The organism is Aquibacillus albus (assembly GCF_016908325.1).
GTDB classification, from domain to species: Bacteria; Bacillota; Bacilli; order Bacillales; family Amphibacillaceae; genus Aquibacillus_A; species Aquibacillus_A albus.
This window is the reverse complement of the sequence record NZ_JAFBDR010000003.1, coordinates 57,672-115,342: the sequence shown is the minus strand read 5'-3', so window position 1 is coordinate 115,342 and position 57,671 is coordinate 57,672. Positions and strand designations below refer to the sequence as shown.

Below are 57,671 nucleotides of genomic sequence, written 5' to 3'. Positions count from 1 at the left end.
TTATCGGACTTGCAAACTTTAAACTTGTTTTAACGTCCGCAACATTTTGGAATTCGGTATGGAATACCTTCTTCATCGGGATATTCCAAATTCTCATTACAATTCCTTTAGGCTTCATTTTCGCTTCATTAATCAACTCTACACCTAGAGGTCAAAACTTTTTTAAAGTTGTTTATTTTTTACCAAACGTTACATCGATCGTAGCGGCAGCGATGATTTTCCAATTTGTTTTACACCCAGAGATGGGGATTGTAAACTTTGCGCTAGAAGCAGTAGGTTTACCATCACCTGGTTGGTTCTCAGATCCTTCTACTTCTAAATGGGGTGTTATCTTTCTAGCAGTTTGGCACTGGATAGGCTTTGTAATTATTATCTGTCTTGCAAACTTACAAGCTATATCTCCTGAAATGTATGAAGCGGCTAAAATTGATGGTGCTAGTGGCATTCAGCAATGGTTTTTTATTACTATTCCTAATATGGCTGGCACGTTCGCATTCCTACTTATTACAGGGTGGATTGGAGCGCTTCAACGTTTTAATGAAGTTTACGTATTGGGTGGACCAAATGGTAGTCCTGCTCGTTCAATCCAAACAATGGGTGCATTCATTTATGAACGAGGTTTTACAGGTTTTGAATTCGGTGTTGCATCAGCAGCAACATATATCATGTTTATCATTATATTAATATTTACATTTATCAACCTTAAAGTCTCAAAAATGAAGCTATAACAAGAGAGGAGGAGACTAGATGAGTGCAATGTCTAATAAACAAGCGGAACGTTTAACAACCTCATTCAAGTTTATTATTTTATTAATCTTTGGTGTACTGCTTATGTCTCCATTCATTTGGATGGTAAGTGTCGGGTTTGACAGAACAGCCAATATAACAATGCCATTTCCACCAAGATTGATACCGGAGGAAGTGTCAGGCTTTAACTATGGAATTGTATTTGAGAATGGAAGACTAATAGCTTCGTATATTAATTCAGCGATTGTTACGACAAGTTCAGTCTTTATCGGTGTATCGGCATCACTACTTGCTGGTTATGCTTTCTCAAAAGGAAGGTTTAAAGGAAAGAAACTACTGTTTATTGTTGTATTATGTACACTAATGATTCCGATGGAGCCGCGTCTAATCCCTTTATATACAATGTTTAACAGTGTAGGATTATTGAATACTTTTTGGCCATTAATACTTCCTCCTTTGATTAATGGGATGCTAATCTTTCTTTGTAAGCAGTTTTTTGACCAGCTACCAGATACATTAAGAGAGGCTGCACAAATTGATGGGGCTGGTGAGTTCAGGATTTTCTTCCGTGTTTATTTTCCGTTGTCTGGACCAATTGCAGCAACGATGGTCATTTTGGCATTTATCTGGAGTTGGAACGACTTTATGTGGCCATTAGTAGTACTAAACAATCAAGATCTTCATACCGTACCACTTTATTTAGCTAGTTTCTCACTAGAGAATGGTACAAGTTTAGGAGGACTAACCATGGCTCTAGCAACTGTAAGTGTCATCCCTATAGTAATACTGTATCTGTTTTTACAACGATACATTATTCAAAGTATTGCCCTAAGTGGAGTGAAGGGGGAATAACTTGTAGATTTAACAAGAAAGCGATTGCAGTATTAAGAATTATCAAAAAAATGGGGGTAAAAAATGATGTTAAAACGTTTTTTCTCAAAAGGTTCTCTCTTAGCACTAGCATTTATGTTCATTCTAGTTGCAGCGTTAGTCGGTTGTAGTTCAGATTCAGGTGGTTCTAGTTCAGATGGAGGTTCTTCAAATTCAGGTGGTTCATCATCTGAAGGAAGTTCTTCTGGTGGAGATGGTGAATGGGCTGGTCAAACTGTTAAAGTACAATTAATTGGTGACTTTAGTATGGAAGATTCAACAGATCCAATCACTGGAGTGAAGACACCTGGTTTACATGTTTTAAAAGAAGAATTTGAATCACAGCATCCTGGTGCAACAGTAGAGTTTATTATTATGCCATGGGAAGGTTATACAGAAAAAACACAAGCAATGTTAACTTCTAAAGAAGCGGATGTATACCAAATGCCAGGTATAGCAGACTTTGCTGCACAAGGATTATTAGAACCATTACAGCCATATATTGATGCTGATGATGAATTCAGTTTAGATATTTTTATTGATAATCAAGTGGATGGTTGGAAAGCATTACCACCTGAAAGCAGCGAATTGGATATTTTTGGATTACCATTTTTAGGCGATGCACGTTTCATCACATATGATAAGCAGTTATTTGATGAGTGGGGTGTAGAATATCTTTCTGAATACCCAACAATGGAAGAAATTACGGAAAAAGCGCAAAAAATGACTGGTACGAATCCAGTAACAGGTGAACAAAACTACGGTATTTGGTTCCGTGGAGACTGGTCTTCTGCCTTTACATTAATTAACGCTGCAGAAGGTTTAGGTGGAAAATGGGGAACTGGATTTGCTTGGGATGAAATTGAATTTCAATTTAACTCTCCTGAAATGTTACAAGGGTTAAACTGGTTACTAGATATGCAGGAATTAGCACCAGAAGGAATTGTTAGTAACCAAGGTAGTGAAAAATGGTTAACAAAAGATAACAATATTGCAATTATGCTTAACCAAGGTCCTGGGGATCTAGTTGAACAGACGTATGCTCAAGGTTTAGAAGACCGTATTGCAATTGCTCAAGAGTTTAAAGACGACAGCGGTAAGGGTGGATTGTTTGCAGGTAGCCCAATCACCATTGCAAAAGACAGTGAAAACAAAGATTTAGCTTGGGAATGGTTGAAATTTGCTACAAGTGACTTTGCCCAAAAATATGTTTATGAGACAGGCGCAATGCCAGCTGTAAAATCAGCTGCTGAATGGGATAATGTCAAAGAGGTTTCAGAGTTAATGAACCCAGTATTTGAAGCGATGAGTACTCCTTACACGCCTCGCTATCCTTGGGGTTCTGCTCAGCCGCGATTTATCTTAACTTCTGAAATAGAGGCTGCATTAACTGGAGAAAGATCAGCGGAAGAAGCACTTCAAAAAGCACAAAAAGAAAGTACGGAATGGTTAGAAAATAGATAATATAATGTTAATGATAGAGAAGGAGGAGGGTCCTCCTTCTCTATTGTTCTATGTTAATAAAATATAAAATTTTAGAAGAGAAGTAATTTGACGTAGTAAGAATTTTTAGGAATGAAGTCTAAAAATAGCGATTCTATTCATTCCAATATATTATATAGTTTTTCAAAAATCTTATATTTAAAGAAACTAACGCAAAGAATAAAATAAAAGAAACAACCTATTTGTAAGGAAAGGTTTTTAATTAGAAATGCAATCGAAGTTCTATCATGGCTGTCGGTGGCGTTTCATTAAATAATGCAGAAGAATATTTGCGTACAGGGTGGGATGCTTTAGGACTTGGTGGGTCGTTAATCAATCAACAACTCGTATCGGAACAAAAATTTGATGAAATGGAAGAAAAAGCCAAGCAATTTATTGAATTGAGAAATCAGTTGAAGGAGTAGATAACATGAAGATAACTAATTATGAATTATTTCTTGTCCCGCCAAGGTGGCTATTTTTAAAAATAGAAACAGATGAGGGTATAACTGGTTGGGGTGAACCAATCGTTGAAGGAAGAGCTGCCACAATAAAGGCTGCAGTCGATGAACTAATGGAGTATCTGGTTGACAAAAATCCACTCCGAATTGAAGACCACTGGAATAAATTATATCGATCTGGTTTTTACAGGGGCGGGCCGATATTGATGAGTGCGATTGCTGGAATAGACCAAGCACTTTGGGATATTAAAGGAAAGTATTATAATGCTCCAATCTATGAACTTATGGGTGGAGCATGTAGAGATTCGATTCGCGTATACTCATGGATTGCCGGGGATCGACCTTCTGATGTTGGACAGGAAGCGAAAAAAGTAGTGGAAGCAGGCTTTACGGCGGTTAAAATGAATGGAACAGAAGAACTGCAATATATAGACTCCTTTACCAAAGTGGAAGAAGCAGTTCATCGTTTAGCTGCAGTAAGAGAAGCTGTTGGAAATGATGTTGGAATTGGGATTGATTTCCATGGAAGAGTACATAAACCAATGGCGAAGGTATTAGCGAAAGAATTAGAGCCTTATCATCCGATGTTCATTGAAGAACCTGTTTTGCCGGAAAATAATGAAAGCTTAAAGGAGATTGCTAACCATACGAGTATTCCAATTGCAACAGGAGAAAGAATGTTCTCAAGATGGGATTTTAAAAAGATTTTGGCAGAAGGCTATGTAGACATTATACAACCTGATTTGTCTCATGCCGGCGGGATTACCGAAACGAAAAAAATTGCGTCGATGGCGGAAGCTTACGATGTAGCTTTAGCTCCCCATTGTCCACTTGGTCCAATCGCGTTAGCAGCATGTTTACAGGTAGATGCAACTTCACATAACGCTTTTATCCAAGAACAAAGCTTGGGAATCCATTATAACAAAAGTAATGATTTACTTGATTATATTAAAGAAAAAAGTGTGTTTGAATACAAAGATGGTTATGTGAAGATTCCACAAGGTCCAGGTTTAGGAATTGAGATAGATGAGACATACGTAAAAGAAAAAGCAGGGGAAGGACATAATTGGAAAAATCCAGTTTGGCGCCATCAAGATGGTAGTATCGCAGAATGGTAGAAAAGACTGTTCTATTGATAGAGTCTAAGAGGAGTTAATCATATGGATGGGAATTATACAGGTGGAATCTATAAAATTTGTATGTGGTTGATGCGGTTTGCTTATTTAAACTTACTGTGGTTGGTTTTCACCCTAATTGGTCTAGTATTTTTAGGGTTTTTTCCTGCAACTTCTGCTATGTTTTCAATCGAAAGAAAATGGATTCATGGGCAGGATGATACGCCAATTTTTGCTGCGTTTTGGAAAGAATATAAACATAGGTTTATTCAAGTAAATTGTATTGGTTTTTTACTAAGCTTCTTTGGATTGTTGATTTATATTAATTATCAAATGATTTCATCAGTCAAGCATTTATTGGCTGATGTTATTTCCTTATTATTGCTAGGTTTGGCTTTTCTTTATGTTATTGTTGTCATTTATATTTTTCCTGTTTATTCCCACTATAACGTGAAGTTTTTTGATTATTTTAAGCATGCTTTTTTTGTCGGAATTTCTTCTCCATTGATGACTTTGTTAATAGGCGTAAGTGTTATGTTTTTTCTCTATTTTTCTAACATTTTCCCGGGCATAATTCCGGTATTTACAGGAAGCTGTTTAAGCTTTATTACGATGTGGTTTGCACATTGTGCGTTTATGAGAATTGAGCAAAAGCATTTAAATCAATCGAACAAAACAGAAAAGGGAACAAATAGTACCTTATAAGAGGTGTAATGAAATGGATGTAAAAATACAAAATGACCGGCAGTATTGGATCGATACGATGATTAAAATAGCTAGTCCAGTTTTGAACGCTTTGGAGCAGAAGCAATTAAAAGAAGTGATGCCGGTAGAAGAGAAGGAAGGAGCCAGTCGAGAAAAATTTTCTCACTTAGAAGCTATGTCCCGCTTATTAGTAGGGATTGCACCATGGTTAGAAAAGAAATCAGTAAATGAGAAGGAAGAAAAGTTGCGTCTGCATTTTTGCAACTTGGCTAGAGCAGCAATGGATGCTGGAACAGATCCAGCTTCACCAGATTATATGAATTTTAAAGATGATTTTCAGCCAATTGTGGATACAGCCTTCCTGGCCCAAGCTATTCTACGAGCACCCAATGAACTATGGGAGAAGCTTGGTGCCAAAGTACAACAGAACGTGATTGAAGCGCTTAAGGGAACTAGGTCGAGAAAACCTGTTTTTTCAAATTGGTTATTATTTTCCGCAATCATAGAAGCTACTTTGTATAAAATTGGTGAAGACGACTGGGATCCGATGAGAATAGACTATGCCTTGAAGCAATTTAGTCAGTGGTATGTTGGGGATGGTGTATATAGTGATGGTCCAGAGTTTCATTATGATTACTACAATGCCTTTGTTATACATCCAATGCTAGTCGATTTAATTGAAACGGTTGAAAACGAGTATAGGGATTGGGGAGCAATCAAGAGTGATATCGTAAAGAGATCACAGCGTTACGCTGTTATTCAGGAAAGGTTAATTTCACCTGAAGGAACGTTTCCTCCAGTTGGTCGTTCACTAGCCTACCGCTGTGGTGCACTACAAAGCCTGTCTTTACATGCTTTACGAAGTGATTTGCCGGAAAATGTCCGCCCAGCACAGATACGGTCTGCATTAACCGCTGTTATTAGAAAATCACTGGAAGCTATTGGAACCTTCACTCCAGAAGGATGGTTAACAATAGGGGTTTGTGGTCATCAGCCGGGTATTGGGGAGGGGTATATTTCAACTGGTAGCACTTATCTGTGTTCAACAATATTCCTACCACTTGGTTTGTCAGAACTGGATCCTTTTTGGAGCGATCCACCAATGGATTGGACAGCAAAAAGCGTTTGGTCTGGGCAAGATGTTCCCATAGATCATGCCTTATAGTGCGTGTCAGGTTGGGTGGCAAAGCTTCCGAGGGACGGGAGAACGAGCCAACGAAGAGATGCGCCGTTTATCATTTGGTGAAATTTTTACAACCTCTTTAAAATAATGGCGCCTGCTAAATAGTAGGCGCGTAAAGTAGGACGTTTGTTACATTTTAGTATTCAATTTTTGATTCTAGTTCTGCCCATTTTTCAAATGGAAGGTTTTTATCCTTCAGTGAAATGGAATAAAAAGGGATTGATCTTTCATTATGTTTCTTATTAATTTCTTCATAAATGAAAGCATCATCAAATCCACCTGCTGCTGCTAGCTTTTGATCAGCTGCGAAGTATATTTTTTCCAATCTAGCCCAATAAATTGCGCCTAAGCACATGGGACATGGTTCACAGCTTGTATAAAGTACACAATCAGTTAATTGAAAAGAATGTAGATTTTGACAGGCATCTCGAATAGCCTGTACCTCTGCATGAGCCGTTGGGTCATTGGTATCTGTTACTCTATTCTGTCCTTTTCCAACAATCTCTCCTTTTTTATCAACGATGATGGCTGCAAAGGGTCCTCCGTTATTCTCGACATTTTTTACTGCAAGCTGTACGGCTTTATTTAGAAAGTGTTCGTGATTTAGCATATACAGAGCTCCTCCTATAGTAATGGTTTCAACCAGTGAAAATAGTATGTATATGTTTACCATATCATATTAGTGAATTTTCTACTATATGTGCGTGTTTAAGAAGCCGGAGAATCAGAAACAAGAAGGTGCGGCGTAGTTTAGAGGATCGGAAAAACAAGCAAAAAGTGACATTTACCGTTGATCATTTGGTCACTTTTTTTAACAATCTCTATATAAAAGTGTTTGAATATTTGAAACTCTGTTTTATATAGTGTAATATAATGTTATGTATAGGCTTACATTTTTGGGTGAATTAAAGGGGTAAAGTTGCATGCCAATTATACAATCATTAGACAGAGCGTTAAAAATATTGGAATTATTCGATGAACAAAACAAAGAATTAAAAATTTCAGAAATAAGCAGTAAGTTGAACTTGAATAAGAGTACCGCACACTCGTTATTAAAAACTTTAAAACAACACGATTACATTAAACAAAATTCGGATAGTGGAAAATACAGCCTAGGATTAAAGCTTCTCGAACGTGGTCAATTTGTTCTAAATAGTATGGATATTCGAACACTGTCTAGGGAGTATTTGGTGAACTTGTCAGCCACAACTGCTCAAACTGCGCACTTAGTTGTTCTAGAAGGTAAATCTGGCGTGTACATTGATAAAGTTGAAGGATCTTCAACCATTGTATTTTCTAGGGTTGGAAGAAGAGTACCTATTCACTCAAGTGCAGTTGGTAAAGTTTTAGTAGCTTTTAAATCAGACAAAGAAATTGAACATTTGCTAGAAAACTATGATTTTTATAAACAAACAAATAATACGATTACTTCCAAACAAGCATATCTAGAGGAATTAAGAATAGTTGTCAATTCCGGGCTGGCTGTTGATAACGAAGAAAATGAACCCGGTGTATGTTGTTTTGCAGTGCCACTTTTTAATCACACAGGAACTGTTATCGCAGCGATTAGTGTTTCGACTACTGTCTTTAAACTTACCCCAGAAATGAGAGAGTTAATTATGAAAAAACTAAAAGAAACGGCACTTGAAATTTCCCATCAACTAGGTTATCAAAAGTCATCTTTATCAGGTTAAGCTGATATACTTTTGTTAATATACCAAAACTTAATTTTATAATATAAAACGAAAGAGGGATGGTTACATGAAAATTATTTGTTATCAAACGGGAGCTAATCAGAAGCAGTTAGCAGCACTTACAGAAGGTGAGAGGGTTTATAATCTGCCGTACACTGATTTTTTGGACTTGTTAGAAAAGGCTGAAGAAACGAATCAAACCTGTTTAAAATTGGTAGAACAAGCAATAGAAGATAGTTTGCCGATACAGGAAAAAGTCCAGGATTTATCTTTATTAGTTCCTGTTAGTTCTTATGAAGTATGGGCCTCCGGTGTTACGTATTCGAAAAGCAGGGATGCTCGTAATGTAGAAGCTAAAGTAACCACTGGATCTTATTACGACAAAGTTTACGATGCTAAAAGACCTGAGATATTCTTGAAGTCTACTGAAAGAAGAACAATTGGACCAAATACCTCTCTTTATATTAGAAGTGACTCTGATTGGCAAATTCCAGAGCCTGAATTGGGGTTAGTACTTAGTAAAACTGGAAAAATTGTTGGTTATACAATAGGGAATGATTTAAGTAGCCGTGACATTGAAGGAGAAAACCCACTTTATTTGCCTCAGGCTAAAATATGGAAGCATTCTTGTTCGATAGGTCCAGCGATTCGCTTGGCGGAAACAGTACAGGATCCTTACGATTTTACAATCACTTGTCGTATTTTTAGGGATGGGAAAAAGGTTTTTGATGATCATGCAAGTACGTCATTATTAAAAAGATCTTATGACGAATTAGTTTCTTATTTAATGCAGGATAATGAAGTTTTTGATGGAACTGTATTATTAACAGGAACTTGTGTTATTCCGGATGACGATTTTACGCTACAGGATGGAGATAAAGTGGAAATTGAAATACCAGGAATAGGTGTACTTTCTAATCCGGTTAAGCAACTAAGTGCTATTCATCAATGAAACTATGAAATAAATTAATTTTAAGGAGGATAATTATGTCTACAAATGTAGCAGCAAAGACGTATATGAACTATGTAAATGGAGTGTGGAAAGAATCTACATCAAATGAAACAATTGCTAGCTATAATCCAGCTAATAAGCATGAAGTTGTCGGAAATGTTCAAAATTCTACTCGAGAGGATTTGGAGGAAGCAATCCAGGCTGCAAAGCAAGCGGAAAAGTCATGGAAAAAGCTTTCTGGTGCTGAAAGAGGAAACATTTTGTTTAGTGTTGCAAACATTTTAGAAAATAACTTAGATGAGATTGCAGAAACGATGACCAATGAAATGGGAAAAACACTTCCTGAAGCAAAAGGAGAGACAGCTAGAGGAGTTGCCATTTTACGTTATTATGCTGGAGAGGGAATGCGTAAGGTTGGCGATGTCATTCCATCGACTGATAGCTCAGCTCTTATGTTTAGTAAGCGGGTACCATTAGGTGTCGTTGGCGTCATTACTCCTTGGAATTTTCCAGTAGCAATTCCGATTTGGAAAATGGCTCCTGCATTAATTTATGGTAATACCGTTGTATTTAAGCCTGCTACAGAAGCAGCAGTGACAGCAGCTAAGGTTGTAGAATGCTTTGAAAAGGCAGGAGTTCCTGAGGGTGTCATCAATCTAGTAACTGGTAAAGGTTCCGTTATAGGTCAAGGTCTTGCTGATCACTCTGACGTAAATGCGGTTACTTTTACTGGTTCTAACCAAGTTGGTAAAAACATCGGAAGCTCTGTAGCTGCACGAGGTGGCAAGTACCAACTAGAAATGGGCGGAAAAAATCCAATCATCGTTGCGGAAGATTGTGATATTGACCTGGCGGTAGATGCTGCCATTAGCGGAGGTTTAAAATCAACTGGACAAAAGTGTACGTGCAGTAGTCGTGTCATTGTACAAAGCAGTATCTATGACACGTTTAAAGAAAGACTGTTACAGAAAGTAGCAGAAATAAAAGTTGGAAATGGACTTGACTCTGATACATGGATGGGACCTTGTGCTAGCGAAGGACAGTATAATACAGTACGTAAATACGTCCAAATAGGTATTGAAGAAGGTGCACAACTTATCTATGGTGGAGATGAACCACAATCAGATGGGTTAAGAAATGGATATTTCGTAAATCCTACTATTTTTGAAGGTGTAACATCATCGATGACGATTGCACAAGAAGAAATTTTTGGTCCAGTTTTAGCTTTAATGAAGGTTGACACGGTTGAAGAAGCAATTGACCTTGCGAACGATGTAGAGTATGGTTTAAGTGCGTCCATTTTCTCTAAAAATATTGATAGTATCTTATCATTTATCGATGATATTGAGGCTGGACTTGTTCGAATTAACTCAGAGACAGCTGGAGTAGAACTTCAAGCACCATTTGGAGGGATGAAAGCATCAAGCTCTCATTCACGTGAACAGGGTGAGGCCGCAAAAGAGTTCTTTACTACAGTAAAAACAGTATTTGTGAAGGGTTAAGAAACTAGTATTGAGGCTGTCCCAAAGCAAAGGGTCAGACCCCTTAACTACACACTTTGAAAAATTAATCTTAGTATCTATGATCAGCATGATTAATTGCTACTATATATTAATCATGCTGATTTTTCTAATGGTTCCCACAAATGTTGAATGAAAATTACAGAATGTGAATAAATTTATTTTAGAGGTTGTTCAAAAAGTGGTCAAATTTATAAACGGTGAATCTCACCGTTTTTTGAACACGCACTTTAAGCAATAAATGGTAGTTCCGATAAAAGTGAAGTATTTAAAACAAGTGTATGTAAGCGAATACAATGTGGTGGGGGATGTTGGAATATGCAGGAAAAGGAATATAAATATGTATTGTTAGGTGAGTTGGATAGTGTAGCTGTTGCCTTAGATAACATTCCAAGTGGTGCTGATGTTAACATAGCCTATAAATCTATCAAAAAAACAATTAAAATGATAGATTCAATTGAATTTGGTGATAAATTTGCAGTAAGGTACATGAATCAAGGAGATCCAATTATAAAATATGGTGAAATTATTGGAACCGCTACTCGTCCTATTAAACAAGGAGAGCATGTTCATGGTCAAAATTTTGAGGGCACTCGTGGAAGGGTAAGCTAATCCCGATGTTTACGGTGAGGTTTTGGTTGGATCAGGATGTGAAACTCATCCATTGAAATTGTCTCAGGAAGTGAATCAAAGTGTTCCAATAGCCAATATAAAGGACCCGGGTGGGGTTTTAAAAACGGTGTTGGCGGACATCTGGATTGTTATTTATATAAAATGGAGGTTTGGTAGATGAAATATATTCCGATTCATGGTCTAGAAAAATCAATTTCACAGGTGATTTTAGGAACGATGTCATTTTCACCATCAAGGATGGACTATGTTACTGAAATGTTAGGTGTTTTTTTTGAATGTGGTGGAAATACAGTCGATACAGCACACGTTTATAACAGAGGTGAAAGCGAAAAAGCAATTGGTCTATGGTTACAAGAGACTGGGAAAAGGGAAGATATGATTATTATTGATAAGGGAGCACATCCCGATGAGAACGGTCCTCGTGTGACTCCAGAAGCTATTTCTGAAGATTTAGAAGAAAGTTTATCGCGGTTACAAACAGATTACATTGATATTTATATGCTCCATCGTGATAACCCAGATGTTCCAGTTGGAGTTATTATAGAATCACTAAATGAACATTATAAAGCAGGACGTATTTGCGCTTTAGGTGTATCTAATTGGACGAATGAACGAATTGATGAAGCTAACAAATACGCCCAGGATAATGGTTTGGTTGGCTTTACCGTGAATAGTCCCAATTTAAGTCTTGCAAAACCAAATGAACCAATGTGGCCAGGATGCATCTCGGTTGATGAGCAGAGCCTTAACTGGCATATAAGCAATCAGATGCCTTTATTATCCTGGTCTTCACAAGCAGGTGGATTTTTTACAGGAAGGTTCTCGCAGGACAAACCTGTAAATAAGGATATGGTTCGAGTTTACTACAGTGATGAAAACTGGGAGAGATACCATCGGGCGGAAATGCTTGCACAAGAAAAAGGTGTGGATACTAACCAAATCGCATTAGCGTATGTATTAAATCAGCCATTTCCTACATGTGCATTGATTGGGCCGCAACGCATAAGTGAGTTACACTCGAGCTTAAAGGCTTTAGATATTGAACTAAGTGATGAACAGATTCGATGGCTGGATCTTCGTAAATAACAGGAGAAGCGTATGACATTACATTAACGAAAGGGGTTTAGCTTAATGAATAGAAGAGGTATTATTAATAATATTGAAACAGATTGTAAAACTGTGGCTATTACATTTGATGACGGACCTAATCCAGTTTACACACCACAAGTGTTAGAAATATTCCAGGAGGTTTCAGGAAATGTAACCTTCTACATGATTGGAGAACAAATGGAAAAACATCCAGAAATATTTGAAGCAGTTGTTGAGCATGGGCATGAAGTTGGAAACCATACATATACACATCCAAAATTAACCGAATTAAGTGATAACGACTGCTATAGTGAAATTGACCGTACCGATCGATTAATTCGGGAAATGACCGGTAACAAACCGTTAACGTTTCGTCCACCGTATCTTGATTATAATGAACAGGTCCAATCCATTGTCGAGCGTTTTGGGTATAGTGTAGCTGGTGCGGTCAATATGGATGCACAGGATTGGGAGCAGCCTGGAGTCGAGCATATTTATTCGAAGTCTCTTGAAAATGTAAGCAATGGAAGTATCCTTTTGTTTCATGATGGATTTGGTGATCGGTCACAAACGATTGAAGCACTAAGAAAGTTAGTTGCTGAGCTCGATGATCAAGGGTATCAGTTCGTTACACTAACTGAATTATTGAATCTACCAACTAATCTATCAGTGAAAGAAAAATAGGTTTGCAGGTGCTGCAAACCTATTTTTTCTTTATGTTCTTTGGCTCTTTTCTTATTCATTGTTGTTTTTTTAATACACAGTTGACACATAATGCGCAACAAAAGGTGATTTATCATAAATCTAACGAAAAAAAGAGTGCATAACCGCCGCTGTGGAAAAACACTCGCTTTCCGTGGGCAACGCCTCAGCCTCCCCGGAAGAAAACCGCTTCCTGCGGGGTCTTCACCTGTTGCTTTTCCCACAGGAGTCTCGCATTTTTCCACAGCTTGGATTTGTTTTTTAATAAGTGAGACCTATCCAATTGCTGTAACGAAGCTTTGATACCATTTCTTTAATTAAAATTAGTTATTTAATGAAACTTCCACGATCAAGCGGTGGAAGCACATGTAGAGTAATCGAAAAGATAAACCAATTTCCTATGTGAGATGTAATGGAGTCGGTGCTTGCCTGAGGAGAAGACATCCACGTAATGTGAATTCCAGTACTTACACATATGATTAATCGAAGAATCGCTTTTAGCGTAGGCAGAATACGCAGACTCCTGCGGGAACAGCACGTGTCCGAAGACCCCGCAAGAAGCGTTCTTTGCTTCTGAGGAGGCTGAGGCCGTGCCCGTGGAAAGCGAAGTATTCTGCCGAAGCGATATCCCAGCACTCATTTTAATTTCACTGTATTGCGCATTAATCTTATATTACGCATTATAGAAATAGCCTTCTTTTTTAACGATTTTTCTCCTCAATTTTATAACTAAGTGAATAAATGAGACATGGTCAAGGAAATATAAAGGTATGAAAAATTTAATTACATTACTATCCTTATATGTATCGATTATCGTGTTTCCACAAATAGTTAGTGCAGATGATATGATGCGTGTTCAATTAGTCAATCATGTTGGTCAAACATCCACCCTCGAGTTCGAGCTTGAAGGAAAGTATTTTACACTCGATCCTACCATGTCGCTTGAAGAAGACGTGACCTATACGTTAACTTTACATAAAGATAAACTTGTTTTAAAAGGAAAAGAAGAAACTTATACCATCCAGGAATCTTTCATGCTTATTCCAAAAAGCTATGATGAACAACACATCATCCGCGTAAACGACCGTCCTTATCTAGGTGCAATCGAAATGAAATTAGAAGGAAAGGAGTATATTCGACCAGTTAATCAATTACCTTTAGAGGACTACCTGAAGGGCGTTGTTCCATTTGAAGTTTTCCCTAGCTGGGGATTAGAAACGCTGAAGGCACAAGCTTTAGCTGCTAGAACATATGCAGCTTCCCATATGGATAAAGTAATAGATGATACGATAAGTTATCAGGTGTATGGAGGTTATACCTGGAGTGAACAAACGACTAAAGCAGTGAATGAAACAAAGGGTGAGGTTATCACCTATAATGACAACCTGATTGATGCCTATTATTCTGCTAGTAATGGTGGGATGACTGAAACGAACGCTCATGTATGGGGAGGAAAGCCCTTAAACTACTTTCCAATAAAAAAAGATCCTTATGATCCGATTCATCCATGGGAATTTTCTTTAGAAGAAACCCAAATAGAATTAGAGAAGATAAACTTTGATGCCTCTAATTGGTGGGAACAAATCGAAGAAAAAGATAAACAGATTACAGCTTCCATGAAAAGGTGGTTGAATCGGAATGGTTATCCCGGTGATATTAAAATTTTATCCATTCCACAGTTTGAATTGTCGAAAACAAAGCTTGATTCGCAGCGAAGAGTGAAGGGTTCAATTACGATTGAATTTTTACAGCGGTTATTTGATGGAACCATTTTATTTCAACAGATGAAAGCAGAGGGTATCAAGCTTAACCGCATTCGTCCGATGATTGGTGGAGATGTATTTAAAAGTTATTTAATCGATTCATTGGATTTTGAAGGTAATACTTATACGATGAAAGGACGAGGCTATGGCCATGGTGTAGGGATGAGTCAATGGGGTGCCTATGTTATGGGAGATAAAGGAAAAACATATAAGGAAATCATTGAATTTTATTACCCTAAAACGACGATATCCAAGTTGGGGAAGGATAATTAAGCGGTTCAAAGAGTAAAGGCCGGGCGAAATTTGCCCGGTCCTTTGCTCTTATATTACTCATTTTTTAACGCCTTTTCTCCGGCTTCCAATACTTCTATAATTCGATCGACATCATAGACGCTTCCTTTCCAAATGCCTCCGCTTACTGTTTGTAAAGCTGCCCATAGTCGTGTATCATCTGGAAGCTCTGGATGTGATTGAATTTGTTCACTTTGCCTCCGTTGCTCTAACACACTGCTTCCTTCTTCAGGCGATATTTCATTTTCAGTTGTTCCAACAAAATTTAATTTTCCTTCTAGATTAATAGTATCAATTGAAACTTCTATTAAATCACCAGACTGTACTTTTCCGATAGGTCCGCCAGCAAGACCCTCAGGACCAATGTGACCGACACAAGCACCAGTAGATACACCAGAAAATCTAGCATCTGTAATTAAGGTTACATACTTTCCATAGGATAAATGTTTCAATGCTGAAGTAAGCTGATACGTTTCCTCCATACCTGTCCCTAATGGACCACAACCGGAAACGACCATGATATCACCTTTTTTAATGACACCGCTTTTAATCGCTTGAATGGCTTCACTTTCACTTGTGAAAACTTTTGCTTCGCTTTTATGATAATAGATACCATTTTCGTCCAATCTACTTGGGTCAATGGACGTTGACTTAATAATAGATCCTTCCGGAGCAATATTACCCGTCGGAAAAGTAATCGTAGGGGTGAGTCCACGCTCTTGTGCTTGTTCTGGTGACATAATTACCTGATCAGCATCGAGGTTATCGGCTTCCTTTAATCTATCTTTCATTTTCTGTCTGCGCTCCGACTGCTCCCACCAATCTAAGTTCTCCTTGAGCGTTTTTCCAGTTACGGTTAACACGCTTTCATCAAGAAGTCCCAATTTCCTAAGATGTAGCATTACTTCTGGCACACCGCCAGCTAAATAGGCACGAATAGTAGGATGATGGTCTGGACCATTAGGAAGTACACTTACAAGTCTAGGTGTCAACCTATTAACTTCCTTCCAGTCCTCTACTGTCGGAGTATCACAGCCAGCAGCGTGTGCAATCGCAGGAATGTGTAATAGTAGATTCGTAGACCCGCCAAATGCAGCATGAATAATCATCGCATTTCGAATCGATGCATTTGTTACAATGTCTTTTGTCGTAATGTTTGCATTCTCCATTTCAATGACTGCACGAGAAGATTGTCTAGCCATCTCCTTCCAAACATCTTGCCCTGATGGAGCTAATGCAGCATGTGGAACAGATAGTCCAAGTGCTTCACCAACCACTTGTGCTGTTGCAGCTGTTCCAAGGAATTGACATCCTCCACCAGGAGTGGCACATGCTCTACACCCTAATTCTGCTGCTTCTTCTAAGCTTAACTCATCGTTTGAGTAACGTGCACCAATGGTTTGAACCTTCCCGGCATCTTCACCATAGTAAGGAGGAAGAGTAACTCCACCTGGAATAACGACGGTAGGTAAATCATGCATAGAGGCAAGTGCTATTAGCATCGCCGGCAATCCTTTATCACAGGTAGCGATACCAATAACAGCATCACGAGTTGGAAGGGAGCGAATTAAACGACGATACACCATAGCCGCATCATTTCGATAAGGGAAAGAATCAAACATACCAGTTGTTCCTTGCGATCTACCATCACAAGGGTCACTGACATAAGCTGCAAATGGAATTCCATGATGAGTACTTATTTCGTTAGCAGCTTCTTTCATTAAAATGTCAACTTCCCAATGCCCCGTGTGATATCCTAGTGCAATTGGATTCCCGTCTTCGTCCTTTAGTCCTCCTTGTGTACTCAATAATAATACTTGCTTTCCATCTAAGGCATTAGCCTTCCACCCCATACCAACATTTTGTGATAATCCGAATAAATTCCCACTTGGGGAATGGCGTAGCATTTTATCTGTAAGGGGTAGTTTTCCTTGAGGTCCTGGTGCCTTCGTTTTTATCTCATAAATCTTAGCGGGTGCTTGCATAAGGTTATCTAGCGAATGCATACAAACTCTCCTTTTTTGGAATATTTGTTCCATAATTTGTTTATAATAGGTATCAATTAATCCCGAATAATATAACAGCGCTTTCATTTTCGTTGTTGACAATTATAGATTTTTCTAGGTATAATGTCAATATAATCAAATCTGGTTTTATATTATAGAACAAAATATGTTTATCGATTGACTAAACAAACAATTCACAACTTCACCAGTTAAAACCACATAATTCATATCTCATATAAAGTATAATATCCTCTTAGTTAAAATGTAAGCAAAAACTACCATCAGACTTTACATCAACCCTATATTTGTTTGTATTAATTTACGTAAATAACAATTTTAATTAAATTGTTATATTTAAAAATGCTTTTTAATACAGGAAGGAAGTGATAATATCACTAGCTAATTATTTTAGTCACCTTTTGTAAGCGTTAACAAAAATTGAAAAGGGGAGATGGTTTTGTGTTAAAAAAGAGACAGTTTCTTGTTTCATTTATGTTTTTTGTTTTATTATTCGGCGTAGTGGCGTGTAATTCCTCTACTGAAACAGGTTCAGACGACAATTCGCAAGATACTAGTTCAGAAGAAACAGGAAGTAATACTGAAACTGATAATAGTGATGAGGAAAATAGTGATGGAACCAATGAAGAAGTAACAATTTCATTATGGCATATTGAGACTGGTCCATCTGGGGATGCAATTATGCAAGCAGTAGAACGATTTGAAGAGAAAAATCCAGGTGTGACGGTAGAAGTATCACAACAAGAAAATGATCCATATAAATCGAAATTAAGTGTAGCAATGGGAGGTGGAAATCCACCTGATGTTTTCTCATCATGGGGTGGTGGCTGGTTAGAGCAATTTGTTAATGCAGGGCAAGTAAAAGAAATAACAAATGAACTAGATACAGATATTTATGTAGAAGCAGCTTTATCAGCAGCCACTTATGATGACAAAGTATATGGTGCACCGATAGGGATGGCTGTAGTGCCAGTATTTTATAATAAAGATATATTTAATGAATATGGAATTGAAGAACCAGATACCTTTGAAGAACTAAAAGAAATCATACAAACACTAGATTCCAATGGGATTATACCGTTTACTTTAGCGAACCAAACAAAATGGACAGGATCGTTTTATTTAATGTATCTCGCTGAACGGATTGGTGGACCAGATTTATTTAGTGAAGCATTTAATCGCACTGGCAGAGGGTTTGATGATGAAGCATATGTGGAAGCGGGGCATAAGATTCAAGAATTGGTGGAATTGAATGCGTTTCCAGATGGGTTTAATGGTATGAACTATGATACTGGTCAATCCAGACAATTACTTTATTCTGGTAAAGCTGGAATGCAGATAATGGGTAACTGGTTAGTGAATAACGTACGAGATGAAATGCCAGAATTCGAAGAAAAGCTAGACTTCTTCTTATTCCCAGCTGTTGAAGGTGGAGAAGGAGAGAAAAATCACGTCGTTGGTGGAGTTGCTCCTGTGTTTTCTGTTGCAGAAACAAGTGAACATCCAGATATTGCAGCTGAACTAGTGAAAGAACTAGCTAGTATAGAAACATCAACCTATATGGCAAATAATGCTGGAGATATTTCAGCTATTAAGGGCGTAACTTATGAAGATCCATATACGCAAAAAATTAGTGAAGTATTAGAGAGTTCTGAGTTTATGCAAACCTATTATGACCAGACACTACCTCCTGAATTAGCACAAGTCCATTTAGATACAACCCAGGCAATCTTTGGTTTGTCCATGACACCAGAAGAAGCAATGGCTAAAGTAGAAGAAAAAGCCAAAGAGTTATTAGATTAATAGTAGTAAAATGAAAAAAATGGCGGAAAGCTACATGAAGGAATAATTCCTTTATGTAGCTTTCCCATTAAAATTGAGGTGAGATTTTTGCTAGAAAAAGTTGAGAAGTTATCAAAACCAAAAGTAGCAACAAGCACCGATGTAAAGAAAGCTCGGAAAAGAAAAGAAATCCTAGCGATTATAGCTTTTATTGCACCGGCTCTTCTTGTCTATGGTGTGTACGTCGTTTATTCCATTTTCATGACTTTTTATTATAGTTTATTTGACTGGTCTGGTATTGACAATAATCTCGTTTTTTTAGGGTTAAGTAATTATATCGAGCTTTTTCAGGATGGAGTTTTTTGGAAGTCACTTCAAAATAACTTTTTACTAGTAGCGGCATCTTTATTGACACAATTACCTCTTGGCCTAATTATGGCACTTTTGTTGTTTAGCCCAATTAAAGGAATTCGGTTTTTTCGTTCCATTTTCTTTATGCCATTCTTAATGTCTACAGTTGCCATTGGTATTTTATTTATTTTTATTTACGATGGAAATTTTGGGTTATTAAATGATTTACTGCGAATGGTAGGTTTAGAGTCATGGCAACGAGCTTGGATTGGTACAGAAAGCACGGCAATTTGGGCGGTTATTGCTACCGTTTGTTGGCAATTTGCTCCATTTTATATGATTTTATTTAGAGCAGCAATTGTTGGAATACCAGAAGAGTTGTATGAAGCAGCCGATATAGATGGTGCTAATTCGTTACAGCGTTTTAAAAATATAACCTTTCCATTATTAATGCCGATTATTACAACCTCAGCCATTTTGTCTATTATCGGTTCACTAAAATATTTTGATTTGATTTATGTAATGACTGGAGGGGGTCCAAGTAATTCGACTGAATTAATGGCCACTTACATGTATAAACAAACGTTTACAAATTTTAATATGGGTTATGGAAGTAGTGTATCATTTTCTATGTTAATTATTGCTTTTATAGTCACAATTGTGATTCTTTTTGGGGAAAGAAGAAGGAGAGGTGAGGAGTAATGATTAGAAAGATTAGTCAAATGCCAATTTACTTGCTTGCAATAATTTTATTATTGTTTACAGGTTTACCTTTTTTTATCATGGTAAATACCTCGTTTAAGCAGCAATTGGAATTTATGACATCACCATGGTCTTTACCAGAGAGTATATCCTTTTCTAATTATGCTCTGTTATTAGAGCTGGATTTCACACGCTATTTCTTGAATAGTTTATTTTTGTCAGTAGCTTCCGTTATATTAGTGATTGTATTGGGAGCAATGGCTAGTTATCCATTAGCAAGGCTAAAGTTTCGTTTAAATAAGCCTGTCTTTCTGTTATTCATGATTGGTATGATGATCCCTATCCATACAACTTTAATCCCTATCTATATATTAACATCTAAAATGGGGCTATATGATACACTTTGGGGCTTAATCGGTCCGTATGTGGCATTTGCCTTACCGATTTCAGTTATTATTTTCACACAATTTATGCGAGATATTCCAAGGGAATTAGAAGAATCAGCAAAAATTGATGGATGTGGGCATTTTCGTCTGTTTTGGAGGATTATTTTTCCTTTATTAACACCAGCAGTTGCTACTGTAGCTATTTACAACTTTATTCACATTTGGAATGAGTTTATTTTTGCTTTAGTTTTAACGAGCTCTTCAGACGTTGCTACGCTGCCATTAGGGTTAAGAGAATTTTACGGAGAATTCTCTGTAAATGTCCCAGGAATTATGGCGGCATTAACTTTAGGAAGCCTGCCGTTATTACTCGTCTATTTTGTTGCACAAGAAAAAATAGTGAAAGGGCTTGCAGCTGGGTCTGTAAAAGGATAATCTAGTAGACAAGTTGTTTCATTCAAAAATACGATTTAAAGGAGTTGTGCTATTTTGAGCAAAATTCAAAATCCAGTCTTACCAGGATACCATCCAGATCCATCGATACTAAGAGTAGGCGATGACTATTATATAGCCGTCTCTACATTTGAGTGGTTTCCAGGTGTTCAAATCTATCACTCTAGGGATTTCATTCATTGGAACTTATTAACGTACCCTTTAACAAGAGAATCTCAACTAAATATGATAGGTAATGTCAATTCTGGAGGGGTTTGGGCACCGTGTTTATCTTATCACGACGGTATCTTTTACCTAATCTATACAGATGTAAAAAGTAGAATGGGTGCTTTTAAGGATACACATAATTATTTAGTTACCGCTGAAAATATTGAAGGTCCTTGGTCGGATCCTGTTTATTTAAATAGTAGTGGTTTTGATCCATCATTGTTTCATGATGATGATGGTAAAAAATGGTTGGTGAACATGATTTGGGATCATCGCAAAGGAACGAACTCGTTTGCAGGCATTGCATTACAAGAATATTCCGTTAATGAGAAAAAATTGGTGGGTCCGATAAGAAATATATTCAAAGGTACAGACCTTGGATTAACCGAGGCGCCACATTTATATAAACGAAATGGCTATTATTATTTGCTAACAGCTGAGGGAGGAACATGGTACACCCATGCAGCTACAATGGCACGGTCCAAATCACTTTTTGGCCCATATGAAGTGGATCCTACCAATCCAATTTTGACTTCTGATCAAGATAATCTGGATCAGCTTCAAAAAGCCGGGCATGGTAGTTTAGTAGAAACACAAAATGGTGAATGGTACATGGCTCATTTATGTGGTCGTCCGGTTATCGATAAAAAGTGTATTTTGGGAAGAGAAACAGCTATTCAAAAATGTTATTGGACAGAAGATGATTGGCTCAGAATTGAGGGAGGAAATCATCCTAAGACAGTTGTTGATGCACCAAATCTTGAACCTTATATTGTTGAGCCAGAAAGTAATAAAGACAATTTTGATGGAGTAGAACTTAAAAAATATTGGAATTCATTACGAAGAACTTTTTCCAATGATTGGCTATCTTTGTCCGATCGTCCTGGATATTTAAGGCTCAAGGGTGGCGAATCAATGAGCTCTTTTCACCACCAAAGTATACTGGCACGCCGATTAGAGCACTTTCATGTTGATTTAGAAACCAAAATAGAATTTAATCCGGTTAATTTTCAACAAATGGCTGGTCTGATTCTTTACTATGACACAGATGATCACGTGTATCTTCGTGTGACCTATCATGAAGATTTAGGAAAATGCTTAGGAATTATAGAAACAAAGTACGGAAAATATGATGAGTTACTCGATCAAGATATTTCTATTCCTGATGATGGACCTTGTTATTTAAAGGCCACAGTTGATAGACATTGGTTGAGATTCTTTTATTCATTGAATAGTAAAGAATGGCATCCTGTTGGTGATCGGATTGATATTGGCCATCTTTCTGATGATGACGCTGACTATATTCGTTTTACAGGTACGTTCGTAGGTGTTTGTACACAGGATTTAAGTGGACAAAGATTGCATGCTGATTTTGATTATTTTGACTATAGAGATTTAAATGAATAGACAGTTAGAGAACTTTGTTTATCATCTATACAAACAAAAAAAACATTGCTATAATTAGTTACGGAAAGCGTTATCATTATTTTGAATATTTAGTCTCATATAACACTAACAAACTATAATAAAATTTCATAGAAAGGAGCGATTATTATGAAAAAAGCATTAATTTTTCAAGGGGGATGGCAAGGTCATGAGCCGGAGGAGGTTGCTGAAATCTTATCTGGCATTCTTCAGGAAGAAGGATTTGACGTAAAAGTAACAGATACGCTAGCAACATTAGTAGAGGATGACTTAACTGCCTATGATTTGATTGTTCCTAATTGGACACAGGGCACCATTGAAAAGGAAGCCTTACAAAAGTTAATGAAAGCGGTTGAAGAGGGAACTGGCTTGGCAGGATTACACGGGGGAATGGGTGATTCCTTCCGTTGGGAAACCGATTATCAGTTTATGGTCGGTGGACAATGGGTTGCACACCCTGGTAATGATGGTATTACATATAACGTGCATATTTCAGATTCCGATCATCCACTTACAGAAGGGATGAGTGATTTTACTGTCGTTTCTGAGCAATATTATATGCACGTTGATCCTGTCGTGAAGGTTCATGCAACAACAAGATTTCCGGTTGCAGATGGACCATATAAAAGCAATGGAGAAGTAGATATGCCTGTCATTTGGACAAAAATGTGGGGGAAGGGAAAAGTGTATTATAACTCCCTAGGACATGTTGCAGAAATTGTTCGGATGCCAGAAGTAATGGAATTAATGAGAAAAGGAATGACTTGGGCAAGTAGGTAATATAATTCTTTTAATGAGGTGGAATCATGGCAAGCTTAAATGTAGGATTAATAGGTTGTGGGAATATAAGCGGGATATATTTTAAAAATGCAAAGAAATTTGATGTGTTAGATATCGTTGCATGTGCGGATATTGATATGGAGCGTGCAAAGCTACAGGCAGAAGAGTATGATATACCAAAAGTATATACACCCGAAGAGTTACTAGATGATCCGGAAATTGATTTGGTGATAAATCTGACTATTCCAGCTGTTCATGCTGAAATAGCTTTGTCTTGTTTAGAGGCTGGAAAACATGTGTATGGAGAAAAGCCACTTGCTGTTAGCAGGGAAGATGGAAAAAAAGTGTTAGAGGTAGCCAGGGAAAAGCAGTTATTCGTTGCCAATGCTCCGGATACCTTCTTGGGAGGAGGTATCCAGACTTGTCGAAAATTAATTGATGACGGTTGGATTGGAAAACCTATTTCTGCAACCGCATTCATGATGAATCATGGTCATGAGAGCTGGCACCCTGACGCTACGTTCTATTACCAACAGGGTGGCGGCCCGATGTTTGACATGGGTCCGTACTATTTAACAGCACTAATTAATTTAATGGGTCCAATAAAGCGAGTAACAGGATCAACTGCCACTACATTTTCTGAGCGAACGATTACTAGCCAGCAGAATTATGGGAAGAAAATTCAAGTAAATACACCAACACAGATTAATGGAGTAATAGATTTTGAAAATGGAGCAGTAGGTTCAATTATTACTAGTTTTGATACATGGCATCATCATTTACCTAATATAGAGATCCATGGAACAGAAGGGAGTATGGTTGTTCCTGATCCAAATAATTTTGGTGGTCCAGTATATGTTCGCAGGCATGATCATAAAGAATGGTCAGAAATTCCGCTCACACATGGATTTACCGAGAATAGCCGTGGGCTAGGAGTAGCAGATATGGCTCATGCTATTTTAACGAATAAAACAGCAAGAGCTAATGGTGATTTAGCTTACCATGTCTTAGATGTTATGCATGGGTTCCATGATGCTTCGAATTCAGGAAACCATTATGTGCTTGCAAGTACTTGCGAACAGCCAGAAGCAATGCCTGTAGGAATTAATAAGCACAATTTTGATTCATTTTATCAGTATAAAGAGGTTGTTCAAAAATAGGAATCCAAACCTTCTTGCTTCTGAACATCGACTTTGAACACGCTCTTAAAAGATAATATAAAAGGAGTGGAAAGTTATGAAATTAGGTGTTTTTGCTGTGTTATTTGGTGATCAATCATTGGAAGATGCGTTGGACAAAATTGCTGGTGCCGGGTTGGAAGCTGTTGAAATAGGTACCGGTGGATATCCAGGAAACAGCCATTGCAACCCAGTTGAATTACTTCATGACGAAGAGAAATTAGAAGCATTTAAGCAGGCGATTGATAAACGAAATTTAGAAATTAGTGCATTAAGCTGTCATGGCAACCCGCTTCACCCGAACCAAGAAATTGCCGAGAAGCATCATGAAGACTTTAAAAATACAGTCTTATTGGCAGAAAGACTTGGGGTGGATACGGTTGTAACTTTTTCTGGATGTCCAGGAGAATCCGAGAATTCTCGTTTTCCAGTTTGGGTAACGTGTGCATGGCCTGAAGACCACGCAGAAGTTGTGGATTGGCAGTGGAAAGAAAAAGTAATCCCATATTGGAAGGAACAAAATGAATTTTTAAAACAACATGGCGTCCGAGTTGCGATTGAACCGCACCCTGGTTTTGTTGTGTATAACAATGAAACAGCCCTCCGTTTACGTCAAGATTGTGGAGATGCAATCGGGGTTAATTTTGATCCAAGTCACTTGTTTTGGCAGAATATGGACCCAGTTGCTAGTATTAAAGAATTAGCAAAACACGATGCATTATACCATTTTCATGCCAAGGATACGGCAATTGACCAACAAAATGTGGCGGGAAACGGCGTATTAGATACGAAGCCATACAGTGATGAACTTAACCGTTCTTGGATCTTTAGAACAATTGGATATGGACATGGAGAAGAAACATGGAAGGGTATTGTTAGTGCCTTACAATTAGTAGGATACCAAGGTGCAGTAAGTATCGAACATGAAGATAGCTTAATGTCTGTTGATGAAGGGTTCCAAAAGGCAGTAGCTTTGTTAAAGAATGCGCTTATTAAAGAAAAAGTAGGTGAAATGTGGTGGGCGTAAGTAAAAAAGAAATTAGAATTGGTATGATCGGCTACCAATTTATGGGGAAAGCACACAGCCACGCTTATCGTGATTTACCATTTTATTTTGATCCGAAATTAAAACCTGTGTTGAAGGTTGTTTCTGGCCGCAACGAGTCAGCGGTGTCAGAGGCTGCTGAAAAAATGGGCTGGGAGTCGTATGAACTGGATTGGCGAAAAGTGATTGAACGAGATGATATCGATGTGGTTGACATTGTAACTCCGAATCATACACATGCAGAAATAGCGATTGCTGCTGCAGAAGCGGGGAAGCATATCATTACAGAAAAGCCCCTTGCTTTAACTTTAGACGAAGCAAGACAAATGTATGAAGCAGTTAAGAAGAACAAGGTTAAGCATATGATTTGTCACAATTATCGTTTTGCCCCAGCTGTACAAGTAGCAAAAAAATTAATAGAAGATGGCAGAATCGGCAAAATCTATCATTTCCGTGCCAATTATTTACAGGATTTTATCATGGATCCAGAATTTCCGTTAGTGTGGAGACTCAAAAAAGAGGTTTCTGGCTCCGGTTCACTCGGTGATATTGGTGCGCATAGTATTGACTTAGCACGATTTTTAGTCGGAGAATTTGACGAAGTTGTAGGTACGATGGAAACGTTCATTAAAGAGCGGCCAATCGGAGAGATGGCTGGTGGCTTAAGTGCGAAATCGGATAAAAGCACACTCGGAGAGGTCACGGTTGATGATGCGGTTACTTTTATTGCTCGTTTTGAAAGCGGAACACTTGGTACATTTGAGGCCACTCGCTTTGCAGGAGGAAACCGGAATAAAAATAAGTTTGAAATCAATGGAGAAAAAGGTTCCATTCGTTGGGATATGGAAAATATGAATAACCTCGAGGTGTATATTGCTGATGATGAACCTGGTTTACAAGGTTTCCGTTTAATCAATTGTACAGAAGAGGTACATCCATATGCTGGTGCATACTGGCCTCCTGGTCATATTATTGGTTATGAGCATACGTTTATCCATCTCATTTACGAATTCTTCAATGGTATTGCTGATAATCAACAACCAGCTCCAAATTTTGAAGACGGTGTAAAAAATCAGCAAGTGTTAACAGCTATTGAGGAATCATCCAAGTCAAAACGTTGGGTAAAAGTTTCAGATTTTTAGAAGTTTGGAAAAAACAGAGGGTAGCACCTCTGTTTTTTTTGATTGAGGCGAAGAATAGTGGCTGAGTCTTTGTATTACCATCACCAAAATCTAAAATCTATAAAACTTAAATTATTTAGTTTTTTCAGTTCTTTAATTTAGTAATTTAATGTATTATTTAGTTATAACGCTTTCATTTAAGGGGAACTTAATTATTGCAAATAAAAGAGGGTTCGAATAAATAATGAAAAAAGCACATTTATTTTTCTTAGCATTTATTGTAATAATTTTATTATCAGCGTGTGGTTTACAAGAAATAGATAAAAAAGGACCATTTCGAGTGATTATTTTATCTGATATTCCACTAAGGTTTGATTCCGATTTTGATCCATATATTTTGGAAAAGTTAGCTCAAGAAGAAGAAGAATTAGAGGATGATTTTGATGTACGAGTTGACCTTTTCCCAATATCTCATGAAAAATTAACGATAGAAATATTAACAAAGGAAGTTGATGTCTTTATTGTAGATGAATCACTTAAGCATATATTACTAGATCCATACGGTTTACATCCTTTAGATAGATTGAAAGAAAAATTACCATCAGAATTATACAAAGAATATATAATGACGGATGAAGAGTCTGGTGAATCACATTTGTATGCGATACCACTTAAAAATGATTCCAGGCTTCTGCAGGATTTGGGAATTGAAATCCCATCATCGTTAATTGCTGTAGTTACAAGCCACAGTACTTATAAAGAACGTGGAATCCAATTGTTAGAGCAATTAAAGTAACAGATAATTTAGAAAATATCTTTGAAAGGGTGATGAGAATGCAACCAGGTTGGATGGGGAGTAAATTTTATCGTACATGTGATTGGGTTTGGAAATTAGCTTATGTGAATTTACTTTGGCTTATGTTTACGTTTCTTGGTTTAATTGTGTTTGGTTTTTTACCAGCAACGGTAGCAATGTTTGCAGTTATAAGGAAGTGGTTAATGAAAGAAACAGATGTACCTATTTTTTTAACCTTTATTCAAATGTTAAAGAAGGATTTTTTGAGGATAAATTTATTAGGGAGTGCTTTTCTAATAGTAGGGTACATTTTATATTTTAATTATCACTATTTGGGGTCTATTGATGGGATTATGCATTCGATATTAGCGTTGGGATGGTACATTGGTTGTTTTATTTTTGCCGTTACTTTTTTATTTATTTTTCCCGTTTATGTGCATTATGACTTAAAACTATCTCAATATTTTAAGACAGCCCTAATTGTTGGAATCGTTAATCCGTTAGCATTGCTGACACTTTTTATTAGTTTAGGATTAGCGCTTTATCTTTTCTATCTTATTCCAGGTTTAATTCCTTTCTTTAGTGCAAGTATGCTAGGGCTGCTAGTTACGTGGTGTGCACATATGTCTTTTCAAAGAACTGAAAGAAAAAAAGAAAAACTGGCCTCTTGAATTACTATGCTATGGATAAATCACTATATTTTTTAGGGAAAGTTCTATAGAAAATAGGGTTTAAATAAATGAAAGCGTTTTATATAATGGGATAGTGGGAAATTATAACAATCATGTATTTTCATCATTTTATTAAAAATAACAAAATGAAGAGGAGGTATGCATAAAGAAAAAGTACCTAGATAAGGGAACTCAGCTTTCGTGAGCACCCTTATTTTTCAAAAAAAGTATATGTAAGCGGTTACTTATTTGGTATAATAATAATTATAGCTTTTCTTAAGCTATCTAAAGTAATTACTTCTGTTAACAGGGGTGATAGGATGAATAAAGTTTTATTGGTAGATGACGAAGTATTCGTCTGTAAAGGATTAAGGGGTTTAATTGATTGGGAAGAAATAGGTTTTGAAATTTGCGGGGAGGCAAACAATGGGGAGGATGCCTTTTCTCTTATCATGGAAATCAAGCCTGATGTGGTAATTACTGATATAAAAATGCCGGCAATTGATGGATTACAGCTTATAAAAAGTGTCAAGCAAAACTTAGATAAAGATATAATATTTATTATTATTAGTGGTTATAATGACTTTTCTTACGCACAGCAAGCAGTTAGATACGGTGTCTTCGACTTTATATTAAAACCAATTGATAACACGGAACTGGAAGTCATTATGGAAAAATTACGGAAAAAGTTAGAAGCTGATCATATAGAAAATTCTAGAAAAGAGAAAATGGTATTTGAACAATTGATGGTTCAATTACTGGATGGGAGTATGAAAGAAAGTGAAGCAAGGGAGTTATCGCAAAAATTAAAAATAGACACTAATGATTATTTTTATTATGTCATTTTGGAAATGAATAATATCTATACGATGGAGAATACAAGTACTTCGAAAGAAAATAGTCACTTTTTTAAGAAAATAATTAACGATACACTTTTAAGCTTGACTAAAACAAGTCAACCAATTCATATATATGAACAACAAGACCATGCCATAGGATTACTTATTACATCTAATTATTTAGATTCGTTTAATGGAGATATAGAGGTTTTTGTTGATGAGTTAAAAAGGAAATTAAAACAAAAAACAGACAGACAAATAACCATTTGTGTTGGTGCGAAAGTCTTGGAAGTATTGTCGCTTAAGCAGTCTTATGAAACTGCAAATAGTGTACGTGGTTATAAATATATTAGAGCCAAGCAGGAAACGATTCTATATAGTGAAGTAGAAAATATTCCAGTTACATACAACGAACTTGATAAGTCAATTTATCTCTCATTAATGGAACATATTGAAGAAAAAAATATACCTAAAATCAAACAATTAATTAGTGACATCTTCTATGAATTTGAAACGAATAAATTCAAACCGGCTGTTATATATACGACGATTAATCGTTTTGTTCACAATGTAATTCAAACCATTAACAAAATGGGTGGGAACGAGGGTCAAATTCCATCACTTCCTGTCATGATTAAATGGGAAAGATATAATCTAACGAAAGAAGAATTAAAAAACTTATTTTCTATCTTTATACTTGAAGGAGCTACTATTATTCAAGATTTAAGAAAAGAAAATATTAAAGGTGATATCTATAAAATTAAAGATTACGTAGATAAAAACTTTCACAAGAATATTAGTTTAAAGAGTATTGCAAATGAATTTTATATGAATCCTGTTTACATGGGGCAACTTTTTAAAAAAACATTTGGGATTTATTTCAAGGAATATTTATTGAAACTAAGAATTACAGAATCTAAAAAACTTTTACGTCAAACGGATGCCCGAATTTATGAAGTTGCTGAGAAAGTTGGATTTGGCAGTACAGACTACTTCATTACACAATTTGAAAAAATCACCAATGCAACACCAACGGAATACCGAAACAAATTATTAAAAAAATAAAAGAGAAGGAATTTGCAACGATGAAACCTTCTAAATATCATTTCAATAATATTAAGCTAAGAAATAAATTACTCATTTTATACTTTTTCTGTGTGTTTATTCCAATTGTTATGACAAATATTATTTTTTATCATGTGACTACCAATAATATAAAAAAGCAAAAGATGCATGATGTTGAATTAGTATTAAACCAGATTACTAACGAGTTTATTTCGGTTATTGATCAAGGGGTAGGGATATCAAGTAACTTCTATTCAGATTCGAATTTATATGAGTATTTCGATGAAGAATACAATAGAATAATTGATTATATTGAAGCTTATGACTCTACTTTAAGAGAATTTAATCGCTATAGCCCCATATACTATTCGATACAATCCATTTCGTTTTATTCGGATAACCCAACAATTATATACGCTGGAGGAGTACATCCCATTACTGAATCAACAAAGAACGAGTACTGGTATAACAAATTAAAAAGTGTAAGTCATCCCATTGTTACAAAACTATCTCCAACACAGGAAAGTGAATTGTTTAGTATTTTAAGAGAATTAGATTATTATCGAGATAAAGATCTTACAGAAAAAATAATCAGGATTGATATTAATCCCACTACAATAAGGCAAATTTTTAATAACGTTACTTTTCAAGGCAATGTTTATCTAATTAACAAAGATAGAAACATTCAATATTCTAATGATATGGAAATACCGTGGGAAAAAGAGGTTGTTAACTACGATTCCATACCGATGCCAGAGGATATTATCTTGTTGGAAGAGAAATATTTACCATATAATTTTTTTGAAGGGTGGAAAATAGTTGGAACCATATCTGAAAGTCAAATATTAGAAGAACTATTCAACTCAAAAAGGTTTATTATTATACTAGCTATTATAAATATTCTAATTCCTACTCTGATTATTATGTTAATTTCACGGTCACTTCATGTAAGAATTTTACAGGTTCTTAAATATATGAAAAAAATGAAAAAACAAAACTTTGAAACAATTGAATTTGCTGGGGATAAAGATGAGATTGGTGAGTTAACAAATGAATTTAACAAAATGTCTCAAACCATTAAACAATTAATCAATGAGGTTTATGTAGCAAATCTTCAAAAGAAGGATTTGCAACTAAAAGAAAAACAAGCGCAGCTTAGTGCTTTGCAAAGTCAAATTAATCCACACTTTTTATTCAATGTCTTAGAGACGATTCGAATGAGAAGTTTAATAAAAGGGGAAAAGGAGACTGCAAAAATAATCCAAAATATGGCGAAAATCTTTCGAAATTCCTTAACGTGGGAGAAAGACAGGGTTACGGTTTGTGAAGAAATGAAACTAATCCTATGCTTTCTTGAAATTCAAAAATATCGATTCGATGATAAATTAGAATACCACTTTGACATCGATGAAGAAGCCTATGATTACTTAATCCCTAATATGACGTTTCTTCCATTTGTAGAAAATGCAAGTATTCATGGAATTGAATCTGTTAAGGAAAAAGGTATTATTCATCTTTCCATTCGAATCAATAAAAACGAGCTGATTTATACGATCACCGATAATGGTGTAGGAATGACAAAAGATCAATTGGACCAATTGTTCGAAAGTCTATTTAATGAAGAAAGTATGGGAGATAGGGTAGGTATTAAAAATGTGTATTATCGACTAAAACTTCATTATAAGGATTGCTTTGACTTTTCTATTGATAGTACTCCTGGAAAAGGAACTACCGTTCAAATTAGGCTGCCTTCTGAAAAAAGCCACTGACATATGTACTGTTTATCATATGATTTGTATATTTCATAGGAAGAAGACCGTAAGACTGTCGTAAAAGGATGAAATGTATGCTTTTGCGAGAGTCTTTCTTTTTGGGTCAAATCATGTCTTCACGACCAACTTTGGGTAAGGGTGATCGTAACTGATTTAAACAGAAAATTCAGAAACTATAGTTTTTAAAGTCTAAACTATAGTTTAGTGGGTCACCTAAAAACCTTATTCGGGCTATAATGAAAGTGCTTTCATAAAGAAAGTAAATTTAAAAAATGAGAGGGGCTGTCACATGTTAAGAAGAAGTATTCTTTTATTCATCTCGTTACTATTTCTATTCTTTTTTGTTGCCTGTTCGAATGCGGAAGACACATCTACAAACGATGACCAAGAAGATACAACAAGTGATAATGATTCAGAAAGTGATGAATCAGTAGAAATGGATAAAACACCTGTGACGTTTCATTACTTTAATGCAGGAAGTCCAGGAAATGACATTGACACAAATGAAACAAGAATCGGTAAGTTATTGGAAGAAGAAACAGGAGTTAATTTTAAAATTGAGCATTTAGTTGGTGATTTAAACACAAAAATCGGGGTTATGGTTGCGAGTGGAGACTACCCAGATGTAATTGTACCTGACTCAGCCATTGACATTTTGCTAGATGCGGAAGCGTTTATTCCTCTGAATGACCTTCTTGAAGAGCATGGACCAAATATTTTAGAAATGTATGGCGATTACCTTCATATGTTTACACATGATGATGGGAATATTTATTATATCCCGTTCGGTCCTACCATAAATGAGTTTGTACCTGATCCAAACATCAACCAAGGTGCTTTCTGGATTCAACGTGGAATTCTAAAAGAAAATGGTTATCCTGAAGTCAAAACTTTAGAAGAATATTTGGCACTTATTGAAGAATATGCTGAAGATAATCCACAAATCGATGGAATGGATGTTATTCCATTTACAGGATTAACATATGATTGGAGATTCTTTACATTCTCTAATATTCCGAACCATTTAGCAGGTTATCCAAACGATGGTGGCGTGATGGTAGATATGGATACCCATGAAGCATCTGTCTATGCGGATTCTGAGCATGCGAAGAGGTACTTAAAGGAATTGAATGATCTTAATGCAAAAGGGTTATTGGATCAAGAGCTTTTCATTGCTAACTATGATGAGTACTTAGCGAAGCTTTCTTCCGGACGTGTTTTAGGTTTCTTTGATTATGGTTGGCAGTTTGGTCAAGCCCGTACTGCTTTAAGAGAGGCTGGTAACCCAGATCGTGAGTATGTACCTTTACCAATCGTATTTGATGGAGTGGAAAAAGATCAATACCTTGACCCACCAACATTCACCTCTAACCGTGGTGTAGGTATTACGGTAAATGCTGAAAATCCAGAGCGTATTATCCAATATTGGGATAAATTAATAACCGAAGAATACCAGAAGTTAGTGATGTGGGGCTTTGAAGGTGAGCATTTTGAAGTGGGTGATGATGGTCGCTATTATCGTACGGATGAACAAATTGAGCTTTTAAACAAGGAAGAAGTTAGAGAAGAAGTTGGTATGAAATATTTTGAGTGGTACTGGCCACGTCTTAACGGATCATTCTCTGATGGAAATGCTGTTGAACCTGGAAGACAGCCTGAGGTTGCACTTGCAGCTTATACAGATTCTGATAAAGAGTATTTAGATGCTTATGGAATTAATACATTCTCCGAACTATTTGCTCGACCAGATGACCGCCCGTGGTATCCAACATGGTCTGCTAATATTGATCAAGGTTCTGATGTGCAGATCTTCCAGCAACGTACAGACGAATTATTAAGACGACATTATCCACGAATTACTTTAGCTGACCCGGCTGACTTTGAAAAAGAGTGGGAAGATTTTGTAACAGAATATAGAAAGCTAGATGTAGAAGCTTATGAAAATTTCTTTACAGAAGTTGTTAAGGACCGTATTAATGGAGAATGGTAGTTCTTACTGAAAAGTGGTAAAGAAAGGGGCTGTGGCAAACCGAATACACGGATTGTCGCGGCTTCTTTTTTAAAAAAGGTAGTGAAAATGTACAACGGGGAGGGAGACTATTGTCTTTACAACAATCGCCAATTGAACCGAGTCCAATGAAACAAACAGGCAAACCAACTGGCATAAAGTATTTTCTGAAAAAATGTACGGAACAAAAAGCATTACTTTTAATGAGTATTCCCTTTGTGATTTGGTTAATTGTTTTCAAATATATCCCATTATATGGTTGGACAATGGCATTTCAAGATTTTAAACCTGCCCGACCTATATTAGAGCAAGAGTGGGCAGGCTTTGAACATTTTACATTTCTATTTACAGATGCAAGGTTTTTTGAAGTGTTACGGAACACATTAGCGATGAGTATCATTAACCTTGTATTAGGATTTGTGACGGCTATTACTCTGGCTGTTCTCTTAAATGAATTACGTAATTTAACATTTAAACGGATCGTTCAAACGATTAGTTATATGCCACACTTTTTGTCGTGGGTTGTTGCGGCAAGTATTGTTTCTTACGCGTTATCGATGGAACATGGTATTGTTAACATCCTTTTGGTGAATTTAGGAATTATTAATGAACCAATTATATGGTTAGGGGTTGGGGAATATTTTTGGGGAATCATCGGAGCATCCGATGTTTGGAAAAACGTTGGTTGGAATTCGATTATTTACCTGGCAGCAATTGCGATGATTGATACGGAACAATATGAAGCAGCAGAAATTGATGGAGCTTCTCGATTACAACGTATTTGGCATATTACACTTCCTGGTATGAAACCAGTTATTGTTATTTTATTAATTATGAATCTAGGATATATTTTAGAGTCTGGCTTTGAAGCGCAGTACTTGTTAATGAATCCAATGAATATGGATTTTGCAGAAAACCTAGATATATTCGTATTAAGATATGGTATTTCGATGGGGAACTTCTCCTTAGCAACAGCAGCTGGAATATTTAAAACAGTAGTCAGCTTTATCTTCTTATTCTCGGCAAATGCCATTGCTAAAAAACTCGGCGAAGCAAGATTATTTTAAGGAGGTGCACCATGAATTTATTATCGAAAGTTGCAAGAAAACATCGTTCACTAGATGACCTTGTATTTGATTCAATAAATTTAGTATTTATGCTTTTACTTTGTACGGTTATGTTATATCCGATGCTTAATACTTTGGCAGTATCAATAAATGATGCTACGGATTCCATTCGTGGTGGCATTTATCTTTGGCCTAGAGAATTCACTTTTTTTAACTATGAACATGTATTTGGTCAGGCTGAATTACTACATGCAGGTATGATTTCCGTTTTAAGAACAGTTATTGGTACAGCACTTTCTGTATTTTGTACTGCGATGGTTGCGTACACGATTAGCCGTCAATACTTTGTATTGCGTAAGTTTGTGACACTTGCATTCGTGCTAACAATGTACTTAAATGGGGGGCTTATTCCAACCTACATGTTGATGAGAGAACTTCATTTAATTGGTACATTTTGGATTTACATTTTTCCGGGGATTATTGGTGTTTTTAATTTAATTGTTGTCCGTTCATTCATTGAAGGTCTACCTGAAACAATTTTTGAATCGGCACGTATTGATGGTGCTGGGGAATTTATTATGTTTTTCAAAATTGCTTTACCTCTATCTTTACCTGTTATTGCAACGGTTTCTCTTTTCGTTGCAGTAGGACAGTGGAATCAGTGGTTTGACGTGTTTTTATATAACTCGTCAAAGGAGCATTTAAGTACACTTCAATATGAGTTAATGAAAATATTACAAAACTCTAATGCGTCTATGTCTTCAAAGACGGCAGCAGATGCATTTGCTGGTTCCCAAAGTACTGAAAATAATGTGGTTACACCAACATCCATCCGTGCTGCAATGACAATTATAGTAAGTGTGCCAATCATTTGTGTCTATCCATTTCTGCAAAAGTACTTTGTTAAAGGGTTAACATTGGGCGGTGTAAAAGGTTAATTTTCCGAAAGAAATGTGCTATCTAGGTGAACGTAAAGAAACTAAGTATTGTCCGTGCAGAAAATGAGTATGTTTTGTTAGAAAATAGCAGATAAAACCATCTGAAAAATTGGAGGCGGAAAAATGAAACAAGCAACGGAACTGATTCCATCACTCTATTCAGTTTATCAGGATTATTTTCTGATTGGAGCTGCAGTTAACTCAAGAACGTTACATTCCGAAAAGGACTTATTAATAAAACACTATAACAGCTTAACTGCTGAAAATGAAATGAAATTTGAAAGAATTCACCCGAGTGAAGATGTTTTTACGTTTGAAAAAGCTGATGAAATAATGGCTTTTGCTAAGAAAAATGGACTTAATGTCCGTGGCCATACTCTCGTCTGGCATAATCAAACTCCTGATTGGGTATTTATTGAAGAAGATGGTTCTCCTGTTAGTCAGGAGAAACTCCTTTCGCGAATGGAAAATCATATATCAACAGTTGCAGGCCGTTACAAAGGCCAAATTTATAGTTGGGATGTCGTAAATGAAGCAGTTTCAGACAATAAAGGTGAATTTTTAAGAAAATCAAAATGGCTTGATATTCTTGGAGAGGATTTTATTGCAAAGGCATTTGAAATTGCACATGAAATTGATCCAAATGCTTCTTTATTTTATAACGATTACAATGAATCCGATCCAGAGAAACGAGAAAAAATTTATCGTCTTGTTAAATCATTAAAAGAACAAGGTGTACCAATCCATGGTATAGGATTACAGGCTCACTGGAATTTACATCAGCCAAATATTAAAGACATTCGTGAATCTATGGAAAGGTATGCTTCTTTAGGGTTACAAATCCAAATTACAGAAATGGATGTATCGCTTTACGGCTGGGGTGATCGACGGACAGATTTAAAGGAACCTACCAAAGAGATGATTGAATTACAGGAGCAACGATATGAACAGTATTTTCAAATTTTCCGGGAGTTTCATGATGTAATTACTAGTGTGACATTCTGGGGAGTGAGTGACAGCTATACTTGGCTGAACAATTTTCCAGTAAAAGGTAGAAAAAATTGGCCGTTTTTATTTAATGAAAAGCAACAGCCAAAAGATGCATTCTGGAAAGTGGTTCATTTTAAGTGATTTCTAACAATCTCCATTAACTTGTTGTTAGGTTTCTATACTCCTTTCAAACAGTTTTTTTATCTATAGCTAACAAGCTATTTCCTCTAGTTTTCCTTTTCATATTAATCTACGAAAAGGATTCACGGGAAATAGCTGTTTTTTTCTTTAATTATGTTTTTTCTAAATAATTTCACAGATTTAAATAAAAAACAAACGTTGTAATTTCTTTCTATTAATTCTTTCAAAGGATTGTATTACATAAGTTAAAAGCATATAATGGAATTACAGCTACCATACTAGTATGATTGACGCCCGTTTTGAAAGTAGTATGCTAAATGTGAAATGAAGAGGTGAAAGAATGTCTACTGCAAACACCAGAATAAACGGATCAACCAGGGATTACGTTTATGAAACCGTTAAAAAACAAATTATTAATTGGGAGTTGAATCCTGGAACTAAGATATCAGAAAAAGATGTGGCTGAAAAACTTAAAGTTAGTCGTACTCCTGTAAGAGAAGCATTTTTGAAATTAGCTCAAGAAGAGTTGATTGGGGTATATCCTCAAAGTGGAACGATCGTATCACAAATTGATATGGAATTAGTAGAAGAAGGTCGCTTTGTTCGAGAAAATATTGAAAAAGCGATTGTGCGAGAAGCTGTGGAGACCTTTAACAACGACCAATTGTTTCAGTTGGAAACAAATATTACAATGCAAGAACTTTGTATAGAAAAAGGTTCTCATCACAGGCTTTTTGAATTGGATGAAGAATTCCACCGATTATTATTCGAAGGCTGTAATAAAGCGCGAACGTGGAAGATTATTAGACAAATGAACAGTCATTTTGATCGGCTCCGAATGCTGCGCTTGGCATCAAATACGGATTGGAAGGTAGTTGTTACACAGCACAAAAGTATTTTTGAAAAAATCTCTGACAAAGAACCGGATAATGCGGAAAAATTGATGGGAGAACATCTAAGACTAGTTATTTTTGAAAAAGAAGAGTTAAAGAAACAGTACCCTAGTTATTTTAAATAGGTAACAATTAATGTGCAGAATAGAAGGATTTAGGACATATTTTTGTTTCTGTTCTAAATAGATTTTGAAAACGCTACCAATAGATCAATTGGAAAGAATTTTGTTTAAGCATGAACTGATGAAAAAAATAGGAAGATATATTGATAGCTCCATTATTATTTCATTGAATAGTAACTGAATGGAGGAATAGAACATGGAAATGGTTTTTCGCTGGTTTGGCAGCGGGAATGATGCCGTCCAACTCGACCAAATTAAGCAGATTCCTGGTGTGGAGGGAATTGTTTGGGCGCTTCATGATATACCGGTTGGCGATGAATGGCCGATCAATCGAATTGCTGAGGTAAAACAACAAGCAGATGAGCATGGATTTCATATCGACGTAGTAGAAAGCGTCAATATCCATGAAGACATTAAGTTAGGTCTCCCTACTAGGGATAAGTATATTGCTAATTATAAAGCAACGATAAAAAACCTAGCGAGTGTTGGTGTAAAAGTAATCTGTTATAATTTTATGCCTGTGTTTGATTGGACGAGAACAGAGTTATATAAAAAATTAGATGACGGATCTACAGCGATGTTTTATGAAAAAGCAAAAGTTGAAAACATGGATCCAATGGAGTTAGTGGATGAAATATCTAATAACCCTGATTTTACCATTCCCGGCTGGGAACCGGAGCGCTTGAAATCACTAGCCAATTTATTTGGGGCTTATCAAAAAGTAAGTGAAGAAGACTTATGGAATAATTTAAAATATTTTCTTGAAGAAATTATACCAGTTGCTGAGGCTAATGGGATTAAGATGGCTATTCATCCAGACGATCCACCTTGGAAAATATTTGGCTTACCTAGAATCATTACTAGTCAACCAAATATTCGAAGGTTTTTGCAACTGGTTGATAGTCCAAGTAACGGGATAACTCTATGTAGTGGATCATTAGGTACAGATCCTAACAACGATATTCCTGACATGGTCCATGAGTTTATTGATCGTATTCCATTTGCTCATATTCGCAACCTCAAACGCTATGATAATGGCGATTTTATCGAAACTTCTCACCGTACTAAGGATGGATCTGTTGATATCTATGAAATTTTAAAAGCCTACTATGACAATGGATTTACTGGTTATGTTCGTCCAGACCACGGAAGACATCTATGGAATGAAAAATGCCGACCGGGTTATGGTCTCTATGATCGTGCGATGGGAATTATGTATTTATGGGGAATATGGGATTCCTTGGAGCGCTCAGTAAATGAGAAGGAATTAGCGGTATTAGATAAGAAGCTAGATTACTAGAGGTAGGAAAGGAGTTTTCGCAATGAATGCTATTCATGAAAGCTTAAATGGAAAAGTAGCTGTCGTTACTGGCGGTGGAGGTATTCTATGTGGGGAAATGGCTAAGGAGTTAGCTAGACAAGGGATGAAAGTAGCAATCTTAAATAGGGGTTATGAAAAGGCAGAGAAGGTAGCAAATGATATTAAGAAAAGCGGCGGAGAAGCACTACCGATCCAATGCGATGTGTTAGATCGCGATAGTGTACATAAGGCGGATGAAGAAATTCACAAAGCCTATGGTCGTTGTGACGTTCTAATTAATGGAGCAGGTGGAAATCATCCAAAGGGAAGTACAACAAATGAATACCTTCATGTTGAAGATATAGCAAATGACGAGATAACTTCCTTTTTTGACCTCACGACAGAGGGTTTTGAATATGTACTCAATCTCAATTTTATAGGGACATTTATCCCAACACAGGTTTTTACGAAGCGAATGGTAGGAAATAAGGGAAATGTAATTAATATATCGTCGATGAGTGCTCCAAGTCCGATGACAAAGGTTCCTGCATACAGTGCTGCGAAGGCATCTGTGAACAACTTTACGCAATGGTTGTCGGTACATATGGCCGAGTCGGGGGTTAGAGTAAACGCAATTGCACCAGGATTTTTCTTAACAGATCAAAACAGAGGGTTGTTAACAAACGAAGATGGATCACCGACACCGCGGATGGAAAAGATTCTTTCCCAAACACCAATGAACCGTTTAGGCTCTCCAGAAGATCTGCTTGGTACTTTGTTATGGTTGGTTGATGATGAGGCTAGTGGCTTTGTCACTGGGACTACAATACCAGTTGATGGCGGCTTTATGGCTTATTCTGGGGTGTAATATTCACCCTCTTGCACTGGGAGGATTTAGGAAGGGAAGCGTTAGGAGAGATAAAACAAACTGGAGTAGTAACAGTCATTCGCGTTGAGTAAGCACAATGCTTAGATAATACACAAAACTTAAAGCGGTTTCACAAACATGATATAATAAAATAAAAGGAGAGGAATATTATGTTAAAGGTTGCAATTATTGGTGCTGGGGCTATATCACAGGCCCATGTTAAGGCATATTTGGCGTTTGAAGATCGGTGTGAAATTGTAGCAATTAGTGATATATATGCAGATAAAGCACAAAAAAAAGCAGAGGAAAATGATTTAAACATAGCTATTTATGAAGATTATCAAAAGTTGTTGGAGCAAGAAGACGTCGATTTAATTTCCGTATGTACACCACCATACACACATGCCCAAATTGCAATTGATGCTTTAAACGCTGGTAAGCATGTACTGGTTGAAAAACCAATGGCATCCTCATTAGAGGAATGTGATGCAATGAATGAAGCAGCGGAAAAGAATAATAAGATATTGTCTATTATCGCTCAAAACCGATTCACAACACCGATGATGAAGCTGAAGCACGTACTTGAAACGCAGTTAATGGGACCTATTGTACATACACAAGTAGATTCCTTTTGGTGGAGAGGCCATAGCTATTATGACTTATGGTGGAGAGGCACTTGGGAGAAAGAAGGTGGCGGTTGTACGTTAAATCATGCGGTACACCACATTGATATTTTCCAATGGATGAATGGGATGCCTTCCGAGATAACTGCTGTGACGAGCAATACCTCTCATGATAATGCTGAAGTGGAGGACTTATCGGTAGCTATTGCAAAATATGATACTGGGGCCTTGGCGCAGATTACTAGTTCTGTAGTTCATCACGGAGAAGAGCAACAATTAATTTTTCAAGGGAAAAAAGCAAGGGTTTCTGTGCCTTGGAAATTAAAAGCATCAAATGCGAAAGAAAATGGATTTCCAGTTGAAAATAAAGAATTGGAAGAAGAGCTTCAACAAGTGTATGAATCTCAAAAAGATTTAACATATGAAGGGCATGCTGGACAAATTAATGATGTATTAACTTCGATTGAAGAAGGTCGAGAAGTGCTGGTTGATGGTAAACAAGGCCGTCAAACTCTGGAATTAATCACTGCAATCTACGAATCTTCAAGTTTCGGAAAAACGGTGAAACTTCCACTTGATGAGAATAGTCCTTTTTATACAAGAGAAGGTGTATTGAAAAATGCTACTTATTTCTATGAAAAAACGAAAACGGTTGAGAACTTTGGTAATGATGAAATTACTACTGGTGGAAAGTACGAATAATCAAGATTGGTATGCAAAGTATTAGTAAAATAGAAAGGGGATAGAAAACATGAGTAAAAATGATGGAATGAACTATGCTCCAGAAGGAAAGCCGAACAAAGTAGTTGGTGAAGGAGAATTTAAATTTGCTGCGATTGGACTTGACCATGGGCATATTTACGGCATGTGCAATGGCTTAATTGAAGCTGGTGCACAATTAGTGGCAGTTTATGATCCAGATCCAAACAAAACAAAAGGCTTTAGTGAAAAGTTCCCTGGTGTTCAAGTTGTAGATTCAGAGGAAGAGATTTTGAATGATCCTTCTATTAATCTTGTGGCTAGTGCTAATATTCCTTGTGATCGCGGTCCTTTAGGATTAAAGGTATTAGATCATGGTAAGCATTATTTTACAGATAAACCTGCATTTACTACCCAAGAACAAGTCGAAGCGGCTCGTGAAAAGGTGGAGGAAACAGGACTTAAGTGGGGAATTTACTATAGTGAACGATTACATGTGGAAAGCGCCATTTTTGCAGGACAATTAATCGAGGAAGGTGCGATTGGTCGTGTAATTCAAGTGATTGGAACAGGACCACATCGTGCGAATGCTAAGAACAGACCGGAATGGTTCTTTGACCCGAAATACTATGGAGGGATTCTATGTGATATTGGTAGCCACCAAATTGAGCAATTCCTACATTATACTGGGGCGAAGGATGCGGAAGTTCTCCATAGTAAGGTTGCAAATTACAATTTTAAAGATTACCCTAAATTTGAAGATTTTGGTGATGCGACGCTTGTTGCCGATAATGGGGCAACATTTTACTTCCGTGTCGACTGGTTCACACCAGATGGACTAGGAACATGGGGTGACGGGAGAGCATTTATTTTAGGAACAGATGGCTATATTGAAATTCGTAAGTATATTGATATTGGAAGAGATAGTTCCTCTAACCACTTATATTTAGTGAACCAAGAAGGGGAAAAGCATTTTGAGTTATCAGGCAAAGTAGGCTTTCCATTCTTTGGAGCATTTATCTTAGATTGCCTGAACGGTACAGAGAATGCCATGACTCAGGAGCATGCGTTTAAGGCTGCTTCCTTGTGTATTGAGGCACAGGAAAAGTCAGTGCAAATTGAATCAGCAGAATCATCTTACTCGCTATCTTAATGGGACAGAGGGACAGGTTTCCTGTCCCTCTGATGTTTTAAAAAGGGGAGGGATTTCCGTGCAAAGAGTAGAAATTGAAAAAGCTCAGCAGAAAATGATTGACTATCTTGACACTGCAGGCATAGTTTTGACGGAACAAGAGAAAGAGAATATTGAGATTGCAGACTTTGGATTAGGTCAATTGGAAGAGCAAGGATTAGAGCTGATCACTTATATTAACAACGAACATTACTGTGCAAAGGAATTGGTGTTATTCTCGAATCAAACATGTCCAGAGCATAAACATCCTCCGGTTTTAGGTAGTGAAGGAAAAACGGAAACCTTCCGTTGTCGATGGGGGAAAGTTTGGTTGTATGTTGAAGGTGAACCAACACCATCAATAAAAGCTACTGTTCCTCAGGGGAGTGAAGCGCATTATACTGTATATCATGAAATTGAGTTAAAAGCTGGTGATCAATATACGATTCCACCAAATACGTTGCATTGGTTTCAAGCGGCAGAGAATGGTGCAATCGTATCTGAGTTTTCAACTACGAGTCGAGACGAATATGATATTTTTACTGACCCGCGTATTAAACGAGTGCCAGAAACAAATGGTTAACGAAGAGAAAGCCCATTCCTTTAGGTTTGGGCTTTCCTTTTTGTGGTATAGGGAATTATAAAATTTTAGCGCTGAAGTTAATCGATGAAGTAAAAATTTTTAGGTACTAAGTATAAGCGAAACAAAGCGATCTCTTAGTTTCGCTTAAAGGCTTGGCGCTAGCCAAGTTTGTTTTCTTTGGGACAAGGAACCTGTCCCCTCGTCCCATTTATTTGTTTTCAACCAGTTCGATTTTTAAAAAGTTCTCGATTGAAAATGCGACAACTCCTAATGCAGCGGAATAGATAGAGAGCTGGGAGAAGTTAATACATAAATCTTTTTGTTGGTAATCAAGCAAGGATTTTTGTGTTCTTGATTCAATTGGCTCGATGATCCAGTCTTTTAAAGAGGCAATTCGGTTCCCGATAATAACTTGTTCGGGGTTAAACGTGTTAATGATATTGTTAATCCCTACCCCTAAGTAGTCGCCAATTTCTTCAAATAATCTTATTGTTCCTTTATCTCCTTGTATTGCTAGAGAATTGAGTGCATCTAATGAAAGTTCTTGATTTGAAGATAAGAATATTTGCTGTTCGGCTTTTCTTAAAACAGCTTTTTCAGATGCATATAATTCCCAGCACCCCTGATTACCACAGCTACATGGTAACCCATTCACTTCAATCGTCATATGTCCCATCTCACCTGATGATCCGTTTTTCCCTTTGTATAAAGAACCGTCCAAAATAAATCCAACACCTATTCCAATTCCAACACTGACATAAATGATGTTTTCAAATTTTTCTCCTGCACCAAATTTTTTCTCCCCGTACGCACCTGCATTTGCTTCGTTTTCAATTACGACAGGTATGTGATACTTGTCTTCAATAATTGTTTTTAAATGAATTTGCTTCCAACCAAGGTTTGGTGCTATTAATATTTCTCCATCATTGTTAACAATCCCAGGAACACCGACACCAATCCCAATAATTCCATAGGGACTTGATGGGGCAGCATTCTGTAAGAACTCAATGATTTCAAATAAAAAACCTTCAATTTTTTGGTAGTTTTCATCTTTAAACTTAATCGTTTTTTCATTGATGATATTTCCATTTAAATCTGTTAATATCCCTAACAAATAATTAACGCCTAAATCAATTCCAATTGAATATCCAGCGACTTCATTAAAGTAAAGCATTACCGGTCGTCTTCCACCACTAGATTTCCCAGGTCCAGACTCATAAATTAATTTCTCATCGATTAATTCACTAACTAGAGATGAGACAGTACCTTTATTTAAGCCAGTGAATTGAGCGATGTCTGCTCTTGACAAAGGACTTTTGGATTTAACTGTTTCAAGTACGAGCGTTTTATTTTCTTTTTTGACAACAAATTGATTCCATGTCTGGCTCATTTCATATACTCCCTTTTATGGTTATTATATATTTCAACACTATACATTATTGTTAAGGGTAAAAGTTTTTATATAAAGAAAAGACCAATTGCTTAAAAAACTTAAGCTTTGTTTTATACAAATGATGATATAATTGCTATAATAAACTCATAATAAGTTAATTAATTTACTTTATTATAAGTCAAATGGAGGTAAAATTAAATGGTTTGTTTTGAAAGCGTTAACAAAAATTTTATTGGAATGGAATAAAATGTGTTGGAATGCTAGGAAACCTCTCTTGTAGTTCTATTTTTACTTTAATTTTAAAACTTAGTTTAACCACTAGACAAACTTGTGTACCGTTGATATAATAGGTTCATAGCAAGTGAACTAATTATTTATTATAATTCAAAATAAAATTGGAGGTAAAAGTAAATGGCTTACTTTGAAAACGTTAACAAGATTCAGTATGAGGGTCAAAATTCAGACAATCCTTTTGCATTTAAGTTTTACAACCCTGAGGAAAAAATTAATGGTCAAACAATGGAAGAGTTTTTGCGTTTTGGTGTTGCGTACTGGCACACATTTACACAAGACTTAATCGACCCTTTTGGTGTTGGTACAGCTATTCGTCCATGGCATCAATATACAGGAATGGATTTAGCAAAAGCTCGTGTTGAGGCAGCATTTGAGTTCTTTGAAAAATTAGGGGTACCATATTTCTGTTTCCATGACGTAGATATTGCACCTGAAGGAAGCACATTACGCGAATCCAATCAAAATTTAGATACGATTGTTGCTATGATTAAGGATTACATGAAGGATAGCAATGTAAAATTACTATGGAATACAGCGAATAATTTTACACATCCTCGCTTTGTTCATGGTGCAGCTTCATCTAGTAATGCGGATGTGTTTGCATATGCAGCAGCCAAAGTTAAGAAGCAATTAGAAATTGGGAAAGAACTTGGTGGAGAAAACTATGTATTCTGGGGTGGCCGTGAAGGTTACGAGTCTCTACTAACAACTGACTTAAAGCTAGAACAGGATAACTTAGGTAAGTTCTTCCATATGGCAGTAGACTATGCGAAGGAAATTGGCTTTGATGCACAGTTCTTAATTGAACCAAAACCGAAAGAACCAACGACACACCAATATGATTTTGATTCTGCCACTGCGCATGCGTTCTTACAAAGCTATGGTCTAGACAAGGACTTTAAACTTAATATTGAAGCAAACCATGCTACCCTTGCAGGACATACATTTGAGCATGAATTACGCTATGCAAGAATTAACGGTATGTTAGGCTCTGTTGATGCTAACCAAGGTGATACATTATTGGGCTGGGATACGGATGAATTTCCAACAGATTTATACTCTACTACTTTAGCAATGTATGAAATTATTAAAAATGGCGGACTTGGATCAGGTGGTCTAAACTTTGATGCAAAGGTAAGAAGAGGTTCGTTTGAAGCAGATGATTTATTCTTAGCACATATTGCTGGTATGGATAGCTTTGCTGTTGGATATAAAGTAGCGAATAAATTAATCGAAGACAAAGTACTAGATAAGTATATTGATGATCGTTATGACAGCTTCAAATCAGGTATTGGTTTGGATATTGTTGAAGGTAAGACAGATTTCCATAAGCTAGAAGATCACGCTTTAAGCTTAACAGAAATTAAAAACAAGTCTGGTCGCTTAGAGCAAGTGAAAGCAACGATTAATAAGTATCTATTAACTACTTTTGCTGAGAAGTAATATAGTAAACTTATAATGAGGTGGTTGGATGAAGTACGTAATTGGGGTTGATTTGGGAACGAGTGCTGTTAAATTGCTACTTGTAAACCAAAATGGAAATGTAACACAAGAAGTATCGAAGTCCTATCCACTAATTCAAGAAAAAACCGGATATAGTGAACAAGATCCAGAACAATGGGTGGAGCAGACAGTCGCAGGGCTGTCTGAACTGCTCCAGGAGTTTGAAGGCGATGCACAAGATATTGAAGGCATTAGCTTTTCCGGTCAAATGCATGGATTAGTGCTATTAGATGATGAAAACCAAGTGTTACGAAATGCCATTTTGTGGAATGACACACGAACAACACCACAGTGTAAAGAGATTTATGAAAAAGTTGGTAGAGAACGTTTCATTGATATTACGAAAAATATGGCTTTAGAAGGGTTTACTTTGCCGAAAATCTTGTGGGTGAAGGAAAATGAGCCAGAAGTTTTCAATCAAGCTCGACTCTTCTTACTTCCCAAAGACTATTTACGCTATCGATTAACTGGCCAATTGCACATGGATTATTCCGATGCGGCTGGAACTAGTTTGCTAGATGTTAGCGCAAAACAATGGAGTAAAGAAATTTGTGATCTGCTTGATTTAGATATTTCGATTTGTCCTGACCTCGTAAATTCTTATGACGATGTCGGTTCACTTTTACCAGATATTGTTCAGGAAACAGGTTTAGCACCAACAACAATGGTATTTGCCGGTGGTGCAGATAATGCATGCGGTGCAGTAGGGTCAGGTATTTTGTCACCAGGTAAAACATTTTGTAGTATAGGTACTTCAGGGGTAGTTCTCTCCTATGAAGAAACTGGTGATAAAGACTATGAAGGAAAGGTTCATTATTTTAATCATGGGGCTCCAGATGCTTATTACACAATGGGAGTAACTTTATCTGCAGGACATAGCTTAACATGGTTTAAAGATGTGTTCGCTGAAAAAGAGGATTTTGATACGTTGTTAAGCGAAGTTAGCACCGTACCTGTAGGATCGAATGGATTATTATTCACTCCATACTTAGTCGGTGAAAGAACACCACACGCCGATGCAACGATTCGAGCAAGCTTTATTGGAATGGATAGTTCCCATCGTAGAAAACATTTTGTGAGAGCGGTTTTAGAAGGGATTACGTTTTCACTAAATGAATCCATTGATATTCTTAGAAAGAATGACAAACAAATTGATACGATTTATTCCATTGGTGGCGGAGCAAAAAACAAAGAATGGTTACAAATTCAAGCAGATATTTTTGATGCTAATATTGTAAAACTTGCAAGTGAGCAAGGACCAGGCATGGGCGCTGCAATGCTTGCGGCCTTTGGCTCTGGTTGGTTCGATTCACTTCAGGATTGTGCCAATGAATTTTTAGAAGAAGCAGAAGTGTATGAACCAATTAAGGAAAACGTTGAAAAATATAAGCAGTTATTCGAAAGCTATAAGAAAGTTTATCGAGATACAAGTGAAATAAATAGTGATCTTATGAACTATCGTAGCTAATGTAAGAACTGCAGAATAAGTAAATGGAAAATGGATATAGATGTTTCGAAAACTTACTTTCGGAGTACATCTCATATCCATCTTTCCTGTTTATAGAAATCGATTCGTTGGTACTATATCAGTTGTTTCTATTCAGTTTGTTTAGAGGATGAACAAAGGGGGATATGTAGATGCCGAAAAATATTTTTTTTAATGCACACCATTCACCAATTGGGGCTTTTTCAAGTTTTACATTAGGCTTTCCAGGTAGTGGTGGGGGTCTTGATTTGGAGTTGGGTCGTTCACCAAAGAAAAATGTTTATATTGGTGTAGAATCTAATGAAAAAGAAGGGTTATATGAAGCGCTTCCGTTTTTTGATACTGGGGAAGATGAAAGTAAGCGCTACGATGTAGAAAATCCTGATCCAGAACCTGATAAGCCCAAAATCATTTTGACTTATGCAAAGGATGAGGTGAAGCGTGACTTCCAGTTGGGCACGGATACATGGAAGGCAGGAGATATCGAATTTACGATTCATTCACAGGCTTCAGAAGTGCCAGAGCCTGGAACTGCTTCTGATGAGGAAATGAAGCTGACAATTGTACCATCTGTTTTAGCAGAATTAACGGTCGATAATACAAAAGGTAAGAGAACACGTAGAGCTTTTTTTGGTTATGAAGGCAGTGATGTTTATAGTTCCATGCGTCGTTTAGACGATACACTTGAAAATGTTGCTGGTGTGGGTCAAGGTCGATTAACCGCAATTACTTCAAAGGATCCTGATGTGAAATCAGCGCTACATTTTAGTTTGGAAAATATTTTAACAACACCACAAGAAGAGAACTGGACATTTGGTTTAGGTCCACTTGGTGCTTTGATTATGGATGTGCCTGCAGGTGAACGTCGGACATATCAGTTTGCAATTAGTTTTTATCGAGATGGCTTGGTTACAGCAGGATTAGATACATCCTACTATTATACGCGTTATTTCTCAAATATTGAGGATGTAGCTACTTATACGTTAGCTAACTTTGATGAATTAGCTTCACGTGCAAAACAAGCAAATAAGATGGTAGCAGACGCTAATCATTTAACAGAAGATCAGAAATTCATGATGGCTCATTCGATTCGTAGCTACTATGGTTCAACTCAGTTGTTAGATAATGACGGAGAACCATTCTGGGTTGTTAATGAAGGCGAGTACCGGATGATGAACACGTTTGATTTAACGGTTGACCAGCTCTTTTTCGAACTGAAAATGAATCCATGGACTGTCAAAAATGAACTGGATATGTTTGTGCAACGCTTTAGTTATGAGGACCGGGTTCGTTTTCCAAATGATGAGGAAGAATATCCTGGTGGACTAAGTTTTACGCATGACATGGGAGTTGCCAATACAATTTCCCGTCCCCGCTATTCCTCTTATGAGTTGTACGGAATCGATGGATGCTTTTCCCACATGACACATGAGCAATTAGTGAATTGGGTGTTAACGGCTTCTGTTTATGTGGAGCAAACAGGAGATAAGCAATGGCTATCGTCTAATTTTGAGATTTTCGAAAAGTGTTTGGACAGCATGTTGAACCGTGATCATCCAGATCCAGAAAAACGAAATGGTATCATGGGTCTTGATTCATCTAGAGTTATGGGTGGAGCTGAAATAACTACGTATGACAGCTTAGATGTCTCACTTGGCCAAGCTAGGAATAATATTTATTTAGCTGGTAAGTCATGGGCTTCTTATGTTTCGTTAGAAAAAATCTTCTTTGATAATGGTAAGGAAGATTTAGCTAGTGTAGCAGGTGAACAAGCAGAAAAATGTGCGGACACGATTGTTAGTAATGTTACACCTGGAGGCTATGTTCCAGCTGTTATTGGGGAAGGTAATGATTCTAGAATTATACCAGCTATCGAAGGCTTAATTTTCCCTTATTATACGAACAACAAGGAAGCGCTTGATCCTGAGGGGCGTTTTGGTGAATACATTCAAGTATTATCCAAACACTTTGAGACTGTTCTAACTGATGGTGTCTGCCTATTTGAGGATGGCGGATGGAAAATTTCTTCAACGAGTAATAACTCTTGGTTAAGTAAAATTTATTTGAGTCAATTTATTGCTCGTGAAATCCTAGGTTGGACTTGGGATGAAAAAGGAAAGAAAGCTGATGAAGCTCATGTTGAATGGCTTACACACCCAACATTATCGGTTTGGAGTTGGAGTGACCAAATCCTCTCTGGTGAAATTATCGGTAGTAAATATTATCCACGTGGGGTAACTAGTATTTTGTGGTTGGAAGAAGGAAAATCTTAATTTAACGTGTACTAGATTGAGCTTCCGTAATTCTCGTATTTAGGATTACGGAGGCTAATACATCCATGGTGCTTACGATATATAGTTATTTAAAAAAGCTGTCTTGAAACTCCTCCAAGACAGTTTTTTTAAACAACTGTTTCATCAACAAGAATGAACAATCATCAGAAAGGTTGGTTAAGCCATTGATGCAAATATTAAAAAAGTGGAATACGTTGCGAAATCAAATATTATTTGTCTTTTTATTTGTCATGATTATTGTCTTATTAATTGTAGGAGCTATGACATTTAACCGAGTATCCATGCTACTAGAATCGAATGCAAAAGAACAATTACAACAAGTAGCAATAGAAACAAATGGACGTATGGATACCTTGTATGACAAATTAAATATGAACACCAAGCAAGTAGTCACAGATGATGAGGTACAACGAGTTTTGTCGAATAATCTAGGAGGTCATCCGCCAACCTTTATGCAGAGACAAATGCTTATGCAAATAGCAAATAAGTACCAAGTAACCGTTGATGGGATAAACTCTTCTGAATTATATACGAAAGGGTATCAAAGAATTTATCCATTAGATGGAGAAGTTCTTTCCAACCGTGTTGATGAACAATGGATAGAAGCAGCAGATCAAGCGAAGGGAGGCCTAGTGTGGATTGGACAAGATCCAGAAGATCGTAATTTATTTTTAGCCATTAGGCAAGTAAGTATAATGGATCGTGCTTTTACAGGAGGAGGTTATCTAGTTGTTCGTGTAAATAAAAACTATTTCCGGTTAAAACAACATGAGCAAAATGATGCGTTGCATGAATATACTATTTTGGTTGATCAAAATTCAGAGCTAATCGCAACCAATTTCGATGGAGAACTTGAGCACATCGTTAAAAATAAGCAACAAACGATTGATTTGAATAATCACAAATATATGTTTACAAAGCAAACCTCAGACATGACTGGTTGGACGGTAATTATCTTAACACCTGTTGATGCATTGACTGAAGGGATTTCGGTACTTAGAACGGGTATTGTTATCTCTGGGTTAGTAGGATTTGTCATTTTCTTTGTTTGTTCTTTCTTTTTATCGACAATTATTACCCGGCCAATTTCTAAATTAACGGAAACAATGAGACAAGCTGGGAGTGGAACTTTACATATGAACCCAGAGGTATCTTCCACCAATGAAATCAATGAATTAAATCAAACCTATAACCTGTTAGTAAAGGAAACGAATCATTTAATTCAGATGGTATATGAAAAGGAATTAATAAGAAGTAAAACAGAATTAAAAGCATTACAAGCGCAAATTAACCCGCATTTTTTATTTAACACACTGGATGCCCTTTATTGGTCTTTGGAGGAAAGTGATGAGGAAGAGCTTGCTGACCTCGTATTGGCAATGTCCGACTTATTCCGATATACGATTACGAAAAACAACCAGGCAGAGTGGGTAACGATTAAACAAGAGATGGAACACATCGAACGCTATGTTCAAATTATGAAATTCCGTTTTGGAGAACGTCTAAAATGGAACGCTAATGTCCCTTCCGCTTTTGATTATGTGAAAATACCAAAACTATTAATTCAGCCCCTCGTAGAGAATGCAATTTTACATGGAGCCGAGAACAAAGTGGGGAATACGGAGATAATGGTTTCTGTTGAACAAATAGAAAAACAGAACAGATTATTAATAAAAGTAGCAGACGATGGTCCGGGAATAGCTCAAGAAACGATTGAAAATATCTATCAATCCATCAAGCTTTCGGATGTTCCTTCTCGTAAAGGAAACGGAATTGCACTTTCAAATGTACAAAAGCGTCTTGATCTTTATTATAGAAATGATCGATTAAGCGGGCTGAAAATAGAAAGTACTGAAGGTAAGGGTACGAGTGTTTTCTTTGAAATTCCATTGAACGGGGGAGAAAACAATGCATAAACGAACTATCTTAATTGTCGATGATGAAGAAAGAACTAGAAAAGGTTTAACTAAAACATTAACTAAATGGGCAAATGAGGATTATGAGATTTTAGGTGCATCAGACGGAGAAGAGGCAATTGAAATCATAGAACATCAACCAATCAGTCTTTTAATCACAGATATTCGTATGCCCAAAATAACTGGCTTGCAGTTGCTTCAGAAAATGAAGGAACAGCTGAAAAACCCGGTAGTCATTGTTATTTCTGCTTATTCTGAATTTGATTATGCACAGCAGGCACTTCGGTTCGGCGCTATTAATTATTTGTTAAAGCCATTAAGTAAAACCAAACTAATTGAAGCAGTTGAAAATGCGCTGGAAGTTAACGAAAAACGAGAGCGTATTGGAATGATAGAAAAAGTAATGGATAAAAAGTTAATTGAAATTAGTGGAAATGAAGAGAATGTCAATAAATCAGTTATGGAAGCGTTAAAATTTGTAGACAACAATTATCACCAAGATATCGGTTTAAAGGATGTGGCTGATCATGTTCATTTGAATCCTAGTTATTTTAGTGTTTTGTTTAAAGAGGAAATGAACATGACTTTCAGTGAGTATTTGAAAAGAACTAGGATCCAACATGCAAAAAAATTATTAATTACTACCAATTTAACAATCATAGAAATAGCAGAAAAAGTTGGCTATCACACATCAAAATATTTCATTAAATTATTTAAAGAATATGAAGACATAACTCCAAGTAAATATCGCCGGGAAAACAAAGACTAAGGGGTCTGACCCCACCTGTGGACATTTGTCCGCGAGTGGTGGACAGGTCCCTTGTTTTTTTGGTCCGCACGATGCGGGTGGCATGCAGTTGTCTTTAGAGAATGACAATCTTAATCAAAATAGGAGCTATATCTAAAAATAGTAGTATTTTCTCCAATCATCGTTACCTTACAGTAATGGACTCCCAATGATAGAATTTAATATGTAAACAAACATTGGAATGCAAAATACTAAAGGGGGAAAATAAACATGAAAAAGAAAGCGTTTGCTTACGGATTGATTTTATCCACGATTGTGATGCTAGTTCTAGCTGGATGTGGTGGAGGTCAAGCTAATGGGGCTGGAGATGAAAGCGGTTCAGATGGAGAAACAAAAACGATTGAATTCATGCACTTATGGCCTGAAGGAAGCTCTAAGCAGCACAATGAAATTGTAAACGGAATCATTGAAGAATTTGAAAGCAACAACCCAGGAGTAACAGTAGATGTAGAAATTTTAGGTAACGAGCAGTACAAGGAAAAATTAAAAGTATTATCTGCATCTAATGAGTTACCAGACGTTGGTATGACATGGGCAGCTGGTTTCTTACAACCATACGTTAAAGGTGAAAAGTTTGCTGAACTGGATGGTGTAATTGATGAAAACCTTTCAGACAGCTTTGTACCTGGTACAACAGAAGCTTATGCAATTGATGGTGCGACTTATGGCTTACCACTTGAGTTAAATATAACTCCAGTTTATTATAACAAAGCAATTTTTGATGAGTATGGATTAGAAGCACCAGAAACAATGGATGAATTTAAGCAAGTGGTTCAAACACTTGTTGATAATGGTGTAACTCCAATTACACTTGGTAATAAGGATAGCTGGACTGGATCTATGTGGTACATGTATTTAGCTGACCGTATCGGTGGTCCGGAAACGCTAACTAATGCAATTAACCGAACTGGAAGCTTTGAAGACCCAGCGCTAGTTCAAGCTGCGGCTGAAATTCAAGAATTAGTAGATATGGGTGCATTTGTAAAAGGATATAACGGCTTAGGTAATGATGAAGCAAAAGGTTACTTTAAAAATGAACAAGCAGCTATGTACCTAATGGCTACATGGGATCTTCCAGAATGGACTACTAACGAAGATAATCCACAAGAATTTAGAGATTCTGTTGGATACTTCAAGTTCCCAACTGTTGAAGGTGGAGAAGGCGACATCAATAGTTATGTAGGTGGACCTGGAGTTGGATTGTTTGTAGCTGAAGATTCTGATGTTAAAGAAGAAGCAAAAGATTTTGTATCATTCTTTGTTCAAAAATGGGGCGAGCAATCTGTAACTAAAGCAGGTGTAATTCCAGCAACGAAAGTAGATACAGAAGGCATTGAGCTTCCACAAATGTACATTGACGTCTTGAACGATCTTAATGATGCATCTAACCTTACACTTTATGCGGATGTACAAATGAGTGCTAGTGCTGCACAAGTTCACTTAGACATGATTCAAGCATTGTTTGGTGGCGAAGTAACTCCAGAAGAGTTTGCAAAAGCACACGAAGAAGCACTTGCGGCTGAAGAAGAATAAATGTTAAGAGGTTGAAGATTGGAAAGGACATATCTTCTATTACCGATATGTCCTTTCACCTTTTAAGGTGAAGCTTCCATGTTTCCCACTTTTCCCTGAAAAGTATGTGTTCAAAAAGTCGACGAATTAGAAACTAGTCAACGAAGAGATTCGCCTTTTTTTCTTTTGACGATTTTTGAACAACCTCTAATAGTAAAGGTGGGAAACATGGAAGTTTAAATCATAGATAGAGATAACAAAAAAGTAAATAGCAATATTATTATTGCAAGGGACAATCTATTTTATAGGAAGGAGAGGGAATGTATGAAACAAGTTATGTCAAACAAGCTAGTAATTGCACTGTACACTCTACCTGCTCTAGTTTTAATTCTTGCTCTCGTTTATGTACCGATTATCTTAACTGGTTATTATGGATTAATGGACTGGGATGGAATTGGTGCAATGACATTTATAGGATTAGAAAACTACATCGAACTATTACAGGATGGAAAGTTCTGGGAGAGTGCATATCATTCCTTTTTATTGGCAGCATTTTCAACCTTAAGCTTAGCGGGATATCTAATCATTTCTCTCGTATTGGCAAACAAATTAAAAGGTTCAGAGTTATTAAGAAAGATCTATTTAATTCCAATGCTATTATCTTCTGTTGCTATTGCGCAATTATGGTTAAAAATTTACGATCCTAACAATGGGATGTTAAATAGTTTCCTTGAATTACTAGGTGTAGAAAACACGCCTGTATGGTTAGCAGATTCAAAACTAGTATTATACGCTATCTTTATTGCAATTATCTGGCAGTATGCAGGATTTTACATTATTATCTACTCTGCCGCCCTAAAAGGGATTCCTGAATCACTAGTAGAGGCAGCTAGAATTGATGGTGCCAATCCAATTCAAATTGCCTACAAAATTAAAGTTCCATTGATTGCTGGTGTTATTAAAGTAACGGTTATTCTTGCTATTGTTGGTTCATTAAAATACTTTGATTTAATTTATGTCATGACTGGTGGAGGACCAAACGGTGCAAGTGAAGTGATTGCATCTTACATGTATAAAGAGGCGTTTGGTTCCTATAACTTTGGTTATGGTAGTGCGGTTGGTTTCGCATTGCTAGTAATCTGTTTAGTTATTACATGGTTGATCCGTAAACTAACAGCTGATGATGAAGAAATTCAATACTAAAAGGAGGCGCTAATAAGATGAGTAATGTTAATACACAATTTAAAAAATCTAATTTATCGGTAAATAAATTGGAAAAATCATTAGGAAATCGAATTGGACTAGGCCTCCTCTATTTAGTATTAATAGTCGTGGCTGTATTCCAAATTTATCCACTCGTTTGGCTGTTTTTCTTCTCTTTGAAAACAAATACAGAAGTTTTTGGTGCATCACCTTTTGCCTTACCGACAGATCCACAATGGGGAAATTACGCGAAAGCATGGGTCGATGGTGGTGTAGGTTCGTACTTCTTTAATAGTGTGTGGATTACTGTAACATCTGTTATTCTCACTGTACTGTTGGCTAGCTTTGTAACATTTGCTATCACACGGATGGAGTGGAAATTAAATAAATTAGCACTTGGTTTGTTCATGGTTGGATTAATGATTCCAATTCACTCGACACTCATTCCGTTATTCGACTTTTTCCTAAAAGTAAATCTAGTTGACAATCCGCTGTCAATTATTCTAACGTACACAGCATTTAATTTACCATTAACGATTATGATTTTATTAGGGTTCTATTACACGTTACCACGTGAAGTAGAAGAAGCAGCAGTAATGGATGGTTGTTCCATCCACCGTATCTTTTTCCAAATTACTTTGCCAATGACAACACCTGTAATCTCTACAACAGCGATTATTAACATGATTTACAACTGGAACGAATTTGTGTTTGTAAACACGTTTATAAGTTCCGATAAATACAAAACATTAACAGTTGGAATACAAAACTTTATCGGTCAATATTTAACAGACTGGGGTGCGATTGGTGCAACGTTGATGATTAGTATCATTCCAGTATTAATCGCCTTCTTTATCTTAAGTAACCGCATTGTAGAAGGTATTGCTGCAGGTTCTGTTAAAGGATAAACTAGAAAAAGGCATTTATCTTTGGCTTATAGGCTGTCCCAAAAGTAAGGGGGCAGCCTCTATTTTTTTCCTCTCTAGTTCAAACACTGAAGTTTTGTCTAGGATATAAAATTTTATTCATCCTTATTCTTTTTATTTTCAACCTTTTCAAATGCCCGATTTGCCGGCCACATAAGACAATAAGTTAGAAAGCTACCACCAAAGAAAAATGCTAACCCTGGTATGGCTGTCATAGCAAAATATGTTGCAACCATTCCAATTATCATAAGAAAATTAGATAGTGGATTGATGACCATAATTAAAAAAGCATTTTTAAATATTTGATATAGCTTAATATCGAAATGAACATATACAGGAAATAAGTATAACAGGGTAAATAAAAACGCAAGGATAAACAAATAGATTGGGATGTGAGTAACTACCCAGAAGCTGTTATTATTTACTTGCAAAAATTGTAGGTCAACATAGATAATAAGAAAGAAAAGAACCAAAATTAGCCCAAGTATGTTACCTTTAATAAATTCTTTCTTATAATGGAACCAAAAGGTCTTGAATACCGGTATTTCACTTTCGCCCCTAATCCATTTCCTCACTATTGCAAACATTGCTATTGTTGCTGGAAAGAAGCCAAGCAAGATTAAACCAACAAATGAAAAAGCAATCCATAGTATGTTGACAAAAGCAAACCTTGAAATCCATTCCGTAATTGAATATAAAGTTCCCATTGAGTTTTTTGCCACGTTGTATGCCTCCTGACTTGTACCCTATTCTGTTGAAAGGATAGTTTTATTTTAACATAGGCTTTGTTTTGAGTCTTTTTTAAAATGTTTATTTTGACAACGTTTTCATAGTTTTCTATACTTATTTCAAATTGGTACTTGCTGATTAGAAGTTCGTACATCCTAATGAAAAAAGCTAAAAAGTAGAGGTGAAGAGTGTGAAAGCATTATATATTATGAAGCAAGATGTCTTTGATTTGGTATATCCAGCAGAGGTTCGTCAGGGTATTGAAGAAAAAGCAGAGGTCTATGCCCCGCCATTAACAACGGATGATGTGCTGAAGAATCCTTCTATTTTAAAGGATGTCGAGGTTATTTTTTCCGGTTGGGGAGCTCCCAAATTGGACAAAGCATTCCTGGATGCTGCA

The 57,671-nt window shown here is 36.6% G+C and carries 49 protein-coding genes (2 of these 49 cut by a window edge); 45 read left to right on the top strand and 4 right to left on the bottom strand.

Going from position 1 to position 57,671, the window contains the following annotated elements:
* From JOC48_RS03965 to JOC48_RS03935, 7 genes are all read left to right on the top strand, one after another.
* Positions 1-728: the 3' portion of a carbohydrate ABC transporter permease gene (locus tag JOC48_RS03965; protein ID WP_204497757.1), read on the top strand. 217 nt of this gene lie to the left of the window's left edge; only the last 728 of its 945 coding nucleotides appear in the window; its start codon lies beyond the left edge, outside the window; the stop codon is at positions 726-728.
* A gap of 19 nt (positions 729-747) precedes the next feature.
* On the top strand, positions 748-1,599 hold the full coding sequence (locus tag JOC48_RS03960) for a carbohydrate ABC transporter permease (protein WP_338024229.1): 852 nt from the start codon (positions 748-750) through the stop codon (positions 1,597-1,599).
* Positions 1,600-1,662: 63 nt separating this feature from the next.
* Entirely contained in the window at positions 1,663-3,081 is a 1,419-nt protein-coding gene (locus tag JOC48_RS03955; protein ID WP_239584177.1) for an extracellular solute-binding protein, read from the top strand.
* Positions 3,082-3,347: 266 nt separating this feature from the next.
* Positions 3,348-3,524: a hypothetical protein gene (locus JOC48_RS03950; protein ID WP_204497756.1), complete on the top strand. Its 177-nt coding sequence runs from the start codon at positions 3,348-3,350 to the stop codon at positions 3,522-3,524.
* Between the two features lie 5 nt (positions 3,525-3,529).
* Entirely contained in the window at positions 3,530-4,678 is a 1,149-nt protein-coding gene (dgoD, locus tag JOC48_RS03945) for a galactonate dehydratase (RefSeq protein WP_204497755.1), read from the top strand.
* 42 nt (positions 4,679-4,720) lie between these two features.
* Positions 4,721-5,380, top strand: coding sequence for a YesL family protein (locus tag JOC48_RS03940; RefSeq protein WP_204497754.1), 660 nt, complete (start codon positions 4,721-4,723; stop codon positions 5,378-5,380).
* Positions 5,381-5,393: 13 nt separating this feature from the next.
* Positions 5,394-6,545, top strand: coding sequence for a DUF2264 domain-containing protein (locus tag JOC48_RS03935; protein WP_204497753.1), 1,152 nt, complete (start codon positions 5,394-5,396; stop codon positions 6,543-6,545).
* Positions 6,546-6,699: 154 nt separating this feature from the next.
* On the opposite strand, the gene JOC48_RS03930 is transcribed toward JOC48_RS03935, so the two are convergent.
* On the bottom strand, positions 6,700-7,173 hold the full coding sequence (locus JOC48_RS03930) for a nucleoside deaminase (RefSeq protein ID WP_204497752.1): 474 nt from the start codon (positions 7,171-7,173) through the stop codon (positions 6,700-6,702).
* Positions 7,174-7,486: 313 nt separating this feature from the next.
* Here JOC48_RS03930 and JOC48_RS03925 point away from each other — a divergent pair, with 313 nt between their 5' ends.
* The 7 genes from JOC48_RS03925 (at position 7,487) to JOC48_RS03895 (ending at position 15,189) form a co-directional block, all read left to right on the top strand.
* The gene (locus JOC48_RS03925) at positions 7,487-8,257 is read left to right on the top strand and encodes an IclR family transcriptional regulator (RefSeq protein ID WP_204497751.1); all 771 of its coding nucleotides are present in this window, start codon (positions 7,487-7,489) and stop codon (positions 8,255-8,257) included.
* Positions 8,258-8,324: 67 nt separating this feature from the next.
* The gene (locus JOC48_RS03920; protein WP_204497750.1) at positions 8,325-9,209 is read left to right on the top strand and encodes a fumarylacetoacetate hydrolase family protein; all 885 of its coding nucleotides are present in this window, start codon (positions 8,325-8,327) and stop codon (positions 9,207-9,209) included.
* A gap of 35 nt (positions 9,210-9,244) precedes the next feature.
* Positions 9,245-10,711 carry an alpha-ketoglutaric semialdehyde dehydrogenase GucD gene (gucD, locus tag JOC48_RS03915; protein WP_204497749.1) on the top strand — a complete coding sequence of 489 codons (1,467 nt, stop codon included), beginning with the start codon at positions 9,245-9,247 and terminating at the stop codon, positions 10,709-10,711.
* 336 nt (positions 10,712-11,047) lie between these two features.
* Positions 11,048-11,341, top strand: coding sequence for a UxaA family hydrolase (locus JOC48_RS03910; protein ID WP_204497748.1), 294 nt, complete (start codon positions 11,048-11,050; stop codon positions 11,339-11,341).
* Between the two features lie 177 nt (positions 11,342-11,518).
* The gene (locus JOC48_RS03905) at positions 11,519-12,448 is read left to right on the top strand and encodes an aldo/keto reductase (RefSeq protein ID WP_204497747.1); all 930 of its coding nucleotides are present in this window, start codon (positions 11,519-11,521) and stop codon (positions 12,446-12,448) included.
* A 45-nt stretch (positions 12,449-12,493) separates the two neighbouring features.
* Positions 12,494-13,135, top strand: a complete 642-nt coding sequence (locus JOC48_RS03900) for a polysaccharide deacetylase family protein (protein WP_204497746.1) — start codon at positions 12,494-12,496, stop codon at positions 13,133-13,135.
* Between the two features lie 788 nt (positions 13,136-13,923).
* The gene (locus JOC48_RS03895) at positions 13,924-15,189 is read left to right on the top strand and encodes a SpoIID/LytB domain-containing protein (protein ID WP_204497745.1); all 1,266 of its coding nucleotides are present in this window, start codon (positions 13,924-13,926) and stop codon (positions 15,187-15,189) included.
* 53 nt (positions 15,190-15,242) lie between these two features.
* Here JOC48_RS03895 and JOC48_RS03890 read toward each other — a convergent pair whose 3' ends face one another.
* Positions 15,243-17,213, bottom strand: a complete 1,971-nt coding sequence (locus JOC48_RS03890) for a YjhG/YagF family D-xylonate dehydratase (protein WP_204497744.1) — start codon at positions 17,211-17,213, stop codon at positions 15,243-15,245.
* 459 nt (positions 17,214-17,672) lie between these two features.
* Between JOC48_RS03890 and JOC48_RS03885 the strand changes: the two genes are divergently transcribed.
* The 22 genes from JOC48_RS03885 to JOC48_RS03780 all read left to right on the top strand — a co-directional run bounded on the left by JOC48_RS03885 (position 17,673) and on the right by JOC48_RS03780 (position 43,207).
* Entirely contained in the window at positions 17,673-19,034 is a 1,362-nt protein-coding gene (locus JOC48_RS03885) for an extracellular solute-binding protein (protein WP_338024228.1), read from the top strand.
* A gap of 87 nt (positions 19,035-19,121) precedes the next feature.
* Complete coding sequence (locus tag JOC48_RS03880) at positions 19,122-20,066, top strand: carbohydrate ABC transporter permease (RefSeq protein ID WP_239584176.1); 945 nt, start codon at positions 19,122-19,124, stop codon at positions 20,064-20,066.
* Positions 20,066-20,887, top strand: a complete 822-nt coding sequence (locus JOC48_RS03875; protein WP_204497742.1) for a carbohydrate ABC transporter permease — start codon at positions 20,066-20,068, stop codon at positions 20,885-20,887. Before JOC48_RS03880 ends, JOC48_RS03875 begins: the two co-directional genes overlap by 1 nt.
* Positions 20,888-20,941: 54 nt before the next feature.
* Positions 20,942-22,519 (top strand): glycoside hydrolase family 43 protein, encoded by a 1,578-nt coding sequence (locus tag JOC48_RS03870; protein WP_204497741.1) that lies wholly within the window; start codon positions 20,942-20,944, stop codon positions 22,517-22,519.
* 147 nt (positions 22,520-22,666) lie between these two features.
* Positions 22,667-23,317, top strand: a complete 651-nt coding sequence (locus JOC48_RS03865; RefSeq protein ID WP_204497740.1) for a ThuA domain-containing protein — start codon at positions 22,667-22,669, stop codon at positions 23,315-23,317.
* A 26-nt stretch (positions 23,318-23,343) separates the two neighbouring features.
* Entirely contained in the window at positions 23,344-24,477 is a 1,134-nt protein-coding gene (locus JOC48_RS03860) for a Gfo/Idh/MocA family protein (RefSeq protein ID WP_204497739.1), read from the top strand.
* Between the two features lie 76 nt (positions 24,478-24,553).
* The gene (locus tag JOC48_RS03855) at positions 24,554-25,522 is read left to right on the top strand and encodes a sugar phosphate isomerase/epimerase family protein (protein ID WP_204497738.1); all 969 of its coding nucleotides are present in this window, start codon (positions 24,554-24,556) and stop codon (positions 25,520-25,522) included.
* A gap of 23 nt (positions 25,523-25,545) precedes the next feature.
* Entirely contained in the window at positions 25,546-26,682 is a 1,137-nt protein-coding gene (locus tag JOC48_RS03850; protein ID WP_204497913.1) for a Gfo/Idh/MocA family protein, read from the top strand.
* A gap of 223 nt (positions 26,683-26,905) precedes the next feature.
* Entirely contained in the window at positions 26,906-27,457 is a 552-nt protein-coding gene (locus JOC48_RS03845; RefSeq protein WP_204497737.1) for a hypothetical protein, read from the top strand.
* A gap of 38 nt (positions 27,458-27,495) precedes the next feature.
* A complete protein-coding gene (locus JOC48_RS03840; protein WP_204497736.1) occupies positions 27,496-28,128 on the top strand; it encodes a YesL family protein in 633 nt (210 codons plus the stop codon).
* 320 nt (positions 28,129-28,448) lie between these two features.
* On the top strand, positions 28,449-30,032 hold the full coding sequence (locus tag JOC48_RS03835; RefSeq protein WP_204497735.1) for a response regulator transcription factor: 1,584 nt from the start codon (positions 28,449-28,451) through the stop codon (positions 30,030-30,032).
* Between the two features lie 20 nt (positions 30,033-30,052).
* Positions 30,053-31,801, top strand: coding sequence for a cache domain-containing sensor histidine kinase (locus JOC48_RS03830; RefSeq protein WP_204497734.1), 1,749 nt, complete (start codon positions 30,053-30,055; stop codon positions 31,799-31,801).
* A gap of 292 nt (positions 31,802-32,093) precedes the next feature.
* Positions 32,094-33,794 carry an ABC transporter substrate-binding protein gene (locus JOC48_RS03825; protein ID WP_204497733.1) on the top strand — a complete coding sequence of 567 codons (1,701 nt, stop codon included), beginning with the start codon at positions 32,094-32,096 and terminating at the stop codon, positions 33,792-33,794.
* A 146-nt stretch (positions 33,795-33,940) separates the two neighbouring features.
* Positions 33,941-34,879 (top strand): ABC transporter permease, encoded by a 939-nt coding sequence (locus tag JOC48_RS03820; protein WP_204497912.1) that lies wholly within the window; start codon positions 33,941-33,943, stop codon positions 34,877-34,879.
* Between the two features lie 11 nt (positions 34,880-34,890).
* Positions 34,891-35,817, top strand: coding sequence for a carbohydrate ABC transporter permease (locus JOC48_RS03815; RefSeq protein ID WP_204497732.1), 927 nt, complete (start codon positions 34,891-34,893; stop codon positions 35,815-35,817).
* A gap of 123 nt (positions 35,818-35,940) precedes the next feature.
* Positions 35,941-36,948, top strand: coding sequence for an endo-1,4-beta-xylanase (locus tag JOC48_RS03810; protein WP_204497731.1), 1,008 nt, complete (start codon positions 35,941-35,943; stop codon positions 36,946-36,948).
* 340 nt (positions 36,949-37,288) lie between these two features.
* Positions 37,289-37,966 (top strand): GntR family transcriptional regulator, encoded by a 678-nt coding sequence (locus JOC48_RS03805; protein ID WP_204497730.1) that lies wholly within the window; start codon positions 37,289-37,291, stop codon positions 37,964-37,966.
* 193 nt (positions 37,967-38,159) lie between these two features.
* A complete protein-coding gene (uxuA, locus tag JOC48_RS03800) occupies positions 38,160-39,263 on the top strand; it encodes a mannonate dehydratase (protein ID WP_204497729.1) in 1,104 nt (367 codons plus the stop codon).
* 22 nt (positions 39,264-39,285) lie between these two features.
* Entirely contained in the window at positions 39,286-40,131 is an 846-nt protein-coding gene (locus tag JOC48_RS03795) for an SDR family oxidoreductase (RefSeq protein WP_204497728.1), read from the top strand.
* A 170-nt stretch (positions 40,132-40,301) separates the two neighbouring features.
* Positions 40,302-41,456, top strand: coding sequence for a Gfo/Idh/MocA family protein (locus JOC48_RS03790; protein WP_204497727.1), 1,155 nt, complete (start codon positions 40,302-40,304; stop codon positions 41,454-41,456).
* A gap of 49 nt (positions 41,457-41,505) precedes the next feature.
* Positions 41,506-42,606, top strand: coding sequence for a Gfo/Idh/MocA family protein (locus tag JOC48_RS03785; protein ID WP_204497726.1), 1,101 nt, complete (start codon positions 41,506-41,508; stop codon positions 42,604-42,606).
* A 94-nt stretch (positions 42,607-42,700) separates the two neighbouring features.
* Positions 42,701-43,207: a D-lyxose/D-mannose family sugar isomerase gene (locus tag JOC48_RS03780; RefSeq protein ID WP_239584196.1), complete on the top strand. Its 507-nt coding sequence runs from the start codon at positions 42,701-42,703 to the stop codon at positions 43,205-43,207.
* 208 nt (positions 43,208-43,415) lie between these two features.
* On the opposite strand, the gene JOC48_RS03775 is transcribed toward JOC48_RS03780, so the two are convergent.
* Positions 43,416-44,597, bottom strand: coding sequence for an ROK family transcriptional regulator (locus JOC48_RS03775; protein WP_204497725.1), 1,182 nt, complete (start codon positions 44,595-44,597; stop codon positions 43,416-43,418).
* Positions 44,598-45,011: 414 nt separating this feature from the next.
* Between JOC48_RS03775 and xylA the strand changes: the two genes are divergently transcribed.
* The 8 genes from xylA to JOC48_RS03735 all read left to right on the top strand — a co-directional run bounded on the left by xylA (position 45,012) and on the right by JOC48_RS03735 (position 56,524).
* Entirely contained in the window at positions 45,012-46,337 is a 1,326-nt protein-coding gene (gene xylA / locus JOC48_RS03770; protein ID WP_204497724.1) for a xylose isomerase, read from the top strand.
* Between the two features lie 28 nt (positions 46,338-46,365).
* Positions 46,366-47,865 (top strand): xylulokinase, encoded by a 1,500-nt coding sequence (gene xylB / locus JOC48_RS03765; protein ID WP_204497723.1) that lies wholly within the window; start codon positions 46,366-46,368, stop codon positions 47,863-47,865.
* A 170-nt stretch (positions 47,866-48,035) separates the two neighbouring features.
* The gene (locus JOC48_RS03760; protein ID WP_204497722.1) at positions 48,036-50,156 is read left to right on the top strand and encodes a glycoside hydrolase family 52 protein; all 2,121 of its coding nucleotides are present in this window, start codon (positions 48,036-48,038) and stop codon (positions 50,154-50,156) included.
* A 188-nt stretch (positions 50,157-50,344) separates the two neighbouring features.
* The gene (locus JOC48_RS03755) at positions 50,345-52,093 is read left to right on the top strand and encodes a sensor histidine kinase (RefSeq protein WP_239584175.1); all 1,749 of its coding nucleotides are present in this window, start codon (positions 50,345-50,347) and stop codon (positions 52,091-52,093) included.
* Positions 52,086-52,862, top strand: a complete 777-nt coding sequence (locus JOC48_RS03750) for a response regulator transcription factor (RefSeq protein WP_204497720.1) — start codon at positions 52,086-52,088, stop codon at positions 52,860-52,862. Before JOC48_RS03755 ends, JOC48_RS03750 begins: the two co-directional genes overlap by 8 nt.
* Positions 52,863-53,111: 249 nt before the next feature.
* Positions 53,112-54,434 (top strand): extracellular solute-binding protein, encoded by a 1,323-nt coding sequence (locus tag JOC48_RS03745; protein ID WP_204497719.1) that lies wholly within the window; start codon positions 53,112-53,114, stop codon positions 54,432-54,434.
* A 303-nt stretch (positions 54,435-54,737) separates the two neighbouring features.
* Positions 54,738-55,616 (top strand): carbohydrate ABC transporter permease, encoded by an 879-nt coding sequence (locus JOC48_RS03740; protein ID WP_204497718.1) that lies wholly within the window; start codon positions 54,738-54,740, stop codon positions 55,614-55,616.
* A gap of 17 nt (positions 55,617-55,633) precedes the next feature.
* On the top strand, positions 55,634-56,524 hold the full coding sequence (locus tag JOC48_RS03735; RefSeq protein ID WP_204497717.1) for a carbohydrate ABC transporter permease: 891 nt from the start codon (positions 55,634-55,636) through the stop codon (positions 56,522-56,524).
* Between the two features lie 113 nt (positions 56,525-56,637).
* Here the strand turns inward: JOC48_RS03735 and JOC48_RS03730 are convergent, their stop codons facing one another.
* A complete protein-coding gene (locus tag JOC48_RS03730; RefSeq protein ID WP_338024226.1) occupies positions 56,638-57,264 on the bottom strand; it encodes a YesL family protein in 627 nt (208 codons plus the stop codon).
* 197 nt (positions 57,265-57,461) lie between these two features.
* Here JOC48_RS03730 and JOC48_RS03725 point away from each other — a divergent pair, with 197 nt between their 5' ends.
* Positions 57,462-57,671: the 5' end (the start) of a hydroxyacid dehydrogenase gene (locus JOC48_RS03725; RefSeq protein WP_338024225.1), read on the top strand. It continues 783 nt past the right edge of the window; 210 of the gene's 993 nt are visible here — the first part of the coding sequence; the start codon lies at positions 57,462-57,464; its stop codon lies beyond the right edge, outside the window.

What these genes read in the sequence shown, in the direction of transcription:
- JOC48_RS03960 (WP_338024229.1), top strand. Translation starts at nt 748, where the DNA reads ATGAGTGCAATGTCTAATAAACAAGCGGAACGTTTAACAACCTCATTC.
- JOC48_RS03955 (WP_239584177.1), top strand. Translation starts at nt 1,663, where the DNA reads ATGATGTTAAAACGTTTTTTCTCAAAAGGTTCTCTCTTAGCACTAGCA.
- JOC48_RS03950 (WP_204497756.1), top strand. Translation starts at nt 3,348, where the DNA reads ATGGCTGTCGGTGGCGTTTCATTAAATAATGCAGAAGAATATTTGCGT.
- dgoD (WP_204497755.1), top strand. Translation starts at nt 3,530, where the DNA reads ATGAAGATAACTAATTATGAATTATTTCTTGTCCCGCCAAGGTGGCTA.
- JOC48_RS03940 (WP_204497754.1), top strand. Translation starts at nt 4,721, where the DNA reads ATGGATGGGAATTATACAGGTGGAATCTATAAAATTTGTATGTGGTTG.
- JOC48_RS03935 (WP_204497753.1), top strand. Translation starts at nt 5,394, where the DNA reads ATGGATGTAAAAATACAAAATGACCGGCAGTATTGGATCGATACGATG.
- JOC48_RS03930 (WP_204497752.1), bottom strand. Translation starts at nt 7,173, where the DNA reads ATGCTAAATCACGAACACTTTCTAAATAAAGCCGTACAGCTTGCAGTA.
- JOC48_RS03925 (WP_204497751.1), top strand. Translation starts at nt 7,487, where the DNA reads ATGCCAATTATACAATCATTAGACAGAGCGTTAAAAATATTGGAATTA.
- JOC48_RS03920 (WP_204497750.1), top strand. Translation starts at nt 8,325, where the DNA reads ATGAAAATTATTTGTTATCAAACGGGAGCTAATCAGAAGCAGTTAGCA.
- gucD (WP_204497749.1), top strand. Translation starts at nt 9,245, where the DNA reads ATGTCTACAAATGTAGCAGCAAAGACGTATATGAACTATGTAAATGGA.
- JOC48_RS03910 (WP_204497748.1), top strand. Translation starts at nt 11,048, where the DNA reads ATGCAGGAAAAGGAATATAAATATGTATTGTTAGGTGAGTTGGATAGT.
- JOC48_RS03905 (WP_204497747.1), top strand. Translation starts at nt 11,519, where the DNA reads ATGAAATATATTCCGATTCATGGTCTAGAAAAATCAATTTCACAGGTG.
- JOC48_RS03900 (WP_204497746.1), top strand. Translation starts at nt 12,494, where the DNA reads ATGAATAGAAGAGGTATTATTAATAATATTGAAACAGATTGTAAAACT.
- JOC48_RS03895 (WP_204497745.1), top strand. Translation starts at nt 13,924, where the DNA reads ATGAAAAATTTAATTACATTACTATCCTTATATGTATCGATTATCGTG.
- JOC48_RS03890 (WP_204497744.1), bottom strand. Translation starts at nt 17,213, where the DNA reads ATGCATTCGCTAGATAACCTTATGCAAGCACCCGCTAAGATTTATGAG.
- JOC48_RS03875 (WP_204497742.1), top strand. Translation starts at nt 20,066, where the DNA reads ATGATTAGAAAGATTAGTCAAATGCCAATTTACTTGCTTGCAATAATT.
- JOC48_RS03865 (WP_204497740.1), top strand. Translation starts at nt 22,667, where the DNA reads ATGAAAAAAGCATTAATTTTTCAAGGGGGATGGCAAGGTCATGAGCCG.
- JOC48_RS03860 (WP_204497739.1), top strand. Translation starts at nt 23,344, where the DNA reads ATGGCAAGCTTAAATGTAGGATTAATAGGTTGTGGGAATATAAGCGGG.
- JOC48_RS03855 (WP_204497738.1), top strand. Translation starts at nt 24,554, where the DNA reads ATGAAATTAGGTGTTTTTGCTGTGTTATTTGGTGATCAATCATTGGAA.
- JOC48_RS03850 (WP_204497913.1), top strand. Translation starts at nt 25,546, where the DNA reads ATGATCGGCTACCAATTTATGGGGAAAGCACACAGCCACGCTTATCGT.
- JOC48_RS03845 (WP_204497737.1), top strand. Translation starts at nt 26,906, where the DNA reads ATGAAAAAAGCACATTTATTTTTCTTAGCATTTATTGTAATAATTTTA.
- JOC48_RS03840 (WP_204497736.1), top strand. Translation starts at nt 27,496, where the DNA reads ATGCAACCAGGTTGGATGGGGAGTAAATTTTATCGTACATGTGATTGG.
- JOC48_RS03835 (WP_204497735.1), top strand. Translation starts at nt 28,449, where the DNA reads ATGAATAAAGTTTTATTGGTAGATGACGAAGTATTCGTCTGTAAAGGA.
- JOC48_RS03830 (WP_204497734.1), top strand. Translation starts at nt 30,053, where the DNA reads ATGAAACCTTCTAAATATCATTTCAATAATATTAAGCTAAGAAATAAA.
- JOC48_RS03825 (WP_204497733.1), top strand. Translation starts at nt 32,094, where the DNA reads ATGTTAAGAAGAAGTATTCTTTTATTCATCTCGTTACTATTTCTATTC.
- JOC48_RS03820 (WP_204497912.1), top strand. Translation starts at nt 33,941, where the DNA reads ATGAAACAAACAGGCAAACCAACTGGCATAAAGTATTTTCTGAAAAAA.
- JOC48_RS03815 (WP_204497732.1), top strand. Translation starts at nt 34,891, where the DNA reads ATGAATTTATTATCGAAAGTTGCAAGAAAACATCGTTCACTAGATGAC.
- JOC48_RS03810 (WP_204497731.1), top strand. Translation starts at nt 35,941, where the DNA reads ATGAAACAAGCAACGGAACTGATTCCATCACTCTATTCAGTTTATCAG.
- JOC48_RS03805 (WP_204497730.1), top strand. Translation starts at nt 37,289, where the DNA reads ATGTCTACTGCAAACACCAGAATAAACGGATCAACCAGGGATTACGTT.
- uxuA (WP_204497729.1), top strand. Translation starts at nt 38,160, where the DNA reads ATGGAAATGGTTTTTCGCTGGTTTGGCAGCGGGAATGATGCCGTCCAA.
- JOC48_RS03795 (WP_204497728.1), top strand. Translation starts at nt 39,286, where the DNA reads ATGAATGCTATTCATGAAAGCTTAAATGGAAAAGTAGCTGTCGTTACT.
- JOC48_RS03790 (WP_204497727.1), top strand. Translation starts at nt 40,302, where the DNA reads ATGTTAAAGGTTGCAATTATTGGTGCTGGGGCTATATCACAGGCCCAT.
- JOC48_RS03785 (WP_204497726.1), top strand. Translation starts at nt 41,506, where the DNA reads ATGAGTAAAAATGATGGAATGAACTATGCTCCAGAAGGAAAGCCGAAC.
- JOC48_RS03780 (WP_239584196.1), top strand. Translation starts at nt 42,701, where the DNA reads ATGATTGACTATCTTGACACTGCAGGCATAGTTTTGACGGAACAAGAG.
- JOC48_RS03775 (WP_204497725.1), bottom strand. Translation starts at nt 44,597, where the DNA reads ATGAGCCAGACATGGAATCAATTTGTTGTCAAAAAAGAAAATAAAACG.
- xylA (WP_204497724.1), top strand. Translation starts at nt 45,012, where the DNA reads ATGGCTTACTTTGAAAACGTTAACAAGATTCAGTATGAGGGTCAAAAT.
- xylB (WP_204497723.1), top strand. Translation starts at nt 46,366, where the DNA reads ATGAAGTACGTAATTGGGGTTGATTTGGGAACGAGTGCTGTTAAATTG.
- JOC48_RS03760 (WP_204497722.1), top strand. Translation starts at nt 48,036, where the DNA reads ATGCCGAAAAATATTTTTTTTAATGCACACCATTCACCAATTGGGGCT.
- JOC48_RS03755 (WP_239584175.1), top strand. Translation starts at nt 50,345, where the DNA reads ATGCAAATATTAAAAAAGTGGAATACGTTGCGAAATCAAATATTATTT.
- JOC48_RS03750 (WP_204497720.1), top strand. Translation starts at nt 52,086, where the DNA reads ATGCATAAACGAACTATCTTAATTGTCGATGATGAAGAAAGAACTAGA.
- JOC48_RS03745 (WP_204497719.1), top strand. Translation starts at nt 53,112, where the DNA reads ATGAAAAAGAAAGCGTTTGCTTACGGATTGATTTTATCCACGATTGTG.
- JOC48_RS03740 (WP_204497718.1), top strand. Translation starts at nt 54,738, where the DNA reads ATGAAACAAGTTATGTCAAACAAGCTAGTAATTGCACTGTACACTCTA.
- JOC48_RS03735 (WP_204497717.1), top strand. Translation starts at nt 55,634, where the DNA reads ATGAGTAATGTTAATACACAATTTAAAAAATCTAATTTATCGGTAAAT.